Annotated in this window: 46 protein-coding genes and 5 pseudogenes (2 of these 51 only partly in view); 33 read left to right on the top strand and 18 right to left on the bottom strand. The window is 71.8% G+C overall.

The genetic code is table 11. The annotated features are described in order from the left end of the window. The 8 genes from ACFHWU_RS11235 to ACFHWU_RS11200 all read left to right on the top strand — a co-directional run. On the top strand, window positions 1-983 hold the final stretch of the coding sequence (locus ACFHWU_RS11235; RefSeq protein WP_416590496.1) for a beta-ketoacyl synthase N-terminal-like domain-containing protein. It extends 3,727 nt beyond the left edge of the window; only the last 983 of its 4,710 coding nucleotides appear in the window; the start codon falls outside the window, past its left edge; it ends in the stop codon at window positions 981-983. A 67-nt stretch (window positions 984-1,050) separates the two neighbouring features. Then, the gene (locus tag ACFHWU_RS11230) at window positions 1,051-1,365 is read left to right on the top strand and encodes an acyl carrier protein (protein WP_282231140.1); all 315 of its coding nucleotides are present in this window, start codon (window positions 1,051-1,053) and stop codon (window positions 1,363-1,365) included. A gap of 2 nt (window positions 1,366-1,367) precedes the next feature. Then, on the top strand, window positions 1,368-2,267 hold the full coding sequence (locus ACFHWU_RS11225) for an alpha/beta fold hydrolase (protein ID WP_416590533.1): 900 nt from the start codon (window positions 1,368-1,370) through the stop codon (window positions 2,265-2,267). A gap of 26 nt (window positions 2,268-2,293) precedes the next feature. Beyond that, window positions 2,294-3,256, top strand: coding sequence for a sulfotransferase domain-containing protein (locus ACFHWU_RS11220; protein ID WP_416590494.1), 963 nt, complete (start codon window positions 2,294-2,296; stop codon window positions 3,254-3,256). A gap of 50 nt (window positions 3,257-3,306) precedes the next feature. Beyond that, window positions 3,307-5,190 carry a hypothetical protein gene (locus ACFHWU_RS11215; RefSeq protein ID WP_416590492.1) on the top strand — a complete coding sequence of 628 codons (1,884 nt, stop codon included), beginning with the start codon at window positions 3,307-3,309 and terminating at the stop codon, window positions 5,188-5,190. A gap of 16 nt (window positions 5,191-5,206) precedes the next feature. After that, a complete protein-coding gene (locus tag ACFHWU_RS11210; protein WP_416590490.1) occupies window positions 5,207-6,214 on the top strand; it encodes an alpha/beta hydrolase family esterase in 1,008 nt (335 codons plus the stop codon). Between the two features lie 12 nt (window positions 6,215-6,226). Then, window positions 6,227-7,462: an ABC transporter ATP-binding protein gene (locus tag ACFHWU_RS11205; protein WP_416590488.1), complete on the top strand. Its 1,236-nt coding sequence runs from the start codon at window positions 6,227-6,229 to the stop codon at window positions 7,460-7,462. Next, a complete protein-coding gene (locus tag ACFHWU_RS11200) occupies window positions 7,459-8,304 on the top strand; it encodes an ABC transporter permease (RefSeq protein ID WP_416590486.1) in 846 nt (281 codons plus the stop codon). Before ACFHWU_RS11205 ends, ACFHWU_RS11200 begins: the two co-directional genes overlap by 4 nt. A gap of 49 nt (window positions 8,305-8,353) precedes the next feature. Here ACFHWU_RS11200 and ACFHWU_RS11195 read toward each other — a convergent pair. Both ACFHWU_RS11195 and ACFHWU_RS11190 read right to left on the bottom strand, forming a co-directional pair. After that, a pseudogene (locus ACFHWU_RS11195) lies at window positions 8,354-8,776 on the bottom strand (amidohydrolase family protein); the annotation flags it as partial. 15 nt (window positions 8,777-8,791) lie between these two features. Then, on the bottom strand, window positions 8,792-9,241 hold the full coding sequence (locus tag ACFHWU_RS11190; protein ID WP_416590484.1) for an amidohydrolase family protein: 450 nt from the start codon (window positions 9,239-9,241) through the stop codon (window positions 8,792-8,794). Between the two features lie 238 nt (window positions 9,242-9,479). Here ACFHWU_RS11190 and ctaD point away from each other — a divergent pair, with 238 nt between their 5' ends. From ctaD to ACFHWU_RS11175, 3 genes are all read left to right on the top strand, one after another. Then, window positions 9,480-11,456 (top strand): cytochrome c oxidase subunit I, encoded by a 1,977-nt coding sequence (gene ctaD / locus ACFHWU_RS11185; protein ID WP_416553461.1) that lies wholly within the window; start codon window positions 9,480-9,482, stop codon window positions 11,454-11,456. Between the two features lie 128 nt (window positions 11,457-11,584). Then, window positions 11,585-12,091, top strand: a complete 507-nt coding sequence (locus ACFHWU_RS11180) for a hypothetical protein (protein WP_416553389.1) — start codon at window positions 11,585-11,587, stop codon at window positions 12,089-12,091. 160 nt (window positions 12,092-12,251) lie between these two features. Then, window positions 12,252-13,001 (top strand): CDP-alcohol phosphatidyltransferase family protein, encoded by a 750-nt coding sequence (locus ACFHWU_RS11175; RefSeq protein WP_416590482.1) that lies wholly within the window; start codon window positions 12,252-12,254, stop codon window positions 12,999-13,001. On the opposite strand, the gene ACFHWU_RS11170 is transcribed toward ACFHWU_RS11175, so the two are convergent. The 6 genes and pseudogenes from ACFHWU_RS11170 to ACFHWU_RS11145 all read right to left on the bottom strand — a co-directional run bounded on the left by ACFHWU_RS11170 (window position 12,990) and on the right by ACFHWU_RS11145 (window position 21,768). Then, entirely contained in the window at window positions 12,990-13,793 is an 804-nt protein-coding gene (locus ACFHWU_RS11170; protein WP_416553385.1) for an FkbM family methyltransferase, read from the bottom strand. The genes ACFHWU_RS11175 and ACFHWU_RS11170 overlap by 12 nt on opposite strands. Beyond that, window positions 13,790-14,404: a GNAT family N-acetyltransferase gene (locus ACFHWU_RS11165; protein WP_416590532.1), complete on the bottom strand. Its 615-nt coding sequence runs from the start codon at window positions 14,402-14,404 to the stop codon at window positions 13,790-13,792. The genes ACFHWU_RS11170 and ACFHWU_RS11165 overlap by 4 nt, the downstream gene beginning before the upstream one ends. Before the next feature lie 15 nt (window positions 14,405-14,419). Further along, window positions 14,420-16,417: pseudogene (locus ACFHWU_RS11160) on the bottom strand (penicillin acylase family protein); the annotation flags it as partial. A gap of 59 nt (window positions 16,418-16,476) precedes the next feature. Continuing rightward, entirely contained in the window at window positions 16,477-18,858 is a 2,382-nt protein-coding gene (locus ACFHWU_RS11155; RefSeq protein WP_416590531.1) for a GNAT family N-acetyltransferase, read from the bottom strand. 47 nt (window positions 18,859-18,905) lie between these two features. After that, entirely contained in the window at window positions 18,906-20,267 is a 1,362-nt protein-coding gene (locus ACFHWU_RS11150) for a lysine N(6)-hydroxylase/L-ornithine N(5)-oxygenase family protein (protein WP_416553383.1), read from the bottom strand. Next, window positions 20,254-21,768, bottom strand: a complete 1,515-nt coding sequence (locus ACFHWU_RS11145) for a pyridoxal phosphate-dependent decarboxylase family protein (RefSeq protein ID WP_416553381.1) — start codon at window positions 21,766-21,768, stop codon at window positions 20,254-20,256. Before ACFHWU_RS11145 ends, ACFHWU_RS11150 begins: the two co-directional genes overlap by 14 nt. A gap of 259 nt (window positions 21,769-22,027) precedes the next feature. Here ACFHWU_RS11145 and ACFHWU_RS11140 point away from each other — a divergent pair, with 259 nt between their 5' ends. After that, entirely contained in the window at window positions 22,028-23,398 is a 1,371-nt protein-coding gene (locus ACFHWU_RS11140) for an MFS transporter (protein ID WP_416553379.1), read from the top strand. Between the two features lie 3 nt (window positions 23,399-23,401). Here ACFHWU_RS11140 and ACFHWU_RS11135 read toward each other — a convergent pair. The 4 genes and pseudogenes from ACFHWU_RS11135 to ACFHWU_RS11120 form a co-directional block, all read right to left on the bottom strand. Beyond that, window positions 23,402-23,824 (bottom strand): annotated as a pseudogene (locus ACFHWU_RS11135) (N-acetyltransferase); the annotation flags it as partial. A gap of 387 nt (window positions 23,825-24,211) precedes the next feature. Further along, the gene (locus tag ACFHWU_RS11130; protein ID WP_416590480.1) at window positions 24,212-25,579 is read right to left on the bottom strand and encodes an NAD(P)/FAD-dependent oxidoreductase; all 1,368 of its coding nucleotides are present in this window, start codon (window positions 25,577-25,579) and stop codon (window positions 24,212-24,214) included. Between the two features lie 4 nt (window positions 25,580-25,583). Beyond that, window positions 25,584-27,200: a xylulokinase gene (locus ACFHWU_RS11125; protein ID WP_416590478.1), complete on the bottom strand. Its 1,617-nt coding sequence runs from the start codon at window positions 27,198-27,200 to the stop codon at window positions 25,584-25,586. 4 nt (window positions 27,201-27,204) lie between these two features. After that, complete coding sequence (locus tag ACFHWU_RS11120; protein WP_416553373.1) at window positions 27,205-29,469, bottom strand: aminotransferase class III-fold pyridoxal phosphate-dependent enzyme; 2,265 nt, start codon at window positions 29,467-29,469, stop codon at window positions 27,205-27,207. 203 nt (window positions 29,470-29,672) lie between these two features. On the opposite strand from ACFHWU_RS11120, the gene ACFHWU_RS11115 reads away from it, so the two are divergent. Then, a complete protein-coding gene (locus ACFHWU_RS11115; protein WP_416567693.1) occupies window positions 29,673-30,872 on the top strand; it encodes a helix-turn-helix domain-containing protein in 1,200 nt (399 codons plus the stop codon). A gap of 138 nt (window positions 30,873-31,010) precedes the next feature. Here the strand turns inward: ACFHWU_RS11115 and ACFHWU_RS11110 are convergent. Then, window positions 31,011-31,163, bottom strand: a pseudogene (locus ACFHWU_RS11110) (low temperature requirement protein A); the annotation flags it as partial. 110 nt (window positions 31,164-31,273) lie between these two features. Here ACFHWU_RS11110 and ACFHWU_RS11105 point away from each other — a divergent pair. The 14 genes from ACFHWU_RS11105 (at window position 31,274) to ACFHWU_RS11040 (ending at window position 45,239) form a co-directional block, all read left to right on the top strand. Beyond that, a complete protein-coding gene (locus tag ACFHWU_RS11105; RefSeq protein WP_416553369.1) occupies window positions 31,274-31,408 on the top strand; it encodes a hypothetical protein in 135 nt (44 codons plus the stop codon). A gap of 116 nt (window positions 31,409-31,524) precedes the next feature. Then, entirely contained in the window at window positions 31,525-32,325 is an 801-nt protein-coding gene (locus ACFHWU_RS11100; protein ID WP_416553367.1) for an SAM-dependent methyltransferase, read from the top strand. A gap of 160 nt (window positions 32,326-32,485) precedes the next feature. Further along, the gene (locus tag ACFHWU_RS11095) at window positions 32,486-32,740 is read left to right on the top strand and encodes a hypothetical protein (RefSeq protein ID WP_416553365.1); all 255 of its coding nucleotides are present in this window, start codon (window positions 32,486-32,488) and stop codon (window positions 32,738-32,740) included. Between the two features lie 106 nt (window positions 32,741-32,846). Further along, on the top strand, window positions 32,847-35,018 hold the full coding sequence (gene pabB, locus ACFHWU_RS11090) for an aminodeoxychorismate synthase component I (protein WP_416590476.1): 2,172 nt from the start codon (window positions 32,847-32,849) through the stop codon (window positions 35,016-35,018). Window positions 35,019-35,116: 98 nt separating this feature from the next. Next, on the top strand, window positions 35,117-35,764 hold the full coding sequence (locus tag ACFHWU_RS11085; RefSeq protein ID WP_416590474.1) for a dienelactone hydrolase family protein: 648 nt from the start codon (window positions 35,117-35,119) through the stop codon (window positions 35,762-35,764). A 111-nt stretch (window positions 35,765-35,875) separates the two neighbouring features. Further along, window positions 35,876-36,541: a DUF4178 domain-containing protein gene (locus ACFHWU_RS11080; protein ID WP_416553455.1), complete on the top strand. Its 666-nt coding sequence runs from the start codon at window positions 35,876-35,878 to the stop codon at window positions 36,539-36,541. A 1-nt stretch (window position 36,542) separates the two neighbouring features. Further along, window positions 36,543-37,088, top strand: coding sequence for a DUF2617 family protein (locus ACFHWU_RS11075; protein WP_416553360.1), 546 nt, complete (start codon window positions 36,543-36,545; stop codon window positions 37,086-37,088). After that, the gene (locus tag ACFHWU_RS11070) at window positions 37,085-37,510 is read left to right on the top strand and encodes a DUF4247 domain-containing protein (RefSeq protein WP_416553358.1); all 426 of its coding nucleotides are present in this window, start codon (window positions 37,085-37,087) and stop codon (window positions 37,508-37,510) included. Before ACFHWU_RS11075 ends, ACFHWU_RS11070 begins: the two co-directional genes overlap by 4 nt. A gap of 30 nt (window positions 37,511-37,540) precedes the next feature. After that, complete coding sequence (locus ACFHWU_RS11065; RefSeq protein WP_416553356.1) at window positions 37,541-37,966, top strand: DUF350 domain-containing protein; 426 nt, start codon at window positions 37,541-37,543, stop codon at window positions 37,964-37,966. A gap of 33 nt (window positions 37,967-37,999) precedes the next feature. Beyond that, complete coding sequence (locus ACFHWU_RS11060) at window positions 38,000-39,607, top strand: polyamine aminopropyltransferase (protein WP_416553354.1); 1,608 nt, start codon at window positions 38,000-38,002, stop codon at window positions 39,605-39,607. A 118-nt stretch (window positions 39,608-39,725) separates the two neighbouring features. Beyond that, window positions 39,726-40,751: an MBL fold metallo-hydrolase gene (locus ACFHWU_RS11055; RefSeq protein ID WP_416553352.1), complete on the top strand. Its 1,026-nt coding sequence runs from the start codon at window positions 39,726-39,728 to the stop codon at window positions 40,749-40,751. Window positions 40,752-40,868: 117 nt separating this feature from the next. After that, on the top strand, window positions 40,869-42,341 hold the full coding sequence (locus ACFHWU_RS11050) for an aldehyde dehydrogenase family protein (protein ID WP_416553350.1): 1,473 nt from the start codon (window positions 40,869-40,871) through the stop codon (window positions 42,339-42,341). A 43-nt stretch (window positions 42,342-42,384) separates the two neighbouring features. Then, a complete protein-coding gene (locus tag ACFHWU_RS11045) occupies window positions 42,385-43,152 on the top strand; it encodes an SDR family NAD(P)-dependent oxidoreductase (RefSeq protein WP_416553348.1) in 768 nt (255 codons plus the stop codon). Continuing rightward, the gene (locus ACFHWU_RS11040; RefSeq protein ID WP_416590471.1) at window positions 43,149-45,239 is read left to right on the top strand and encodes an FAD-dependent oxidoreductase; all 2,091 of its coding nucleotides are present in this window, start codon (window positions 43,149-43,151) and stop codon (window positions 45,237-45,239) included. The genes ACFHWU_RS11045 and ACFHWU_RS11040 overlap by 4 nt, the downstream gene beginning before the upstream one ends. Before the next feature lie 334 nt (window positions 45,240-45,573). Here the strand turns inward: ACFHWU_RS11040 and ACFHWU_RS11035 are convergent, their stop codons facing one another. The 3 genes from ACFHWU_RS11035 to ACFHWU_RS11025 are packed head-to-tail and all read right to left on the bottom strand — an operon-like array spanning window position 45,574 to window position 49,540. Further along, a complete protein-coding gene (locus ACFHWU_RS11035) occupies window positions 45,574-47,658 on the bottom strand; it encodes a dipeptide ABC transporter ATP-binding protein (protein ID WP_416590469.1) in 2,085 nt (694 codons plus the stop codon). Next, window positions 47,655-48,599, bottom strand: a complete 945-nt coding sequence (locus ACFHWU_RS11030; RefSeq protein ID WP_416590467.1) for an ABC transporter permease — start codon at window positions 48,597-48,599, stop codon at window positions 47,655-47,657. Before ACFHWU_RS11030 ends, ACFHWU_RS11035 begins: the two co-directional genes overlap by 4 nt. Continuing rightward, window positions 48,596-49,540: an ABC transporter permease gene (locus tag ACFHWU_RS11025; protein ID WP_416590465.1), complete on the bottom strand. Its 945-nt coding sequence runs from the start codon at window positions 49,538-49,540 to the stop codon at window positions 48,596-48,598. Before ACFHWU_RS11025 ends, ACFHWU_RS11030 begins: the two co-directional genes overlap by 4 nt. A gap of 304 nt (window positions 49,541-49,844) precedes the next feature. Between ACFHWU_RS11025 and ACFHWU_RS11020 the strand changes: the two are divergent. Both ACFHWU_RS11020 and ACFHWU_RS11015 read left to right on the top strand, forming a co-directional pair. Beyond that, window positions 49,845-49,946: pseudogene (locus tag ACFHWU_RS11020) on the top strand (alpha/beta hydrolase fold domain-containing protein); the annotation flags it as partial. A gap of 257 nt (window positions 49,947-50,203) precedes the next feature. Next, window positions 50,204-50,452 (top strand): SDR family oxidoreductase, encoded by a 249-nt coding sequence (locus ACFHWU_RS11015; RefSeq protein ID WP_416590463.1) that lies wholly within the window; start codon window positions 50,204-50,206, stop codon window positions 50,450-50,452. A 159-nt stretch (window positions 50,453-50,611) separates the two neighbouring features. Here the strand turns inward: ACFHWU_RS11015 and ACFHWU_RS11010 are convergent, their stop codons facing one another. Continuing rightward, window positions 50,612-52,222, bottom strand: coding sequence for an ABC transporter substrate-binding protein (locus tag ACFHWU_RS11010; RefSeq protein WP_416590461.1), 1,611 nt, complete (start codon window positions 52,220-52,222; stop codon window positions 50,612-50,614). 172 nt (window positions 52,223-52,394) lie between these two features. Beyond that, window positions 52,395-53,159, bottom strand: a complete 765-nt coding sequence (locus tag ACFHWU_RS11005; protein WP_416553334.1) for an IclR family transcriptional regulator — start codon at window positions 53,157-53,159, stop codon at window positions 52,395-52,397. Between the two features lie 57 nt (window positions 53,160-53,216). On the opposite strand from ACFHWU_RS11005, the gene ACFHWU_RS11000 reads away from it, so the two are divergent. From ACFHWU_RS11000 to ACFHWU_RS10985, 4 genes are all read left to right on the top strand, one after another. Then, window positions 53,217-54,308: a cupin domain-containing protein gene (locus ACFHWU_RS11000; protein WP_416553332.1), complete on the top strand. Its 1,092-nt coding sequence runs from the start codon at window positions 53,217-53,219 to the stop codon at window positions 54,306-54,308. After that, complete coding sequence (locus tag ACFHWU_RS10995) at window positions 54,305-55,135, top strand: fumarylacetoacetate hydrolase family protein (RefSeq protein ID WP_416590459.1); 831 nt, start codon at window positions 54,305-54,307, stop codon at window positions 55,133-55,135. The genes ACFHWU_RS11000 and ACFHWU_RS10995 overlap by 4 nt, the downstream gene beginning before the upstream one ends. Next, window positions 55,132-55,926 (top strand): maleylpyruvate isomerase N-terminal domain-containing protein, encoded by a 795-nt coding sequence (locus tag ACFHWU_RS10990; RefSeq protein WP_416553328.1) that lies wholly within the window; start codon window positions 55,132-55,134, stop codon window positions 55,924-55,926. Before ACFHWU_RS10995 ends, ACFHWU_RS10990 begins: the two co-directional genes overlap by 4 nt. Window positions 55,927-56,028: 102 nt before the next feature. After that, window positions 56,029-57,671, top strand: partial view of an FAD-dependent oxidoreductase gene (locus ACFHWU_RS10985; RefSeq protein ID WP_416590457.1) — the 5' portion only. The gene runs 121 nt beyond the window's last position; 1,643 of the gene's 1,764 nt are visible here — the first part of the coding sequence; its start codon is at window positions 56,029-56,031; its stop codon lies beyond the right edge, outside the window.

The following is a 57,671-nucleotide window of genomic DNA, read 5'->3' as shown; positions in this document are numbered from 1 at the left end:
CCCAGCCGGTGCGCACCGTGGCGCTGCCGGTCGGTCTCGGCCACGTCCGGTTCTTCGGCCCGCCGCCCGAGCCCGGCACGGCTTTCGAGTGCGTCGCCCGGGTCCGATCGATCGACGACACGCAACTGGTCGCGGACACCCAGCTGTCCGTCGGCGGCCGGGTCTGGGCGCAGATCGACGGCGCGGTCGACCGTCGGTTCGACAGCCACCCACAGGCACGTCCGGCGGAACGATTCCCGGAACGTCACCCGATGTCGGTCCGTCAGCCGGATGGGTGGACGGCGGTGTTCGACTGCTGGACCGATCTGGTCACCCAGTCGATGGCCGCGCGCGGCATCCTCGGTACCGCCGCGTCCGCCGACTACGAGCGGCAACCAGGGAAAACCCGCAAACAGTGGCTGCTCGGCCGGATCGCGGCGAAGGACGCGGTGCGGTTCCGACAGTGGGACGCCGGGCACACCGACGTGTACCCGATCGAGTTGACCATTGCCAACGACCCGAACGGCCGGCCGCGTGCCGACCTGCGTCCCGGCCGGGACCTGCGGGAGTGCGACCTGTCCCTGGCGCACTGCGCCGAAGCCGCCGTGGCGATCGCCGGCCCGGCCCGGCTGACGCCGGACGGCCCCGGCGTCGGTATCGACATCGTCGAGGTCACCGACCGGCCGGACAGCACGGTCGACTACGCCCTGTCCGGTGCGGAGGTCGCGTTGCTCGACCAGGTCAGTGCCGGCAGCGACCGGTGGTTCTGGTTCGCCTGTTTCTGGGCGGCCAAGGAGGCTGCCGGCAAGGCGGAGGGGACCGGGCTGGACGGAGCGCCCCGCCGGCTACGGGTGGCCGCCGTCGACGCCGGCACCCTGCTGATCGAGGCTCCCTCCGGCAGGTCCTACCGGGTCACCTGCCGGAGCCTGGAGAACCCGCCCGACCTGCCGCAGCGACGCTACGTCGTTGGTTGGACCTGGGGCCCGGAAGAACCTACCCGGTAGGCCCCGAGAACGGCCCGATCGACCTGCCGAGAAAGCCGATCGACGTCCTGACAAGGAGACCCGCATCATGCCCGCCGACCACGACACCATCCTGACGGAGATCTCGCAGATGCTGCGCGCGGTGCTGCCCGGCATCGATCCGGACGAGGAGATCACGATGGACACCAGCTTCCGGGACGACCTGGAGATGGAAAGCATCGACGTCATCTCGCTCGCCGGGCGGCTGCAGGCCCGGTACGGCGACTCGGTCAACTTCGCCCAGTTCGTTGCGGGGCTCGACGTGGACTCGCTGCGCGCGCTGCGGGTCGGCGAACTGGTCGAGCACATCGCCGCCGCGCTGGACAGCCCGCCGGCCAGCGTGGCGCAGGTGGCCGGCCAGTGACGATGATCCAGGTCAACGGCCTGGTGACGCATGTCCAGGAACTCCCACCGGTGGCTGCCGACCCGGCCGCCGGGGGAGTGGCCGCCGCTGCGGATGCCGGCCCAGGCGGCGAACCTGGTGCCGGCCCGGCGGTCGGCACAGCGGCCGAATCGTCGGCCAGCCGACCGGTCGCGGTCCTGATCCACGGTATCGGGCCGGACAGCCTGGCCAGCTGGTATCTCAGCCTGGCACATCCCCTGGCCGACGCCGGATTCCGGGTGATCATGTACGACCTGCGGGGCCACGGACGGACCGAGCGGCCGCCGGCCGGCTACCGGTTGGACGACCTGGTCGACGACCTGGCCGCGCTGCTGGACCGGCTCGGTGTCGACGCGCCGGTGCATCTGCTGGGCAACTCGCTGGGCGGTTCCATCGCCTTCGGGTACGCGGCCCGCCACCCGGACCGGGTCGCCTCGCTGGTCGCGGTGGAGTCGGCGCCGGCCACCGCCAAGTGGCTCGCCCGGGTGGGCCGTCAGCTGGAGCGGGCCGCGCAGCCGGACGGCGACGGCGAGCCGCCGGCGCTGACTACCCGCGGGGGTGAGCGGGGCGCCCGGTACGCCGCGGCGGTCCGCCGGCTCGTCGCCACCACTACCGCGGGCCGGGACCTGCCGGCCAGCACACCCGCCGACCCGGCCGCGCTACGGGCGATCACCTGCCCGGTGCTCGGAATCTTCGGTAGCGACTCGTCCGCCGCCGATCTGGCTCCGGCGCTGGTGCGACTGCTGCCGCAGACCGAGCTGGTGGTCGTCCCTGGGCACCGGCACGCGGTGCTGGTCACCGCCCGCGACCAGGTCCGGCGCCAGGTATCGCCCTGGCTCGCCCGGCACATCGCCGACACCGGTCAGCCCGCCTTGCGCGGTTGACGTCGTCGTTCCACCAGGAGGTTTCGATGCAGTTCGAGGCGCCCGGACGGGCGATCATCATCAGCAGTGGGCGGTGTGGTTCCACCCTGCTGTCCGACCTGATCGTCGAGGAGCCGGCGACCCTGTCGGTCCAGGAGTTCTTCATGGCCACCCCGTCATGGGCGAAGGCCGGGGAGCCGATCACCGGGGCGGCGTACTGGCAGGTGCTGAGCAGTCCGAAGCCGGAGCTGACCACGCTGTTCGCCATCGGCCTGCCGCCGAAGGAGGTGCGTTACCCGGCGGACGGCAGATGGGCCGGCAACCTGACCGAGCTGCCGCAACTGCTGGCGATCACCCTGCCGAAGCTCACCGACGACCCGGACGGTCTGTTCGACCAGCTCGCCGGCCAGGTGCCGGACTTCCCCGAGCAGCCGTTCGGTGACCATCACCGGATGTTCCTGGACCTGCTCACCCGGTTGACCGCCCGGCGGCGTTGGGTGGAGCGGTCCGGCGGGTCCAGCCAGATCGCCCCGTACCTGCTGCGGTCGTTCGCGGACACCCGGATCGTCTACCTGACCCGCAACTGGGCGGACACCGCCCGGTCGATGAGCCGGCACTCGTCGTTCCAGCTCATCCAGCTGCGCCTGGAGTTCGTCTCCCGGTGCGGCGTGGACCCCTTCCAGATGGGCCCGGAGCAGCGGGTGCCGGCAGAACTCGAGCACCTGCTACCCGGCCGGATCACCGCCGACCTGCTTCGCGAGCGGGGCGAAGACAGCACCCGCTACCTCGGGCTCTGCGCGTTCATGGCGGCGCAGGCCGAGCAGGCGCTCGCCGACAATCCGCCGGCGCACCTGTTCACGATGACCTACGAGGACCTGGTCGCCGACCCGGAGCCGCAGCTGGCCCGGCTCGGTGAGTTCCTGGAGTTCGACGACCCGTCCGGCTGGGCCCGACAGGTCGCCGGCCGGGTGGGCAAGGGTGGCTCGGTACGGCAGACCGCCGCCGTGTGACCCGGAGCCATCCCGCACCAGTCAGCCACAGTAGAGGGAGAGAGTGTTTGATGCGTAGGTTGTGCCCATCCGCGAGCCGGTCGGTCGCCGCCGCCGTGTTCGCCGGGCTGCTTCTGGCCGCCGGCCCGGCCGCCGCCGCACCGGTGGCCGGTACCGAGTCGGCAGCCACCACCGACGGTAGGCACGGTGGACACCACGGCGGGACCCGCTACCAGAGCACCCTGTTGGCCAAGGCGTCGGCCGACGAGTGTTTCGTCGACATCGGTGTCGACTATCCGCCGGGACCGCCCTGCGAGGCAGGGCAGCCCAAGGTCAACCAGGCCTACGTCTGGGGACTGACCCGCTACAAGGACCGGTTGTGGTTCGGCACCGGCGCCAACCCCAACTGCCTGACCAGCGGCAACAACCTGCGCAACACACAGCCGACGCGCAACGACGACTGGGTCTGCGAGTACGGCCAGAGCCAGATCGCCCGCGCCAACCCGGACCTGCCGCCGACCGTCGGTGACCACCGAGCCCCCCGGGTGTACACCTACGACCTGAAGCGGCGCAGCATGGTCGAACGCACCGCCGACCTGCGCGACGCCTCGCCCGATGACGAGGCCCGCCTGCTGCGGACCGTCGGCTTCCGGGCCGCCGGTAACCACCGCGGCGTGGTGCTGCTTGGTGGTCCGGCGCTCGGTGCCACGATCAACCTGTTCGCGTTCGACGCCGACACCGGCGCCTATCTCGGCTCGCGAAACTTCACCGAGTACGGCAACATCCGGCACTTCGTCATCGCCGACGGCGAGATGTACGCCGGAGTCGGGGTAGGCCCCAACGGTGGCCAGCGCGGGCTGGTGTTGCGGTGGACCGGCAGCAAGTCCGACCCGTTCAGCTTCCTGCCGGTGGCGGACCTGCCGGCTCAGGCGGTCGACCTGACCGTGCACCAGGGCCGGATTTTCGTCACCACCTGGCCGGGTGCGGAGGACACCCAGTCGTTCGGACCGGGACCGGTGTCACCGACCGCCGGTATCGCCGACGAACCCACCGACGAGGACCCGATTCCGCTCAACATCGCCGGGGTCTGGATGAGCCCGAAGCTGTCCGCGAACGGACCCGGCCTGGACAGCCGGGACGTCGACCGGTGGACCCGGGTGTGGCACGTCATGGAGTACGAGCCGGATCCAGTAATCGCCCGCACCTACGGGCTGGGTGGGCTCGCGTCCTACGGTGGCTACCTCTACTGGGGGACCATGCACGTGCCCTTCAAAGCGACGACGGTGCATCTGGCGGTGTATCCGCCGACCGACGAGCAGGGGATACGGGACTCGGTGCGCAACACCCAGCGTGCCATCGGCGTCTTCCGGGGCAGCTTCGGCCACGGCCATCATCACGGCCACGGCCAGCGCGGTGGCGGCCGCGGTGACCGGGTCGACCTGCTGTACGGCGCCAGTGCGCTACCCGCCTACGACCCGCAGGCCGGCGACGGCGCCGGCGTCTGGGCCAGCACCTCGACCGGGTACACCCCGCTCTACGGGGCGTCCGGGTTCGACAACCCGACGCTCAACTACACCTGGAAGATGGTCGTCGCCGGTGGCCGGCTCTATGTCGGCACGATGGACTGGAGCTACCTGGCGAAGGAGCTGCAGCAGGATGAGCCGGTGCCACCGGTCGACGCCGCTCGCGCTGGTGACGACGAAGATGAAGAAGTGGAGCTGGCCTTCGGCGCAGATCTCTGGGTCTTCGAGTCGCCGCACCGGCCGGCGAAAATGGTGGACAACGCCGGTCTCGGGAACTACCTCAATTACGGCGTCCGTAGCATGGTGGTGGACGGGTCCACGGTATACCTCGGTATGGCCAACCCGATGAATCTGCGGACAGATCCGACAGATGACGTCCCTGAGGGCGGCTGGGAGTTGATTCAGTTGACTCCGAAACAACACCACCACTAAGAGAAGCAGGTGAGCGATGTCGCGGTTCCGACGCCGGTCGGCGGTTCTGATCGTCACGGGAGTTCTCGGGGCACTCGTCGCAGGCTGCACGTCGGCGCCGGACCCGGCACCGCCGACATCGGGCACCACCCCGCCGTCCGTGGCCGGCGGGGTGGTCGCTCCGGTCGACACCCCGCCGGTCGGCTCGTCGGCCGGGTCGATCAGCATCGACGGCTACGAGCGGACCTACCGGGTGTACCGCCCGGCCGACGTCGCCGAGACGACGCCGGTCCCGGTCGTCGTCATGCTGCACGGTCTGCTCGGCAGCGGCCGGCAGGCCGAGTCCTGGTACGGCTGGAACGCCGTCGCCGACCAGCACGGCTTCGTCGTGGTCTATCCGGACTCGCGTAACCGGGCGTGGGCGGTGACCGAGGAGTGCTGCGGTGCTTCCGCGCGCGACGGTGTCGACGATGTGGGGTTCGTCCTCACCCTGGTGGAGTCGCTCGGGCAGCGGCTTTCCTTCGACCCCGACCGGCACTACCTCGCCGGCATGTCCAACGGCGGCATGCTCGCCTATCGGATCGCCTGCGACAGTTCGACGTTCGCCGCGGTGACCGGGGTGGCGACGACCATGCTCGGTGACTGCCCGGCCCCGGAGCCGATCTCCGTGCTGCACATCCACGGCACCGGCGACGAGACGATCCCGTACACCGGCGGCCCGGGGCGCCGCGACGGCGCCGGCAACGGCCGGGTGCCGGACAAGGTCGACGGCCCCGCCGTACCGGACCTGGTCGGCCGGTGGCGGCAGATCGACGAGTGTGATGCCGCGCGGACCGCCACTGATAGGAGTGTCACCACCTCGATGGCGGACTGCGCCGCAGGCCGCGGCGTCACCCTGATCACCATCGACGGTGCCGGGCACCAGTGGCCCGGCTCCGAGATGACCGCGGCGGGCCGGCTGCTCGGCCTGGACCCGCCCGCCACCGAACTGGACGCCACCGCGACCAGCTGGCAGTTCTTCGCCTCGCATCCCAGACCCGCCTGAGCAGGAGAGCAGATGTCCAGTACCGGCACCCACCCGTTGGTCGACGGTCCCGACGCCGCCCCGGCACCGGCCACCCCGCCCGGCTACGGACCGGCGGTCGAGGTCGTCGACCTGGTCAAGCGGTACCCGGGCCAGGACCGCAACGCCATCGACTCGCTGTCGTTCGCGGTCCGACCCGGTGAGGTCTTCGGTCTGCTCGGGCCCAACGGCGCCGGCAAGTCGACCACGGTGGGCGTGCTCACCACGACGATCCGGGCCAGCTCGGGTACGGCGCGGGTGGACGGCGTCGACGTCGTCCGGCACCCGGTGGCGGCCCGGACCCGGTTCGCCGTGGTGCCGCAGTACAACAACCTGGACCGGGCGTTGACGCCCCGGCAGAACCTGCTCAGCCACGCCGCGTACCACGGGGTGCCCCGGGCCGAGCGGCGCCGCCGGGCCGACCGGTTGCTGACCGAGTTCGGGCTGGACAAGCAGGCCGACTCGCGGGTCGACTTCTTCTCCGGCGGCATGTCCCAGCGTCTGATGATCGCTCGGGCGCTGATGCACGACCCCCGGGTGGTCTTCCTCGACGAACCGACCAACGGGCTGGAGCCGCAGGCCCGGCTGCTGATCCGGGCCCGGATCCGGCAGCTGCGCGAGCGTGGGGTGACCGTCGTGCTGACCAGCCACGAGATGACCGAGGTGGCGGAGCTGGCCGACCGGGTGGCGATCGTCGACCACGGCCGGCTGCTCACCCTGGACACCCCGGCGAACCTGGTACGCGGGGTCGCAGGCCGGGCGGTGCTGGACCTGGCCGTGCGTCCCGGGCCGGGGGACGGCGTGACTGATCTGCTCGCCGCGCTCACCGCACTCGACGGGGTCCGTACCGGGGAGGTCACCACCGGCGGCGCGGCCGCCCCCGGCCCGGCGGGTCGTGGCGGTCCGGGGCTCGCCGGGCTGGCCGCCGATCCACGGATCGCGGCCCGGATCGCCGCCGCCAGGTCCGATCCCCGGAAGGCCGCGAAGCTCGCCGCCGCCCGCAATGATCCACGGTTCGCCGCGTTGTTCGCCGCCGCACCGGCGGCTGCGGCCGACGGACCGGCGGGCGAGATCCGGCTGCGGCTGCACCTCGACGCCGACCCCGCCGCCGTGCTCGGTCCGGCGTTGACGGTGTTGACCGGCCGCGCGGCCCAGCTGACCGACGTGCACATCGGCAAGCCCGGCCTGGAGGACATCTTCCTGAGCCTGACCGGTAAGGAGATCCGTTGAGCCTGGCCGAGGTCACCCCCGTACCGTCGTCGGACGCCACCGCGTCGTCGGCACCGCCCGCGCCACCGCGACCACCGGTGGCGCGGGCCTTCGGCGCGATCCTGTGGCGGGACCTGTTCGTCGCCGGCAAGGACATCTGGTTCGTCCTCGCGCAGGTGCTGATGACCCCGCTGTTCATGCTGTTCATCTTTACCCAGGTGCTGACCATGCAGGGCATCGTCGGTGCCGGGTTCGCCGACATCCTGCTGCCCGGTACGGTCGCCCTTGCCACCTTCACCACCGCGCTGCAGAGCGTGGCGGTACCACTGGTCAAGGAGTTCGGCTTCACCCGGGAGATCGAGGACCGGCTGCTGTCGCCGCTGCCGACGGCGCTGGTGGCGGTCGGCAAGCTGATGGTCGCCACGCTCCGTGGCCTGTTCGCTGCGGTGGTGGTCTACCCGCTCGGCGCGTTGGTCGTCGGGTCCGCACCGGGCGGCTGGTCGGCGCTGCCATTGTCCCTGGTGGTGGTGCTGCTGGCCGGCTGGGTCGGTGCGGCGCTGGGCATGACCCTGGCGACGGTGCTGCCGTTGCAGCGCATCCAGGCCACCTTCTCGCTGTTCGTCACCCCGATCATCTGGACCGGGTGTGTGCACTATCCGTGGCAGCGGCTGGCCGAGATGCCGTGGTTCCAGGTGGCGACCGCGGCGAACCCGATGACGTACGCCGCGGAGGCGCTCCGCGCGGCGATGGCGCCGCACGTGACCCACCTGCCGATCAGTCTGTGCCTGCTGGTCCTGTCGGGGGTCGCGGTAGCGGCCACCGCCGCCGCGTTGCGGGCTTTCGCCCGGCGTGCCGTGCGGTGACGTCACGCCGCGCGGCGGCGGGCGGCCGGCTACCCGGCGGTCCGCGCGGTCAGTCGATCCGGTAGACCCGCCGTGCGGTGCCGGCGAAGACCGCCTGCCGATGCGGTCCGGGCAGCTCGGCGCAGGCGGCCCGGACCACCCCGAGCCAGCGCCGGTAGCCGGTGGCCAGCGTCGCCACCGGCCAGTCCCCGCCGAACCGGCACCGGTCCGGCCCGAACTGGCGCAACGTGTGCTCGAGGTAGGGCAACAGGTCTTGACCGAGCCAGCCACGGGACGACTCGGTGGCCAGCCCGGAGAGCTTGCAGACCACGTTCGGCAACTGCGCGACGCGGGTTGGGTCGTCGTGCCATCGCGCGCTGCCGCCGACGGCCACCGGTGGTTTACCGAGATGGTCCAGGACGAAGGTGACCTCGGGCGCCCGGGCCGCCAGGGCCGTCACCTCGGGCAGTTGGTGGTGTCGCACGCAGAGGTCGAAGCTGAGCCCGGCCTAGCCCAGCAGCCGGACTCCGGCGGCGACATCGTCGGTGGTGGTGAAGCCGTCGGCCTCGTCCTGGAGGTTGCGACGTACCCCGGTGAACAGCCGATGGCGGCGCAGCGCGGCGATCCTTGCGCCGGCGTCCCGCTCCAGCGGCACGTGGGCCACCACCGCCCGGAGCATCGGCCCTCCGGCAGCGAGCTGTTCGACCCAGTCGACCTCGGCGTCGGCGTCCGTGTCGGCCCGGCCGGCTTCGACGAACACCACCGCTTCGAGGTGGAAGCCGCCCGATCCGAGCCCGGCGGTGGCGGTCGAGAGGTCCGCTGGCAGGTAGCTGTGCCGTAGCCGGGGGACCTGTGCCAGCCACGGGTAGTCAAGCAGTCGTGGGTCCCACAGGTGCAGGCGGGAGTCGATGACCGTGACCGGCGGGTCACCCGGCTGGTCGATCATCGTCGATGGCATGCCGCTCCCGCCGGACGGTCGGTGGACAGATCCATCCTGTCGCAACCGGACCTACGGGCAAAGAGCTGTCCGTCCGGCTGCCGTGGCGCGCTACGGCAGCCGGCCCGGGTCCCGGGCGAGAAGTCGGCCAGGCTTTGACTCGACTGATCCGGATTTACCGTCTCAACCGACGATTTATCAAGTTACCGTCGGTTGACGCGCTGGGCGGGAGGCGGCCATGACGGAGCAGACCACGACGGTGGGTACGGCACAGACGGCTCTGCCGCGCCCGGTGGCGCTGGGAGCCGACGGTGCCACCCCCGGCCCGGTCCGCCCCGCGGTACCGGGCAACTCGCTGACCCGGCTGCTGCGGACCACCGACGCCAAGCAGATCGGGCTGTTGTACCTCGGCACGTCCTTCGGCTACTTCGTGGCGGGCGGCGTCATGGCCCTGCTGATGCGGGCCGAGTTGGCCCGGCCCGGCATGCAGTTCCTCTCGCCCGAGCAGTACAACCAACTGTTCACCATGCACGGCACCATCATGATGCTGCTGTTCGCCACCCCGCTGGTGTTCGGGTTCGCCAACTACCTGGTGCCGTTGCAGATCGGTGCCCCGGACGTGTCGTTTCCCCGGCTCAACGCGCTGGCGTACTGGCTCTATCTGCTCGGTGGGCTGCTGGTCATGGGGGGATTCCTGACGCCCGGCGGCGCTCCCGACTTCGGCTGGTTCGCCTACACCCCGTTGAGCCGGATGGAGCACACCCCGGGCGTCGGCGCCAACATGTGGATCGTCGGTCTGGTCGTCTCCGGCCTCGGCACCATCCTCGGCTCGGTCAACCTGATCGCCACCATCATCACCCTGCGCGCGCCGGGAATGACGATGTTCCGGATGCCGATCTTCACCTGGAACATTCTGATCACCGCCCTGCTGGTGGTCCTGGTGTTCCCGCTGCTGGCGGCGGCGCTGCTGGCGTTGCTGGCGGACCGGCTGCTCGGCGCACACGTGTACGCACCGCAGACCGGCGGCCCGATGCTGTGGCAGCATCTGTTCTGGTTCTTCGGCCATCCCGAGGTGTACATCGTCGCCCTGCCGTTCTTCGGCATCATCAGCGAGGTCATTCCGGCCTTCGCCCGCAAGCCGATCTTCGGCTACAAGGGCCTGGTGGCTGCGACGATCGCGATCGCCGCGTTGTCGATGAGCGTCTGGGCGCACCACATGTTCGGCACCGGGCAGGTGCTGCTGCCGTTCTTCGCCATGCTCAGCTTCCTGATCGCGGTCCCTACCGGGATCAAGTTCTTCAACTGGATCGGCACCATGTGGAAGGGGCAGTTGACCTTCGAGACGCCGATGCTTTTCGCCGTCGGGTTCCTGGTGACCTTCCTGCTCGGCGGGCTGACCGGGGTGCTGCTGGCCAGTCCACCGATCGACTTCCACGTCACCGACACCTACTTCGTCGTGGCCCACTTCCACTACGTTCTGTTCGGTACGATCGTATTCGCGGCGTTCGCCGGAATCTATTTCTGGTTCCCGAAGATGACCGGACGACTGCTCGACGAAGGGCTCGGCAAGGCGCATTTCTGGACGATGTTCATCGGCTTCCACGCCACTTTTCTGGTCCAGCACTGGCTCGGCAGTGAGGGCTTTCCTCGCAGGTACGCCGACTACCTGCCGACCGACGGCTTCACCGTCCTGAACGCCATCGCCACCATCGGATCGTTCATCCTCGGGGCGTCCACGCTGTTCTTCATCTGGAACGTGTGGAAGTCGTACCGGTTCGGCGAGCAGGTGAGCGTGCACGACCCGTGGGGGTTCGGCAACTCGCTCGAATGGGCGACCACCTGCCCGCCGCCGCTGCGCAACTTCGACCGGTTGCCCCGGATCAGGTCCGAACGCCCGGCCTTCGAGGCCAAATACGGTCTGTTCGTCGCGGATCTCGGTCGCGACCTGCCGCAGCGGGACACCGAGCCGCCGCAGCACCTGGTCGACGAACTGCACCGGGATCCGGCCGCCCACCGGATCGTCCCGCGTGGTCCGGCGCAGGGTCCCACCGACGTCGCCACCTTCGTACCGGACCCGGTGTCCGGTGCCCGGGCCGTCCAGGTGCCCCGGCCGGAACAGGTCCGTCGGCCCAGTTTCGAGCACACCACCGAACCGGAGAACACCCTCGGCGCCGAACGTGGTCCGCAGGAACGACGGTGGCGGCTTCCGTCCGCAGACGAGGACGAGGATTCCTGACCGACTCCGCGGTACGGCAGCAGCCGCCCGGCGACCGCCGGGCGGCTGCTGCCGTACCGGTTCCTGGTGCGTTAGCCTCCGATTTCTGGTCGCCATGACTGCCGTGGAACAGCCGAGGAGGCGTAGACATGTTCGAGGAAGTCGCGGGAATCCCCGCCCATCCACTGCTGCTGCACGCGGCGGTGGTCTTCGTCCCGCTGCTGGCGCTGCTGGCGGTCGGGTACGCCCTGGTCCCGTTCATCCGGGCGCACACCCGGTGGGTGCTGACCGTGCTGGCCATTGTGACGCCGATCGCCGCGCTGGTCACCAAGCTGTCCGGCGACGCGTTCCTCAACCGGATGGACACGGCCGGTCGGATCACCGAGAGCTTCCGGCCGGTGATCGAGGAGCACGAACAGTTGGGGAACCTGACGCTGCTCGCGTCGATCGTGCTGGCGCTCGCCACCCTGGCCCTGGTGTACCTGGTCGGTCCCCGGGTCGCCGCCGCGCACAGCGCGGTCGCCGCCGGGGCGCGTGGCAACGGGGTGCTGGTTCTGGTGATGAAGGGTTTGGTCGTCGTTGCGGCCGGGGTAAGTCTCTACTTAGTGGTGCGGGCCGGCGATTCGGGAGCAAAAGCTGTCTGGACCGGCTACTGATCGTCACCAGGTGCTGGTTGGCTGGGTCGGCCGTTACGGTGTCCGGATGCCGACCTAAGATTCCGGCCCGGCCAGTGAACTCTTCGCGCTGAATCGCCGTTGGTGGGGATATGGGCACCGGGGCGTGCTACGCCGGTGGCTATTCGGTGACGGAGGAAAAGTGACGGTAAGTGCACGTAGTGAAACTGTTCGGTCGGTACACGCGCCGAGTATCGGGCTGCTCGCCCAGATCACGGCCCTGCTGATCCTGGCGGCGACCAGTGGCCTCGGTGTGGCCGGCTGGTCGGCCGGACTGGTCTACGGCCTGGTGACCTGGGCGCTGCTCATCCGGGCGATGCAGCAGCCCGAGGTGGCCGGCTGGGGTCCGGCGGACAGCGTCACCCTGGCCCGGTGCACCCTGGTCGGCGCGGTGACCGCGCTGGTGGCCGACTCGTTCGTCGGTCCGGCCCCGGTCGCGCTGCTGGTGACCCTGGCCGCAGTGGCCCTGGTGCTCGACGGCGTCGACGGCCAGGTGGCCCGCCGTACCGGCACCTGTTCGCGGCTCGGTGCCCGGTTCGACATGGAGACTGACTCGGCGCTGGTCCTGGTGCTCAGCGTGTTCGTGGCCGCGTCGGTCGGCTGGTGGGTGCTGGCGATCGGGGTGTTCCGCTACCTGTTCGGTGCCGCCACCCGGTTGCTGCCCTGGCTGCGGGCACCGCTGCCGCCCCGGTTCAGCCGAAAGACGGTGGCCGCCACCCAGGGTGCCGTGCTCGTGCTGGCCGCCGCCGGGATCGCGCCGCCGGCGCTGGTCACCGCGTTGGTCGCCGGCGTGCTGGCCGCGCTGCTCTGGTCGTTCGGGCGGGACGTGCACTGGCTGTGGCGCGGCCGCGAACCGCAGGTCGACCGGTGGCAGGCGGAGCTAGCCGGCTGACCCGCCCGGCAGCACCGCGTAGACGTCGCCCGAGTTGGCCGCGTGCGGCAGCGACCGAACATGATCGGCCATCTCCGCTTCCGACACCCACCGTCCGAAGGTCAGCCGCTGGCTCTCACCCAACGCGACGTCGAACCGGTAGTCGCCGAGCCCGGCCAACCGCCGCAGACAGCGCAGCGCCGTGTCCCGCTGGATCGTGGTGAACTCGAAGGACAGCGCCGGCAGCGGCCTGGACAATCCGACGAGCACGGTCTCCTCGAACCCCTCGACGTCGATCTTGACGAACGTCGGCCGGCCGTACTCGGCGACCAGTTGGTCGAGGGTCGTCGCCGGCACCTCGATCTCGCCGTCCCAGACCTGGTCCGACCAGCCGGCGGCACCGTCGGCGGCACCCACGAAGTCGGCCGACGCGGTGGAGACCGTGGGGTTGGCCGAGTTGATGTACATCCTTACCGCTCCGGCGGTGTCACCGCACGCCGCCGGCAGGACGGTCACCGCCGGATCGTCCGCGTAGACCAGCCGTACCGCGCGGGCACACAACGGCTGCGGCTCCACCGCCACCACCCGCGCGCCCAACCGCCGGAAGCTGCCGACCCGGTCGCCGACGTGCGCACCGATGTCGAAGACCAGATCGCCCGGCGCGATGAACCGCCGGTAGAGCAGGTCCATCGCGGCGTCCCGGTCCGGATCGCCGTAGTAGTACTCCAGCGACCGGCGCAACCCGGCGAGCTGTGGATCGGCGGCCAGCACCCGGGACGGCACATCGGTACGTGGCTGGTCAGCGGCGGTCACCGGCCGATGGTACGCCGCCAGTGTGCTTGCCTGGCGGCGTACGCCTCCCGGGTCAGGAACGCCAGCTGAGCACGCTTGTCGGCCAACACCAGCTCCACGTCGAACTCGAAGCCCAGCCGCTTCCAGCGGCGCAGCGCCCGGTCGTTGTGAACGTCCGGCTCGATGACGATCCGTCGCCGGCCCGGATCGGCGAACAGGTAGCGGGTGAACGCGTCCACCACCGCGCCGGTGAACCCGGCGACCGGCCGCCGGGCCGGAGCGAGGAACAGATGGATCCCGATGTCACCGTCGCGCACCGGGTAGTGCTCGCCGAGCGGGTCCTCGGCCGGCGGGTAGGTCTGGAAGATGCCGACCGGCTCGTCGTCGACGGTCATCAGGTACGCGTGGTGCGAGTCCAGACCGTCGAGGAACCGGTAGATGTCGCCCACCTGTTCCCGGGTGTGCCCGGTCATCCCCCAGAACCGGGCACGTGGCTCAGTGACCCAGCCGTACAGCAGGTCGAGGTCCTCGGTGGGGTCCAGCACCACCAGGCTGAACCGGCCGATGCCGGGCAGCTGTTCGACGTAAACGCTCGACCGTGTCGTCCCGCCGGCGCCGGTGGTCCACCGCACCGGCGCGACCGGGACCAGGTGACCTGCCGCCCACCGTGGCAGCTGGTCGGCGAAGTGCCGGTCACCGGGCCGTCCCGAGACACCGAACGGCACCACCCAGCGGCTCGCCGACGGGTCGGCGAGGTCCCACACGTAGCGGGCCACCGGCCCGCGCCAGCACACGTCGGAGACCCCGGGCACGCTGGAGGTGGCCAGGACGCTGCCGGTATCGCCGTCGAGCGGGACCGGGCCGCCGAGCGCGTCGGTGGCCGGGTCGGCGGGGCCGGGCAGCACCCGTACCGGGTGCAGCAGGTGCCGGTCGCCCCACCGACCCGGCGGCGGTCCGTCGGCCACCTCGACCAGCGCGGCCACCGCGCAGCGGCCGGGGTCGCCACCCAGCCGGGGCAGCCCGTCGACCAGCCGGTCCAGCGCCAGCCCGATTCGGCCCACCGGGTCGGTCCACGGGGCGAACAGTTCGTCGAAGCCGGGTTCGGCGTGCAGCGGCCGCAGGCAGGGGTCGGCGGACAGCCGGTGGACCAACGCGGCCCGCCAGGCGGCGAACAGCCCGGCGTCGGCGCTGTCGGCCGCCATCCGACCGTCCCAGTCGAGCAGCTTCTCGTGTAGCTGTCGGACCGGCCCGGGCTGGTCGGTCAGGTCGAGGCCGCGCAGCAGCCGGCGCAGCCCGGCCGTCGGTACCAGGGCGTCCATGTGCACCGACTCGGGTGCGGCCCCGTCGTCGAGCAGCTGGCGGATCCGCCGGGCCCGGTGCGGTGGGGCGAAGTCGACGCCGAGGTCCGCGGTGTCGCCGCCGCGCCGGTCGTTGGCGTTGACCACCACCTCGGACACCTCAGCGGCGGCCAGGGCGGCGTAGCCGGGTCGCCAGGCGTACCGGGGCTCCCAGCCGGGCACCGGGACCTGTCGGCACCGGTCGTCGCGCACCGGCACCCGGCCGGCGACCAGCCGGCGCACCGCGCCGGAGCGGTCGGCGACCAGCACACTGTTGACCGGCTCCACCCAGTGCCGCAGTGCCCGTTCGACGTCGCCGACCCGGCGGGCCCGCAGCAGCGGCAGCAGCGCGTCGAAGCCCAGCGCCCCGCCGACCCGGCTCGGTGTCCGCAGGCTGATCGCCTCACCGGTGCGTGAGTCCACATCGATCACCGGCCCGCGCGGGGTCTCGACTACCTCGACCGGCACCGGGTCGGCGTCGCGTACCTCGATCAGTTCGGTGTGCGCCGTCACCGGGGCCCAGCCGTCGACCTGGCGGACCAGCACCCGTCCGTCAACCCGGCGCAGCTGTTCGCGGTACAGGTCCTGGTAGTCAGCCATGGCGTTGGTGATCGCCCAGGCGACCTCGCCGGCGTGGCCGAAGTGCGGCAGCCCCGGTACGCCGGGGAAGGCGAACCCGAAGACGTCGAACTCGGGGCAGGTCAGCTGCACCTGCTGGTAGACGTTGGGCAGCTCCAGGATCCGGTGCGGGTCGCCGGCGATGACCGGGGATCCGGTGCCGCTGCGCTGTCCGGTCACCGCCCAGGCGTTGCTACCTGACGACGCGGGCGGCTCCATGGCGAACAGGTCGACCGCGGCCGGACCGAGGGTGGCGGTGACGTGCGCCCGCCACAGCTTGTTGCCGAAGGTGCCGAACAGCACGTGCTGCACCAGGAATACGCCGAGCGGGGTCCATGGCCGCCAGATGCCGGCGGTGATGCCGGTAGCGGCGAACTCTGGTGCCGCGCCCGAGCCCTCGGCGAGCCCGTCGTTGACGCCGTCGACGTACGCGCCCACCCAGCGGCGGGTCGCCGGGTCCAGCCGCTGGAAGCAGCGTTCGGCGGTGTCGTCGAGGCGGACCCGGCGGGCGAACCGGTCCCAGCCGACCTCGGCCGGGCCGAGCCGGCTGGCCAGCGCGCCCTCCGAGCGCCACCGCTCGACCTCGATCTGCCAGGCCCGGTCGGTGGCGGCGGTGTGCCCCTGCAGGTAGGCGAGGTCGTCGACGTCGGTCGCCCACAGATGCGGTATGCCGTACCCGTCCCGGTGCACCCGTCCGGACCGGCCGGTGCCGTACCGGGTCGTCCCGGGGCCGGCGCCGGATGGAGCCGTCACGGGGCCGGCGCCGCGACGGCGGCGATCGGGTTGTCCTGTGTACCGACGAAGATCAACGACCCGGCCTGGTCGGTCAGGTCGACCATCTGCAGCGTGTTGCGTAGCTGCAACCGATTCAGGCAGGAGTGCCGGAAGGTGGGCGCGAAGAAGTTCAACCGGTCCCGCAGCTGCGGGTGGTCGTCGCCGTGCTGACGGACGCACTCGGCGACCAGTTGCCAGAACCGGTCCGCCGGCAGCACGCCGTCGGCGTCCAGGATCGCGGCGAGGAAGCGCAGAAACCCGTCGAAGACGTCGGTGAACACGGCCAGGACCCGGAAGTCGTCGTCGACCGGCATCCGGATCCGTTCGACCGTGGCCGGCAGCTCCCGGTCGTGCATGGCGACGACCTCCTCGCCGATGTCCTTCATGAACACCCGGATCGGTACGTGGTCCGCCAGCACGAGGATCAGGTTCTCCCCGTGCGGCATGAACGCCAGGTCGTGGCCGAGCAGGCAGTGCAGCAGCGGGCGCAGATAGGCCCGCAGGTACCGGGCCAGCCAGTCGGCGGCCGGCAGGCCGGACGCCGCGATCAGGGCGGTGGCCAGGTGCGCGCCGTCGCGGTCGCGGTGCAGCAGGCTGGCCATGGTGGCCAGCCGCTGCCCGGGCGCTATCCGGGGCACCGGGCTTTCCCGCCACAACGCGGCGAGCATCCGCTGGTACGCCGAGACCGGTGCCCCGCTGCGGTGGTACGCGTCCCCGGTGTAGCCGACCGAGGCCAGCTCCCGCAGCACCCCGAACCCGCAGTCACGCAGTGTGTCGTCGTCGGCGACCAAGTCGGCGACCCAGTCGTTGACCGGCGGGGTGGCCCGCATGTAGGCCGGGGACAGCCCGCGCATGAAGCCCATGTTCTGGATGGACAGTGCGGTCTTGACGTAGTGCCGGTGCGGGTGGTCGATGTTGAAGAAGGTACGGATCGACTGCTGCGCCCGGTACCGGTCCGGGCTCGTGCCGACCGGGACGATTGCCCGGGACGCCACGTCGGCGGCGAAGGTGACGCCGACCTTGTGTTCCCACTGCCACGGATGCACCGGCAGGTACCGGTAGTTGGCCGGGTCGAGGCCGAGGCCGTGCAGCTGGTCGGCGAACCGGTGCAGCGTCTCGGCACCCAGTTCGTCGAGGTAGTGGCTCTGCTCGTCGACGCCGTGCCCGGCGGTGAAGGTGCTCAGGTCGCGGCGTACCGCCAGCCAGACCAGCCGCACCGGGGCGCCGGCCTCCGGCGCATACGCCTCATGGTCGGCCAGGCCGAAGCCGATCCGGCCGTTGTTGGCGACGAACAGCGGGTGCCCCTCGGTCATCGCCGACTCGATGGTCTGGAAGTCAGCGTGCACCAGGTCGGCGGCGCGTTCCCGCCGGTGGTGGTGCTTCCAGGCGGCACCGGCCAGGGTGGCGCTGATCTCCTCCAGGTAGGTGCCGAGCAGCTTCGCCGGGATGCCCAGCGTCTCTCGCAGCTCGACGACGAGGTCGAGGGCGTCCAGCTCCGCCGGGGTGCCGTCGACCTCGCGGGTCAGCGACGCGGCGTCGATCAGCCAGTGGTCGAGAGCGTACCGGCGGGCCCGGAACCGGTACGCGACCCGGTCGCCGGTCGTCAGCTGGTACCCGTCGCCGCCGGGGCCGGCCGGGAGCGTGTTGTCGGGCCGGGGCTGGATCAGCCGTTCGTGGCTGAACTCGGCGATGGCCTTGGCGACCAGCTGGCGGTGGGCGGCCGCGATCGGGCCCGGCGCGAGGTGAGCGGGGGGTGTCATTGGGCTCTCCGTGGCTGATCCGTCGGCATCGGCCGCCGCGCCGTCGCTCGGACTGCTGCCCTGCGGACTGCGGGTACCGCCCAGTTGGCTGGCACTGAACGCGGACCGGGAACAGAAGCTGAGCCGGGCCTGCTTGTCGGACAGTTGGATCAGCCGGTCGACGACGAAGCCGGCTTCGGCATTCTTCACGGCGATCGCCTCGTTGCGTACGTCGGGCTCGACGACAACCCGGTGGTGCGCCGGGTCGGCGAAGACGAAGGCCATCACCGTCCGCATCACCGCCGACGTCATCCCGTGCCGGGGCTCGCCGTCCGGCGGTGCGACCAGCACGTGCATCCCGACGTCGCCGGGCTGTACGGGGTAGTGGTCGGCGAGTTCGCTGTGTGCGGGTTCGTAGGTCTCGGTGAGGAACAGCGGTACGCCGTCGAGTCGGCCGAGCCACGCGTGATGGTGCGGGTTGGCGTCGATGCGCTGGTACTCGCGCCGTACGGTGTCGAGGTCGGCGTCGGGCATTCCCCAGAACACCGACCGGGGGTGGGTGATCCAGGCGTGCAGCAGGTCGGCGTGACCGGCGATGTCGAGTGGTTCGACGGTCATCCGGCCGAGCGGGTCGTCGAAGGTGAACGTGGTCGTCGTGGCGGCGGTCACCGGATGAGCGCCTCCTGCCGCTGCATGGCCACCGGACCGGTCGCGGCCGCCGGTGCCGACGGTGTGTTGCTGTCCGACGGTGCGCCGAAGTGCTGGAAGGCGATCTTGCGCTCGATCGGGTAGACCTCGCGGCCGAGCATGTTGGCGATGATCACCGAGTTGCGGTAGGGACCCATGCCCAGGTCGGGTGCGGTGAGGCTGTGGGTGTGCTCCTCGGCGTTCTGCACGAAGATCTCCCGGTCGCCGTGGTCGACGGTGTAGCCGAGCGCCACGTCGAACCGGCCCCGCTCGTCCCATCGGATCCGGTCGCGGACCGGGTCCAGGAACGCCGGCACGGCCGGCCGGTAGCCGGTGGCGAGCACCAGGCCGTCGGTGTCCATGGTGAAATCGCGGTCCTGCTCCTGGTGGTGCAGGGCGAGTCGGTACCGTCCGGTGTCGGGGTCCCAGTCGGCGCCGGTCAGCGCGGTCCCGGTGAGCAGGGTGGTCGGCACCGGGCCGCCGACGTCCTTGCGGTACAGCGTGTCGAAGATGGTGTCCACCAGGTCGCCGCTGATGCCCTTGTAGAGGCTGCGCTGGTCCCGGTTGAGCCGGTCCCGGCTGGCCGCCGGAAGCCCGTGGAAGTAGCGGACGTACTCCGGTGAGGTCATCTCCAGGGTGAGCTTGGCGTACTCCATCGGGAAGAACCGGGGCGACCGGGTGACCCAGTTGAGCTGGTAGCCGTGGGTGTCGATCTCCTCCAGCAGGTCGAGGTAGATCTCTGCGGCGCTCTGCCCGCTGCCGACCACGGTGACCGACCCGAGGCTCTGCAGCCGGGCCTTGTCCGGCAGGTAGTCGGCGCTGTGCACGGCCGGGCCGGGCAGGTCCCGGACCACCGTCGGGCGGTACGGCACGGTACCGATGCCGAGCACCAGCCGCCGGGTCCGCAGCGTCGTCGTCGCCCCGGTGCCGGCCTCGGCGACCCGTACCAGGTAGTCGCCGGTCGCGGCGTCGTGCTCGACCCGGTCGACCCGGCTGCCGAACCGGACGTTGGGGAGCTGGGCGGCCGCCCAGCGGCAGTACGCGTCGTACTCGACACGCAGCGGGTAGAAGTTCTCCCGGATGTAGAAGCGGTAGAGCCGGCCGGTCTGCTTCAGATAGTTGAGGAACGAGTACGGCGACGTCGGGTCGGCCATTGTCACCAGGTCGGCCAGGAACGGCACCTGGATGGTGACTCCCTCGATCATCAGCCCGGGGTGCCAGGCGAACTCGTCGCGCTGCTCCAGGAACACCCCGTCCAGGTCGTCGACCGGCGCGGTCAGGCAGGCCAGACCGAGGTTGAACGGCCCGAGCCCGACGGCGACGAAGTCATACGTTCGCATTGGCGCACACCTCCGGGGTGACCGGCTCCGGGGCGATGAGCGCCGGATCCCATTCGGCGTCGAGCAGCTCCTGGCCGGTGCGGCGGATCAGCCCGATCACGGTACGCAGGTCTTCGACGGTGGTGTTCGGGTTGAGCAGCGTGAACTTGAGCCAGTAGTGCCCGTCGACGACGGTGCCGGCGATGATCGCGGTGCCGTCGGCGAACAGCCGAGCCCGCAGCCGGGGCAGCAGCCGGTCGCAGTCCTGCACCGGTAGCCAGTCCGGTCGGTACCGGAACAGCACGGTGCTCAGCACCGGTCGCATGACCAGCTCGAAGTCGTCGCACTCGCGGAGCAGACCGTATGCCTGCTGGGCCAGGTCGACGACCTGGTCGAACATCTCGCCGAGCTGGTCGGCGCCGATCGCCCGCAACGTCATCCACAACTTCAGGGCGTCCAGCCGGCGGGTGGTCTGCAGGCTCTTGTCGACCTGGTTCGGCACGGTCGCAGTTCGTGGGTTCAGGTAGTCGGCGTGCACCGCGACCCGCCGCATGGTCGGCGCGTTCCGGACGATGATGGCGCTGGAGCTGATCGGCTGGAAGAAGCTCTTGTGGAAGTCGACGGTGACCGAGTCGGCGGCGGCGATGCCGTCGAGCAGGTGCCGGTGGCGGGTGGAGATCAGCAGACCGCAGCCGTACGCCGCGTCGACGTGCAGCCACACCGCCCGGTCGCGGCAGACGGTGCCGATCGCGGCGAGCGGGTCGACACAGCCGCGGTCGGTGGTGCCGGCGGTGGCGACGACCGCCATCGGCACCAGGTCCTGGTCGAGCAGCCGATTGATCTCGGCGTCGAGCGCCACCGGGTCCATCCGGCCGGTGCCGTCGGTGGCTACCGGAACGACCGCGTCGGCGGCGAGTCCGAGTAGACCGGCGGACTTGCTGACGCTGAAGTGGCTCTCCGCCGTGGCCAGGACCCGCAGCCGGGGCAGCATCGTGGCCCGGTCGGCGTCGGCGCGGACCAGGCGGTCCTCCCGGGCCAGTAGCAGGCCGTGCAGGTTCGACTGGGTGCCGCCGCTGGTGAAGACACCGTCGGCGGTCGGACCAAATCCGATCCGCTCGGCCGTCCAGGCGATCAGCCGTCGCTCGATCAGCGTGCCGGTGGTGCTCTGGTCCCAGGTGTCGACTGAGGTGTTGACGGCGGCGAGCAGCAATTCGGCGTTGAGTGCGGGAATCGCCACCGGGCAGTTCAAGTGGGCCAGGTAGGTGGGTTCGTGGAACCACACCGCGTGGTCCAGATACAGTCCGGCGACCTCGTCCAGTGCGGCGTCGGTGGTGCCGAGCGGTGCGTCCAGGTCGACGCTGTCGACCTTGGCCTGCAGTGGTGCCACGGCGTCGCCGGAGTACGGCTGGCGGACCGCCCGTACACGGTCGGCGAGGACCGCTGCGGTCCGGTCGATGCTGGACACGTAGGTGTCCACGGTGTGCCGGCCGAACAGATGCGGGTACATTGGTCTCTCCAACACCGCCTCCATAAGGGTAACCTAACCTAACTTAGGCGAGGCTACTGGGAGGGCCGGTGAAACGGAACTGGGCAGGACCCCTTCTCCGCGGGGCACGGGGCCGCAAGGCGCGTCGCACGCCCCTCGGTGGGACCGCTGTCGTGCGTCGTGACCAGCGGATTCATTCCGCCAGCGGAGGCCGAGCGGACGCTTGTGACCTGCGTCCCACCAGGTGGATTACCCGGTGGGGGTGGCCGCTCGGCGTCGGCGGGAGGGCGGCCGGATGACCGCTGCCGTCGCCGCCCGCGGGCGGACCATGTCGATCCTGACCGCGCTGTACATCACCCAGTACCTGGGATTCGGGTTCATCACCGTCGGGCTGGCCAGCATCCTGCGGTCCGGCGGCACCTCGCTGGACACTCTCGCGCTGCTGAACCTGATCGGCCTGATCTGGCCGGTCAAGTTCCTCTGGGCACCGATACTGGACCGGTACGGCCCACGGCGCGGCGGCCACTACCGCTCCTGGCTGCTGGTGCTGCAGAGCGGCATGGTGCTGGCCCTGCTGGCCCTGCTCGCCGCCGACCCGGCGACCGGGCGGATCGGCCCGATCGTGCTGATCTGCGCGCTGTTCGTGTTCCTCTCCGCCACCCAGGACATCGCCGCCGACGCGATCGCGGTGCGGATGCTGGCCGACTCGGTCCGGGGCACCGGCAACGGGATCCAGGTGTCGGCGAGCTACGTCGGCAACATTCTGGGCGGCGGCGTCTGCGTGGTGGTCTACGACCGGTTCGGCTGGCAGGCAGCGGTTGGCCTGCTCGCCGCCCTCACCGCGACCGGTCTGCTGGTGGTGTGGCGGTTCCGCGAGCCCGAGCGGATTGCCCGGCCGGCCGGGGCGCGTCAGGCGTACGGCGCGCTGCTGTCCGTCCTGGGCCAGCCCGGCTGCCGCCGCTGGGCCCTCGGCGTGGTGCCGCTGCTCTACATGGGAGCCGGCGCGGCGTACGGACTGGTGTCGCCGGCCCTGGTCGACGTCGGCTGGTCGTTGCAGCGGATCGGCTTCGTGACCGGGATCGTCACCAGCGTCCCGGCCGTCGTCGCCGGGCTGGTGGCCGGCGGCCTGGTCGCCCGGATCGGCCGGGCCGGGGTGCTGGTGGTTGGTGGCGGGTCGCTGGCCGTCGCCACGGTGCTGCTGCTGCCGATGCTCACCGGCCGGGCCGCCGGCGGTTTCACTACGGTCGCGTTGTGCTGCTTCATGGCCGCGTACACGGTGGCGAACGTCGCGCTGTACACGGTGAACATGGACTACTCCCGGCCGGGCACCGGGGGTACCGACTTCACGGTGCTGTCGTCGTTCGGGCTGATCTGCTCCTACCTGGCCGCGGCGCTCGGCCTGACGGCGGCGGCCCGGGTCGGCTACCCGGCAGTCGCGGTGGCCGCGATCGTGCTGATCCTCGCCGGAGTCGCCATCGGCGTCCGCCACCAGGGCCGGTACCGGCCGGCGACCGGCCCGGAGCCAACTGGATTACCAGGGCAACGGTCGGACGAACATGGCGTGCTGGCGCCAGCCGGGAAAGGGCACCAGGTCGCCGACGTGCTGCCAGCCCAGCACCCGCATGCTGCGCAGCACCCGGGAGTTGGAATCGGCGACCGCCAGTGAGGCCCGTTCCTCGGTGCGGCTGGCCAGCAACTGGGAGAACAACGCCACGCCGACCTGCTGACGTTGGAACTCGGGCAGCACGAACGCCTCACAGACGGCGAAAGTCCGGCCCGGCCACTCCCGGGCAAGGTCCGGGTCGGCCGTCGACCGTAGGTCGCGCCACCAGAGCGTCTCGGGTGGCAGCGGGCAGCCCAGCACCGTTCCGGCCAGTTGGTCGCCGACGTAGCCGACGGTGGCGGCGAATCCGGGTGCCTGCGCCGTCCACTCCAGCCGTTGCTCCACCGACGGCTCGGTGTGGTCGGTCAGGTGCAGGTCCTTGGCGTGCACCTGGCGGTAGACCTTCGCGAGAGCATCGATCTGTACCTGGTCGGTGAGCACCACCCGGTGGCGGCCGGTGCCGGTCTCCGTCGTGCGTTCGAGGCCCATCCCACTCCCTTCATCGATGAGGTGAGCCTAACCTAACTGGACGCCCGGGTTTCTGCCAAGGCCGACGGTCCCGGCGATCGGCGACCGGCGGCCGGTGCCCGGCCATCGCCGGGGCCGCGTCCGGCACGACCCGGTGCCCGACCAGCAACCGGTGCAGACCGATCACGATGGCGGCGACCGACTCGACCTGGAGCCCGGCGTAGGAGACCGTCAGTACGGCGCCCAGCCGACGGCGACGAACAACGCCGCCGCGCCCGGCGGGTACTGCCACATCGGGTCGGCGCTCGGCGCCCGGCCGTCGCGCAGTTGCCCGCTCCACCGCCGGTACAGGTCGACGTCGGCGAACAGCTCACCGGCTCCGCAGGAGTCTCATCCGCGTCGGCAGCGTCAGGTCGACGGCGGTGCGACCAGCTGCGGGCCGGGCCGACCGCGCAGCACCCGCAGCGCGACGGCCGGGCGGACCACCGCGGACAACGGTGCGACCAGATGGAACACGTCGGTCAAGGCGCGCTGCACGTACGGATCGCGGTTGGCGACGTCGGCCGCCCGGTCCAGGTACCAGCGGGACAGCCTGCCGCCGCGCCGGGGCCGTGGCCCGACGGTCGTCGGGTACCGCAGGTCGGCGCCGGTGGCGATCAGCCAGGCGGTCTCGCTGCAGCCGGCCAGCCGGGCCTGCGCCGCGCGGCCCAGTGTGCCGCCGCTGTCGCGCAGCTGCTCGGCCAGCACCACCGCCGTCCGGGCGGCCACGGCCATCCCCTGGCCGTAGACCGGGTTGAAGGTGCACGAGGCGTCGCCGACCACCGCGAACCCGTCCGGCCAGCGTGGCATCGCCTCGTACCGGCGGCGATGGTTGGCGGTGTTGCGGAAACCGTGGATCGGCGAGTCGGCAGTGGCGTCGCGGATCGCCTGGTGGATCAGCGGGCTGCGCAGCCCACGGGCGAACTCCAGGAAACCGGCCTCGTCGGTCGGCGGGTGGTCGCCGCCGAGTCCGCCGAGGGTCACCATCCACCGTCCGTTCTCGATCGGATAGATCACCCCGCCCCGACCAGAGTGGGGCGGTTGCGGCATCACCACGATGTTCTTCCACCCGGCACTGGCCCCCGGCGGCAGCAGGTAGCGCCGGCTCGCGTAGCCGAGTCCGGCGTCGATCCGGGTCTCGTCGGGGCGGCCGTAGCCGAGCTCGGCCAACCAGTCCGGCGCGTGTGAGCTGCGGCCGCTGGCGTCCACCACCAGGTCGGCCGACAGGCTCCGGTCGGCGGCGCCCGCCGCGCGGGGACGCATCCGTACGCCGGTGACCGCGTCACGGCCGTCGGCGCCGAGCAGCCCGATCACGTCGTGGGCCGGCTCGAACCGGATCCGTGGATCGGCGGCCAGCCGCTGGCGGACCGTCCAGTCGAGCAGTTCCCGGCTGGTCCCGACCAGCTGGTGGGTCGCCGGGAACCGTTCCCGCCACCCGGTCGGCGCCAGGTACAGGATGTCGGTCGGCGCGTCGACCCGGACCGCGCCGGCGGCGTGCAGCTCGGTGATCAGGCCGGGGAAGAGCTGATCGAGCGCACGCTGCCCGGCGGTGATCAGCACGTGCAGGTGGTGCGCCTGCGGGACGCCGGCGCGGACCTGCGGCGTGTCGGGGAACCGGTCGCGGTCGACGACGGTCACCCGGTCGACGTGCTCGGCGAGGACACGGGCCGCGCACAGCCCGGCGAGACTGCCGCCGATGACGACTGCGTGCCGGGCGGCGGGAACGGATCGGGCCATGCCGCTATCTTCGCTGATCGGTCCGATGTGCACCACCGGGCATCCGCCGGTACACCGGGGCGAGTCGGCGGTGCAGCTCCCGGTAGACGTCGAAGAGTTCGTCGTAGCGGACGCGGTGCGCCGCCGTCGGGGCGAACACCTGGTCGGTCCGCAGCAACGCCGGGATCTGCCCGAACGTCAGCTGCCCGGTGCCGACCGCGCCGATCCAGCCGGCGCCACGGGCGTTGACCGCGACCGGGTCCGGGTCCCGACGCACCTCGACGCCGAGCACGTCGGCGAAGATCTGGCACCAGGCCGTTGACCGGGCGCCGCCACCGGTGACGGTCAACGAGGCCACCGGGGTGCCGAGGAACCGGTCGACCGCCGCCGACAGCCACCGGGTGTTCAACGCGACGCCTTCGAAGACGGCCCGCAGCAGATCGGACCGGTTAGTGTCGAGCGAGATGTTGACGAACGCGGCACGCAGGTCCGGATCGTCGACCGGTGCGCGTTCGCCGTACAGCCACGGCAGGTAGAGCACCCCGTTGGCGCCGGCCGGCACGGTCGGCAGGATCGCGTCGAACGCGTCGAAGATCGGCGTCTCGTCGGTGGCGAGGCGGCCGGCGCCGACCAGCGGGTCGTCGTACTCGACGATCTTCTCCTTCAGCCAGGTCAGGTTCGCCCCGGCGGTGGCCTGCAGCGCGGTCATCAGGTACCGGTCGCCGATCGCGCACGGCACGGCGGCGATCTGCGCGACCGGGTCGGTCTTCTTCCGGTGCACGTGCGCCGCGATCCACGACGAGGTGCCCAGGTACAGGTGCGGGTCGTCGTCGGCGGTGGTACCGGCGCCGATCGCCGCCGCCGTGGTGTCGATCGCCCCGGCCACCACCTGGACGGTCGGCGGCAGACCGAGGTGGTCGGCGGCGTCCGGGTGCAACGTGCCGATCACCTCGGTGCAGGCCACGATCGGCGGCAGTTTGTCCGCGTCGATGCCGCAGTCGGCGACCAGGGCGGGAGAGTAGCGGACCCGGTCGGGTCGGCGGTTGTCCGTCACCCACGAGGTGAGGATCGAGTCGACCGTAGCCACTGTACGGCCGGTGAGCTTGAGGTTGATCCAGTCCAGCGCGTTGAGGAAGGTCGCGGTCCGCGCGTACACCTCGGGCATGGTGTCGCGGACCAGCAGCATGTGCGCGGCCGGGTCCTTGCCGGTGGTGGACGGCATCCCGCCGGTCAACCGCAGCCAGCGCACGATCCGGCGGACCGACATCCCGCCGTACGCCGGGAAGCCGCCGAACTGCCGCCGCAGGTGCGCCGCGCCGCGCATGTCCAACCAGGTGATGCAGCGGGTCAGTGGCGCCCCGGCGGCGTCCACCGCGATGGTCCCCTCGCCCTGGGTGGACGAGCAGACGGTGGTGACCGCGCGCAGGTGCTCCGGGTGGGCCTGGCCGAGGTCGGCGACCGCTTCGGCAAGCGCCGTCCACCAGGCATGCGGGTTCTGTTCGGCACCGCCGCCGGGCAGCACCAGCAGCGGCACCGGGCGCTGCGCCCAGCCGGTCACCGTACCGTCAGCGGCGACCAGCGCGGCCTTCATCCCCGAGGTGCCCAGGTCGATCGCGAGGACCTGCGGCGGGACGGCCGGCACCGGGTCAAACCCCTTCCACCTGCGCGAACACCCGGTCGAACCGGTCCAGCGCGGTGTCGATCACCTCGTCGGTGTCGGCCATCGAGGTGTACATCCGGGAGCCGGCCAGGGTGATGACGCCGTGCGCCGTGTACGCCGCACCCATCTGCTCCATCAGCCGCTTGCGGGACTTGTTCTCCCTGAGCAGCTTGATCGGGTTGCGCATGTCGAGCAGCATGACGCCACTGCACTCCAGATGCACGATCGACCCCTGGTTGTAGGCCACGTACGGCAGACCGTACCGGTCGATCAGCCGCTGCAGTCCCCGGGTGAGCCGGTCCCCGGCCCGGCCGGCGATCACCGGGGCGTTGGTCCGGGCCATCTCGGCGATCGCGAAATAGCCGGCCGCACAGGACAGCGGGTTCGCCGACAGGGTGCCGCCGACCTGGATGTGTGTCCCGCCGCGCCCGTCGAGTCCGGCGCCGAAGACAGCCATCACGTCGGCCCGCCCGCCGACGCCGCCGGCCATCGGGTAGCCGCCGGAGACCGCCTTGCCGAACACGGTCAGGTCGGGGGTGACACCGAAGTAGCCGGCCGCCCCGCCGAGCCCGACCCGGAACCCGGTGACCACCTCGTCGAAGATCAGCAGCGCGCCGAACTCGTCGCACAACGCGCGGACCCTGGCGTTGAAGTCACGTGGCACGGGGCGGGTGCCGGACTCCGGGCCGAGTGGTTCGACGATCACCGCAGCGGTGCCGCCGCGGACCCGGTTCTCGATCAGTTTGCGGCGCAACGCCCCGAGATCGTGCGGGAACGCCTCCCGCGTGTTGGCGGTGGCGCCGAACGGGATGCCCTTGGCGTTCATCCGGTACGTGCCGGGCACCCGCAGCCCGTACACCATCGTGTCGGACCAGCCGTGGTACGCCCCACCGACCTTGATCACCATGTGCTTGCCGGTGAAGGCGCGGGCACCGCGGACCGCCGCCATCACCGCCTCGGTTCCGGAGCCGAGCGACCGGTACATCTCGATGTGCGGCAGGTACCGGAAAATGATCTCGGCGAGCTTCAGCTCGTACTCATGGAACAGCCCGGTCACCGGCCCCGACTCCTTGACCACCGCGGCGACCTGCTCGTTGACCGGGCGGTAGTTGCTGCCCAGGATCGTCGGGCCACCGGCCTGCAGGAAGTCGACGTAGGTGTTGCCGTCGCGGTCGGTCAGGTAGGCGCCGTCGGCGGCGTCGACCGCCAACGGGAACGGGTAGTTGAAGGCCAGGTTGTGCTGCACACCGCCCGGGATGCGGCGCTTCGCCCGGTCGGTGATCTCCTTGCTGGCCCGGCACCGGTCGTTGAAGTAGCCGAGCACGTCGAGCATCGCGTCGTGGCGCAGCCCGCGTACCGGCTGGGCGACCAGGGCCTTGAGCCGGCGCATCGTGTCGTCGACGTCCAGGTACTCGGTGATCGCGTAGCCGAGTCGCGCGGACTCGCTGCCCGGGAGCTGCGCGGTGGTGGTGTCGGCGACCGGGGGCCCGGCGGCGGCGATCGCCGCCGCCACCGCGTCCGCACTGGGCAGTTGCTCATCGGCGGGCACCCGCACCGGCGGGACCGCCTCGGTGAGCTGCGCGGCGATCCGCTTCTCGTCGGCGCGCAGCTTGGTGAACGCGACCTCCCGGATCGCGGTCGGGATGGTGTAGACCTTGCCGGCTTCGCTGGTCAACGCCAGGAGATAGGCGATCGACACCTTCTCCAGCAGCGCCATGTTGAACACCGCGCGGTCCGGGTCGGTCCCGAGCGCGACGACCCCATGGTTGGCGATGATGAACGCGTTGTCGCCGCTGGCCACCTTCTTCTGCACGTTGCGGGCCAGCATCCCGGTGCCGGACGGGGCGTAGTCGACGATCGCCACCTGACGGCCGAGGAAGCGCACCTGCTCGTCGGTGAGCGCCGGGATCGGACGGCGCAGGAACGCCAGGGCCGAGGCGTACGGCTGGTGGGTGTGCACGATCGCGTTGACGTCGGGCCGCTGCCGGTAGATGTTGGCGTGCATCCCGGCCTCGATCGACGGCGCGAGGTCACTACCGGTGCCGTCGGGTATGTGCGTACCGTCGAAGTCGACCAGGCAGATGTCCTCGATCCGCATCCGGTCGTAGTCGTAGTTGCTCGGCGTGACGGCGTACAGCCGGTGCCCCGGAACCCGGACCGATACGTTGCCCTCGGTAGCCTTCAGATAGCCCCGGTCCAGCATGGTTCGACACATGTCGACGACGTGCCGGCGGGAAGTGTGGTGGTCCATGCGGGTCCTCCGGTCCTCCAGGGAGGGGTCGCGGCGAGAACCTATTCTCGCCGTCGGCCGGCGCTGGGACACCGTCCCGCCGGCAGCGGAAAACAGCGACCGGACTATCACCACGTGACAAATTCGGGCTGCGTGTGCCCTCAGCAACCCGTTGCCCTGGGTCGCAGTCTCACTGAATTATCATCACGTGACAGAGTGGCGAGGTGCGAGCCCGCCCAGTGACCGTCACCCCCTGGCAGCGGCTGCCCGCCGAGCTGGCCCCGGCGATGCGGCCCCGGCTGGCGGCGGTGGTCGACACGGTGGCCGCCGCGGTGACCGAGCTGACCCCTGAGTTCGTCGGGATCGACGACCCGAAGTTCCGGGCCGATGTCCGGACCGCGGTCGACGTTGCCCTCCAGCGTTTTCTGGACCTGGTCGGCACCACCGAGCCGGCGTTGCCGCCCCGGGAGCGGGAGGTCTTCGTCGCGCTCGGCGCGGCCGAGGCCCGGGAGGACCGTGGCCCCCAGGCACTGCTCGCCGCCCTGCGGGTGGCCGGCCGACTGTTGTTGCGTCAGGTCGGTCAGGCGCTCGCCACAGTGCGCCCGGTCGACGCCGAGGCCCTCGCCGACTGCGCCGACGCGGTCACCGGTTTCGTCGACGAGCTGGCTGCGGCCGGCACCGACGGGTTCGCCCGCCAGCTGCGCGAACAGTCCGGCGAGGGCGACCGGGCCCGCCGGCAGCTGGGCGAACTGCTGCTGGTCGGCGGAGCCGGCGCCGCCACCGTGGCGGCGGCCGCCGCCCGGGCCGGCTGGCGGGACCTGGCCACCGTGCTGCCGGTCGTGCTGCCGGCCCGGCAGGCCCGCGACGCACGGTTCCGGTTCGGTACCGACGGCATCGTGGTCGACCGGGGCCGCGACGCCGTACTGCTGCTGCGCGCCGGCCCCCGGGCCACCCGCCCGGTGCTGGCCGACGCGCTGCAGGGCTGGCGGGCCACGGTGGGCCCGGCGTCGCCGTGGCCGCAGGTGCCCCAGGCGGTACGACTTGCCGAACTCGCGGCGACCGTAGTCCGGACCGGTGGAGCCGACCAGGGCGGTCCCGTCGACCGCACCGCCGTCTTCGTCGAGGACCACCTCACCGTGCTGGCGCTGCACGGCCACCCCGACGCGCTGACGGTGCTGACCGGCCGCCGGCTGGCGCCCTTCGGCGCGCTGCCGCCCACCCAGCGCGCCGGACTGCTGCGTACGCTGCACAGCTGGCTGCGGCACTGGGGGTCCCGGTCGGCGGTCGCCGCCGAGCTGTTCGTCCATCCGCAGACCGTCAGCTACCGGCTCAAGCGGCTGCGGACGCTGCTCGGCGACGACTTGGATGACCCGGACCGCCGGTTCGAGCTGCTGCTGGTGCTCACCGTCGCCGACCCGCACTGACCAGCGCAGCACCTGCCGGTCAGCGGTAGCGGCGCTGTCGCCACGCCGACTCGCGGGCCTCGTGGGCCAACCGTACGTGCATCGCCGCCGCCCGCGGCGACCGGCGGGACTGCAGCCGGCCATCAGCAGCGGACCGGGCAGGCCGCTCGGCTTGTCGCTGAACGCCTGCGGGATGGTCAACGCGGCGATGAAGACCGCTGCCGTCGCCGTGAACATCACCAGCGGGGCGATGCCCTCGCCGAGTCGGATCCGGTTGGCGAGCATCAGCTGCGAACACCACGCCCACCACAGCAGCGCGAGGAAGCCGTGGACCGGACAATCGACGTCGAGCGGCGGCCGAGCCGCCGTCGCCGTGGCGGATTGGTGAAGAAACGCCCAGGTGGTCGACGACGGTGATCCTGGTGACTGCTGCCGGCATCGCCTCCGGACTGGAGTCGGCGCTGCATCTGGTACGGCGCAAGGTCAGCGCCGATGTCGCGGTCCGCGCCGAAGAAGTGTTGGAGTATCAGACCCGTGGCACTGTCCGGACCCGATGATCGCCGTTTATCGTTACCGTGCCACCGTTCGTGTGCGCGGACGCGCCTGTCCGGTGTGTCCGTCATCTCGCTGAAGGGTTATGGAAATGACGGCAACTATCCGACAATCGGGCGACGTGCGAGCCGAAGTGGAAAACGCCAACATCGCACGGATCTACGACTATTACCTTGGTGGACTCTACAACTTCGCGATCGATCGCGAGCGGGCCGAACGCATCAAGCTGATGTTGCCCAGCGTCGACCTGCTCGCCCGTGGCAACCGGGACTGGCTGCGCCGTTCGGTGCGATACCTGGTCGGCGAGGGCGTGCGGCAGTTCATCGACATCGCCTCGGGGCTGCCGACAGTCGGCAACACGCACGAGGTGGCGCATGCCCTCGACGCCCAGGCTCGGGTTGTCTATGTGGACAACGATCACTCGGCTGTCGTCCACGGTGAAGACATCCTCGCCACGGAGCCGCTGGTGGCGATGGCCGAGGTCGACGGTAGGTATCCCGACCAGGTGTGGTCGCATCCGGCGGTCCGCGAGCTGATCGACCTGTCGCAGCCGGTGGGCATCGTTCTCGGCGGGCTGCTCGTTTTCGTTCAGGACGACGAGGATCCGGCCGGACTCGTCGCGGCCTACCGGGACGCGCTGGCACCGGGCAGCTACATCGCTATGTCGCACCTCAGCGCGGACACGGCCGACGAGGAGACCCGCGGGCAGGTGGACCGGATGGTCGCCGCCTACCAGGCCGGCGTCGGCGCGAACCTCTACGTCCGGGACAAGGCCACCATCACCTCCTGGTTCGACGGCATGGAGCTGGTCGAGCCCGGTGTGACCCTGATGGCGGACTGGCGGCCGGACCCGGGTCTCGACGTGGACGCACAGACGCCGTCCCGGCAGCTCGGCTACGGCGGAATGGCCCGCGTCGGATAACCCATCCGGTAAGCGCGGTTCGGTTCGGTATCCTCCCCGACTCTTGGCCGGACACCGTCCTGGAGCCGCCTGGCGGGCGTCCGGCCCCGTCGACCGGCCGGGTCAACCTCCCGGCCCGGTGCCGCGTCTTCGTGGTGTCCGCTCGACCAGGAGGTTTCCCGTGACCGTCACTCCCAATCCGGGCAGTTCCGAACCGCTGTGGTCGGTGGGCGGCATCACCGCTGCGGTCACTGCGCTGCTGGGCGCGGTGACCGCGTTCGGTCTGCCGCTCACCGAGGCACAACAGGCCGCGGTCCTCGGCCTCGCTGCGGTTCTCGCTCCGCTGATCGTCGCGCTGGTCGGCCGCGCCCAGGTGTACGCGCCGGCGACCGTCGAACGACTGGTCGGTGACACCACCCCGGGGGCCGACGGGTGAGCCATGCCGGTCCGGGCTAGGGCCGGCGGAGGTCGGCTACCGCGCCACACGCTCCCGGCCGAAGGTGGACAATCGGCCGGTGCCGTGACGCGGTGGGAGGTAGCGGGTGCGGATCCTGCTGGTCGACAATTACGATTCCTACACGTACAACCTCTTCCAGCTGCTCGCGGCGGTCGCCGGCAGCGAGCCGACCGTGCTGGCCAACGACGACCCCCGGCTCGCCGCCGTCGACCGGCTCGCCGCGGAGTGCGTGGTGATCTCGCCCGGCCCAGGTCGGCCCCACCGGGTGACCGACCTCGGCTGGGGGTGGGAACTGCTCGACCGCCGTCGTGACCTGCCGGTGCTCGGGGTGTGCCTCGGTCACCAGGCGATCGCGTTGCACGCCGGCGCGCGGGTCGACCAGCGGAGGGCCCGGCACGGTCTGATCGACCGGGTGCGACACACCGGTGCCGGACTGTTCGCCGGCATACCTCAGGATTTCGCGGCGGTCCGGTACCACTCGTTGCGGGTGGCTGAGCCGGTGCCGGCGGACCTCATGGTGAACGCGTGGGCCGCCGATGGCACGGTGATGGCGTTGACGCACCGTCGGTTGCCCCGTTGGGGCGTGCAGTTCCATCCCGAGTCGATCGCCAGCGAACACGGTGCCCACCTGGTCGGCAACTTCCTGGCCTTGGCCCGGGCCACCGGGCCTGTCACTGCCACCGCCGCCGCCCGTCCGGTGGCGGCCGTGCCGCGCCGTGCCGCCACCGCGTCGGTGACACCCCGGCAGCCGACTCCCGACGCTGCGGCTCCCGATCCTGCACCCTCCGATGCTGGGGCCTCCGGCCCCGGCTGGCGGCGCGACGTGACGGTCCTCGACGCGGAGATCGACACCGAGGCGGCCTTTCAGGATCTGTACGCCGACGCACGGTACGCGTACTGGCTCGACGGCGCCGACGTCGCGGCCGGGCGTTCCCGGTTCTCCTTCCTCGGTGCCGCCGACGGGCCGCTGGCCGAGGTGCTCAGCTACCGGATCGGCAGTGGCCGGATCGAGGTGCGCCGGCCGGACCGTCCAGTTGAACAGGAGACCGGCGGCATACTCGACGTGCTGCGCCAGCGGTTGGCACGGCGGCGGCTGCCCCCAGCCGAGCTGCCGTTCGACTTCGCCGGCGGCTACGTCGGCTATCTCGGCTACGAGATGAAGGCCGACTGTGCGCCCACCACCGCCCGCCGGGCCGACACCCCCGACGCGGTCTGGATCTTCGCCGACCGGCTGGTCGCCGTCGACCACTTGCGCCGGCGCACCTACCTGGTGGCACTGAGCATCGACGACGTCGGGCAGCGCGCCGCCCGGGACTGGTTGGCTGTGACGGCGACCCGGCTGCGCGCGGTGCCGTCGTCGGTGCGGCCCGGGCCGTTTGACAGGCCGTCGGCACCGGACGCCGGGACGGACCTGTGGCGCTGGGTGTCGCCCGCCCGCGACCGCAGCCACTACCTCGCCGACGTCGACGAGGCCCGCACCCAGCTGCGCCGCGGCGAGAGCTACGAGATCTGCCTGACCAACCAACTGAGGCTGCCACCGGTCGCGGACCCGCTGGCCTACTACCGGACGCTGCGTCGGATCAACCCCGCGCCCTACGCCGCGTACCTGCGGCTGGATGACGTCGCCGTGGCCAGCTCCTCCCCGGAGCGGTTCCTGCGCATCCGCCCGGACGGCCGGGTCGACAGTAGCCCGGTGAAGGGCACCTCGGCCCGCGCGAACGACGCCGACGAGGACGACCATCTACGTCGTACGCTGGCCAGCTCACCCAAGACCCGAGCCGAGAACCTGATGATCGTCGACCTGCTCCGCAACGATCTCGGCCGGGTCTGCGAGGTCGGTTCGGTGCGCGTCCCCCGGTTCCTGGCCACCGAGACCTACCCCACACTGCACCAGCTGGTGTCCACCGTCGAAGGGCGGCTGCGTCCGTCGGTAGGCGCGGTCGACTGCGTACGGTCGAGTTTCCCCGGCGGGTCGATGACCGGTGCGCCGAAGCTGCGCACAATGGAGATCATCGACCGGTTGGAGCAGCGGGCCCGGGGAATTTACTCCGGTGCTCTCGGCTACTTCGGCCTCGGCGGCGGTGCCGATCTAAGCATCGTGATCCGTACTGCGGTGCTGACCGGCGACGGATTCACCGTCGGCACCGGCGGTGCCATCGTGCTGGCCTCCGACCCGGCCGACGAGTACGACGAGACGATGCTCAAGGCGCGGGCACTGCTCGTCGCGTACCGGTCGGTCACCAGGTCGGTCCGGTGACCGGGTGAGCCGGATCCCGGCAGGCAGGGGCGATCCGGGCGCACAGTCGAGCGTCAGGTCGCAGGCATGATCGGTCGTCGGCCGGGTACCCGGCGCCGGTGGCTCAGGACACTGCGACCCGCGTCCCCGCCGTTGACGTCGCGCTCGACGCGGACGTGGTGGTGCCCGCCCGTACCCGGGCGGTGGTGCTGTTCGCCCACGGCAGCGGCAGCTCCCGGCTCAGTCCACGCAACCGGACGGTGGCCGGCCGGCTGCACGCGACCGGCCTCGCGACCGTCCTGGCCGATCTGCTGACCAAGGAGGAGGAGCAGATCGACGCGGCCACCGCCCACCTGCGCTTCGACATCGCCCTGCTCAGCCGGCGGTTGACCGCGGTGGTGGACTGGGCCGTCGAGCAGCCGGAACTCGACGGCCTGCCGGTGGGACTGTGCGGCGCCAGTACCGGCGCGGCGGCGGCGCTGAGTACCGCCGCCTCCCGGCCGGAACGGGTCGGTGCCGTGGTGTCGCGGGGCGGCCGGCCCGAACTGGCCGGCAATGACCTGGCCGAGGTACGGGCACCGACCCTGCTGCTGGTTGGGGAGCTTGATCCGCAGGTCGCCGAGCTCAACGCGGCGGCTGCGGCCGACCTGCGGGCACCGCACGAACTGCGAGTGGTGCCGGGCGCCGGTCACCTGTTCGCCGAGCCGGGTGCGCTGGACCGAGTCGCCGCCGACGCCGCCGGCTGGTTCGACACACATCTGCGGTGAGAGTCGCTGCGTTCGGTCGCTGACCCGTCACTTAGTCGCGCTAGCTGCGAGTGACGTGCGCGCACTTGTTACGGTCGTCGGCCGGTGCGATGTACGGAGGACGCGGCGATGATGAACGGGACCATTGCTTACCTGGTCACCGGGCTGGGATGCCTGATCGCGACGGCTGGTGTGGTGATGGCGGCGATCGCCGTGTGGCAGACCCGGACCCGAGCCGGTGGCTCTCGGAAGAGGTCCGGTGGGGGACCGGTCGACCCGTTCCACACCGGTGACACCGACGCGTTGCGTGGCGATCCGCGTCGCGTCGGCCCCGGTGACATCGTGGAGATCCGGGCACAGTCGTACGCGGTCCGCGGCAGCCTGCACTTCGCCGAGGGCAGCTGGACCTGGAGCGAGCACTTCCTCGACGACGCGCGGGGCGACAAGCTGTGGCTCTCCGTCGAGTCCGATCCCGACCTGGAACTGGTGCTGTGGCGGGCGGCCGGTCCTGACCTGCAACACCTGCAGCCCGGCCCGGCGGTGGTGGACGTCGCTGGGCGCCGATACCGGCTCGACGAGTCCGGCCAGGCCCGGTTCACCAGCACCGGGGCGACCGGGCTGATCCCCAGCGGCTACGTGCGCTACTTCGACTACACCGCCCCGGACAACGCCCGGCTGTCCTTCGAAGGCTTCGGTGACTCGGGCCGCTGGGAGGTCGGCTTCGGCGAGGTGCTGCACCGCGCCGAGGTGATGATCTACCCGTCCGCTGGTCAGGCACCGACCGTCGGGAAGGTCTGACATGCTGGTCGCCCTGGACGCACCGTACGTCGACACCAGCGCGGCGGAGCTCAGCTTTGCGCTCGATCTGGCCGAGCGACCCGCCCTGCACGTGCTCGAGCTGCCCCTGCCGGGCGCTGGCGGCGGCGCCCGCTCCGGTTCGCGGCCGTCCGCTTCGCAGCCGGCAGGGCTGCTGCGCCTGCGATTGCTCGGGGCCTCGCATCAGGTCGTGCTGCGTACCGCCGGCCATGACCTGGTCGAGACGCTCGCCTGCCTGCCCGGTCACCCGCCTGATCTGCCGGCGGTGGTGGACGCGGATGACGGCTACCGGTTCTCCGCGCGAGCGCTTCGGCTGTCGGCCGGCGAGTTCGCCGGGCGGGCCGACCGCCTCCGCCGGCAGCTGACCGGTGATCCGCACGCCCTGGTCGGCGTCTTCCCGGGCAGCCCGGACGCCCTCACCGCGCTGCACACCCGGATCGATGGTGCGCGGATCAGTTGGCGCACCTGGCATGCGTACCCGCAGACAGCCGAGTTGGTCGAGACCGAGACGGTGGTGACAGTACGGTGACTTCCCGCAAGTGGATTGTCGGTGGCGTGGTCCTCGCTCTGGTGGGCGTGATCGTGTCGTGCTGCGGGCTGGCCGTCGGCACTTTCTCCGCCCGCGGCTACGTCGAGCGCAGCTATGCCCGCTCGGTGGTCGACGACATCGGCTCCGACGCCGAGGGGTACCGCTCCGATCTGCCACCGCGCCAGGTGGCGCAGCAGCTCACCCGGGCGTTCAGCCCGGCCGACGAGTACACCGTCGGTGACCGCTACTACCTGCGCTACGGCGACGACTCGGTGGTCATCCTGCCGATCGCCGCCGGCTCGCTGATCCTGCTGGAACGCATGACGACCGCGTACCCCCGGTACCGTTCCGTCGTCGGCAACTCGTGGAAGTGGCAACGCGGCAGCACGATCCGGGGCGGCGGTCCCGGCACCGGCAAGTAACCACCCCATCCCACCACCTGGAGTTGGCACATGTTCCGCGATTTGTTCGTCGATCTGCTGCTCACCCTGGCGTACGCCGGGGTGGGTCTGGTCCTGATGGCGCTCGGCTACCTGCTGGTCGACCTGGTCACCCCGGGCAAGCTGCACGAGCTCATCTGGGCGCAGCGCAACCGCAACGCGACCGTGCTGCTCGCCTCGAACCTGTTCGCGGTGGGCACCATCGTCGTGGCGGCGATCGCCGCCGGGGAGAACAGTTTCGTCACCGGCCTGGTCGGCACCGCCGGGTACGGGCTGCTCGGCCTGCTGGTGATGGCGGTGTCGTTCGTGCTGCTGGACGCGGTCACCCCGGGCCGCCTCGGGGACACCCTGGTGGATCGGGAGCCGCACCCGGCGGTCTGGGTCAGCGCGACCATTCACCTTGCCACCGGCGCCATCGTGGCGGCGGCGATCAGCTGATGTCGGCGATCAGCTGTCGTCGGTGGTCGGTTGATGTCGGCGGTCGTGGTGCCGGCACCGGTTGACGACGGTGCCGGCACCGGCCGCCGGTACGCCCGGCTGGCCCGGCCGGCGGTGTTGGCTGCGGTCTTCGTCTGTGCGGCCTGCGGCCTGGTGTACGAGTTGGCGCTGGTCGCCCTGGGTAGCTACCTGATCGGTGACACCGTCGGCCAGGCGTCGATCGTGCTGGGCGTGATGGTCTTCGCGATGGGCGTCGGCGCGTTGGCAGCCAAGCCGCTGCAGCACCGCGCGGTGGTGGCCTTCGCTGCGGTCGAGCTCACCCTGGCGCTGCTCGGCGGGTTGTCGGTACTGGGCCTGTACGCCGCCTTCGCCTGGCTGGACCTCTATGCGCCCGCGCTGGTGACGACCGCGTTCGTGCTGGGGCTGCTGATCGGGGCGGAGATTCCGCTGCTGATGGTGCTGCTGCAGCGGATCCGGGCGCAGGCGGCCGGCAGCGCGGTCGCCGACCTGTTCGCGGCCGACTACGTCGGTGCCCTGCTCGGCGGCCTGGCCTTTCCGTTCCTGCTGATCCCGTTCTTCGGCCAACTGCGGGGGGCGTTGCTGGTCGGCGCGGTGAACGCGCTGGCCGGAATTCTGCTGGTCGGCACGGTTTTCCGGGGCGATCTCGGCCGGCGGGGCCGGGCCGGGGTCGCGCTCGCCGCCACGGTGGTGATGGCGACGCTGGCCGGTGCCTACCTGGTGGCGGCGGACTTCGAGGTGACCGCGCGGCAGCAGCTCTACCGGGATCCGGTGGTGCACGCCGAACGCAGCCGATACCAGGAGATTGTCCTTACCCGGGCGGTGTCGCCGGTCGTCGATGGCTTCGACCTGCGGCTGTACCTCGACGGCGATCTGCAGTTCAGCTCGGTGGACGAGTACCGCTATCACGAGGCGTTGGTCCATCCGGCGCTGGCCGGTCGGCGGGACCGGGTGCTGCTGCTCGGCGGGGGGGACGGGTTGGCGCTGCGCGAGGTGCTGCGCTACCCGGACGTCACCTCGGTGACGGTTGTCGAGCTGGACCCGGCGGTGGTCGCGTTGGCCCGGGCCGAGCCGGACATTCGGGCGCTCAACAATGCGGCCTTCGACGATCCGCGGGTACGCCTGGTGCACGCCGACGCGTTCGCCTGGCTGCGCGGAGCACCAGGCGTTTTCGACGCGGTCGTCGTCGATCTGCCGGACCCGGACCAGACCGCGACGGCGAAGCTCTACTCGGTGGAGTTCTACTCGCTCCTGCGGCAGGCCCTCGGTCCGCAGGGCAGGATGGTGGTGCAGGCCGGGTCCCCGTACTTCGCGCCACGTGCCTTCTGGTGCATCGAGGCGTCGGTGCGGCAGTCGGGCTGGACGACCCGGCCGTACCACGTCGATGTTCCGTCGTTCGGCGACTGGGGTTTCCTGCTCGCGGTCGCCGACGGCGAGGGAGCCGGCCCGGTGCCGACGCCGCAGGTGCCGGCGGAGGCGCCCGCGCTGCGCTTCCTGGCGCCCGAGGTGCTGCGGGCGGCGCAGGTCTTTCCACCGGACCGGGGTCCGGTGCCGGTCGAAGCGTCGACGCTGCTGGACCCCCGGGTGCTCACCTACAGCCGGGCGGCGTGGCGCGGCTACTGACCCGCCGTACCCGCGCCATGTGTGGACGATCACCGTTGACGGGTGAGCGGGACCACCGGCAACCAAGCAAGCGACCGGTATGGTCGGTGGCCGGTTGGCCAGCACGAGGGGGTGCCCGATGGCGGCGGTGTCGGACTGGATGACGCCCGGGGCGCACCCGGTCGCGGACGGGGTGTACCGGATTCCGCTGCCGATGCCCGACGACGCGCTGCGGGCGGTCAACGTCTACGCGATCGAGGACGCCGCCGGGCTGGTGCTCGTCGACGCCGGTTGGGCGGTGCCGGCCGCCCGCAAGGCCCTCGAGGCGGCGCTCGGTGACCGTGGGCACGACCTCGCCGCGATCCGCCGTTTCCTGGTCACCCACATCCACCAGGACCACTATTCGCAGGCGGTTGCGATCCGGCAGGAAACCGGGGTGCCGATTGTGCTCGGGGTGGGCGAGCGGCCCAGCCTGGAGTTCATGGCGGCCGGCACCGACGAGCCGTACGCCGCCCCACTGGCCCAGCTGCGCGCCGCCGGTGCCGCCGACCTCGCCGACCAGGTGCAGCGGCTGACCGCCGACGCGGAGCAGCCGGAACTCGACTGGCAACCGCCGGACGAGTGGCTGTCCGGTGAGCGCGAGGTGGCGTTGTCCGGCCGCCGGTTGCGGGCGTTGCCGACTCCGGGCCATACCGCCGGGCACTACGTCTTCCGTGACCCGCAGGCCGGGCTGCTCTTCGCCGGTGACCACGTGTTGCCGGGCATCACCCCGTCGGTCGGCTTCGAGGCGGTGGCGGCGCACCGCCCATTGGGCCGGTACCTGGAGTCGCTGCGGGCGGTACGTGCGTTGCCGGACGCGCTGCTGCTGCCGGCGCACGGGCCGGTGGGCGACAGCGTCCATCGACGGGTGGACGAACTGCTGGCCCATCACCGGGACCGGTTGGCCGAAATGGCGGCCGCGGTCGGTGCCGGAGCGCGGACCGCGTATCAGGTGGCGCGGACCCTGCCCTGGACGCGACGTCGCCGCAAGCTCGACGATCTGCCGCCGTACCACCGGATGCTGGCGGTCAACGAGACGGCGCTGCATCTGGACCTGCTGGTCGAGCAGGGTCGGGTGGTGTCGCACCGGGCGGACGGCGTGACGGCGTACCGGCCGGTGGCCTGACCACGGGTTTCGCGACGGTGCGGGATGCGGTAATGTCGGCCACCAAGCAAGCGCTTGTGAGGTGATCGTGATGCTGTCAGTCGACCCGACACCGATCCCGGCCCCCGGCGGCCGTCGATGACGGTGATCAACCGACCGGCGGACCCGGCCGGCCTGCTACGCCCCGGCATTCTGATCGACGGACGGTGGCGCGATACCGGCACCGGCGGTCGACGCGACCACGTCGACCCGGGCACCGGCCGCGTTCAGCAGAGCTTCGCCCTGGCCGGGACCGTCGAGGTCGACGAGGCGGTCGCCGCCGCCCGGGCCGCCGCCCCCGGCTGGCGCAGCTGGCCCACCGACCGGCGTCGCCAGGTACTGTCCCGCCTCGGCGACCTGATCCGGGCCAACGCCGCCGACCTCGCCGCGATCAACGCGCTCGAGGTCGGCACTCCGGCGGCCCTGTCGTACGGCCGCTACACCACCGGTCAGACCTTCTTCGACTACTACGCAGGCTGGCTGGACAAGGCCGCCGGCGACGCGCTGCGGATGCCCGGAGCGTTGGACCTGACCCTGCTGGAACCGGTCGGCGTGGTCGGCGTGATCCTCACCTGGAACCATCCGCTGGCCAACATCCAGACCACCGTCGCCCCGGCACTGGCCGCCGGATGCACGGTCATCGTCAAACCGCCGGAGCAGGCCCCGTTCGCGGCGTTGCGGTTCGGTCGACTCTGCGCCGAGGCCGGACTGCCGCCCGGGGTGGTCAACGTCCTGCCCGGCGGCCCGGCGGTCGGCGACGCCCTGGTCCGCCACCCCGAGGTCGACAAGATCGGATTCGTCGGCGGTCCGGCGACGGCTAGCCGGATCCAGGCGGCGGCCGCCCCGACGCTCAAGCCCTTGCTGCTGGAGCTCGGCGGCAAGAGCGCGTCGCTGGTCTTCCCGGACGCCGATCTCGACCGGGCCTGCCGATTCGCGCTGCTGATCACCGCCAACAGCGGCCAGGGCTGCACCATCCCGACCCGGATGTTCGTTCATGACGACGTGTACGACGAGGTGCTCGGCCGGCTGCTGGACGGCCTGCGGGCGGTCACCGTCGGCGACCCGTTCGACCCGGCCGCCCAGATGGGGCCGCTGATCGACGCGGCCGCCTGCGAGCGGGTCGTCGGGATTATCGACCGGGCCCGGGAGAACAACACCGGTGACCTGGTGCTCGGCGGGCACCGGCTCGGCGGTGAGCTGGCCGACGGCTACTACGTCGCCCCGACCGTCTTCTCCGACGTCGACCCGCACAGCGAACTCGCCACCGAGGAGATCTTCGGCCCGGTGCTGTCGGTCTGCCGGTTCGCCGGCGAAGCCGAGGCGGTCGAGGCGGCCAACACCAGCCGATACGGGCTCGCCGGCTACGTGCACACCCGCGACGTCGACCGGGCGATGCGGGTCGCCTCGGCGCTGGTCGTCGGCAACGTCGGGGTCAACGGGGCCGGCGCGCCCGCCGGGCCGTTCGCGCCGTTCGGCGGGGTGAAACAGAGCGGCTACGGCAAGGTCGGCGGGCTCGCCGGCCTGCTGGAGTTCAGTCGGGTCAAGAACGTACTGCTGGCGATCGACGAATGAGCTTGTCCGGCGGACCGTCGGGCGGCGGAGAAAAGAGGTCGGGATGACAACACAGGCGGACGGAGCGGTGCTGGTCACCGGTGCCGGATCGGGGATCGGGGCGGAGACCGCCCGGCAGATCGCGGCGGCCGGCGCGGCGGTCGCCGTCAACGATCTCGACCCGGCCGCCGCCCAGACCACCGCCGACACGGTCGTCGCCGCCGGCGGCACCGCCTACCCCGTCGCCGGGGACGTGGCAGACCCACGGTCCGCCGCGGCCGTCGTGGCCGCCGCCGTCGACCGGCTCGGCCGGCTCACCGGCCTGGTCAACAACGTCGGCGTGGTACGCGGCGGAGCACTGCGGTCGGTCAGCCCGGACGACTGGGACGCGATCATGCGGATCGACTGCGCCAGCGCGCTCTACTGCAGCCAGGCCGCCCTGCCCGCGATGACGTCGGGCGGCGCGATCGTCAACATCTCGTCGCTGTGCGGCATCCACGTCGCACCCGGCGCCGGCGCCTACAACGCCGCCAAGGCAGCGGTGATCGCCCTGACCCGGCAGATGGCGCTGGAATGGGGTCCGGACGGCATCCGGGCGAACGCGGTCGCACCGGGCATCGTCAGCGGCACCAACTTCTCGGCCAGCAGCCGCGACCCGCAGGCCGCGCTGCGCCGCGGTGCCGCCGTACCACTCGGTCGCACCGGCTCCGCAACGGACATCGCCCCGGTCGTGGTCTTCCTGCTCGGCGACGCCGCCCGCTACGTCACCGGCCAGGTGATCGCCGTCGACGGCGGGCTGGGAGTCGCGCTGCAGACGCTGCTGCCGGCGTGACCGGCCGGCCGGGCGGTGACCCGCTGGCCACACCGCTGACCGTCGGCCGGCACCGGCTGCGCAACCGGATGGTGATGACCCCGCACCTCGGCCGGCTGCCACCCCGGCGGCTTCGGCGCTACGTCGCCGAGCGCGCCGCCGGCGGGGTGGCGATGATCGTGCTGCCGGCCGGCCAGGGGGTGTACGCCAACCCGGTCTACCCGCTGGAGGCATGCCCCGGTGACCCGGACGGCTACGTCGACCCCGACGCGGTCTCGTTCCACGTCCGCGACCCCCGGCACCGCCAGGTGCTGCTCGCGGCGGCGCACGAGCACCTGGTCGGGCTGGCGGACGCGGCGCACCGCAGCGGGGCGCTCGCCGTCGGCCAGATCCACCACCCGGGCGCGGAGCGCGGCTGGGACAACTTCCAACCGGCCCTTGCCCCGTCGCAGGTACGGGGCGACGACACCGGAGTCGTCCCGCACGCGCTCACCGTGGCCGAGATCGACGACCTGGTGACCGGCTACCTCGCCACCGCCACGGCGATCGTCGCTGCCGGGTTCGACGGCGTCGAACTGCACGCCGGCCACGGGTACCTGCTGAACCGGTTCCTGTCCCCGCACTACAACCGGCGCACCGACCGGTACGGCGGTTCCCCAGCCGGCCGGCTGCGGCTGATCCGCCGGATCCTGCGCGCGGTGCGCGCCGAGCTGGGGGACCGGTCGCTGCTCGGTGTCCGACTCACCGCCGGCGAGGAGGTGCCGGGCGGGATCGACGCCGCCGGGGTGACCACAATCGCCACCGGGATCGCCGATCTCGTCGACTACGTCAACCTGTCGCTCGGCAACCACGACGGCCTGCGCGACGGCCGGCCGGCCACCGCGTACACCGGATCCTGGCTGGTGACACCGGCGCCGGCGGCGCCGACCGCCCGGCAGGTCCGCGCCGTGGTCGACGTGCCGGTCCTGGTCTCCGGCCGGATCACCGACCCGGCGATCGCCCGTGGCCTGGTCGCCGACCGCGCGGCCGACCTGGTGGGACTGGCCCGGGCGCTGATCGCGGACCCCACCTTCCCCCGGCGCGCGGTCAGTGGGGACGACGCCGGCATCGTCCGCTGCGTCGCCTGCAACGAGTGCGTACGGGTGCCGTTTTCCTGCCCGGCGAATCCGGCTGCCGGCCGGGAAGCCGAGTTCGACCCGCTGCCCGCCGAAGCACCGGCCGGTCCGGCTCTCGTCCGACACCGTCCTGCCCGCCGACGGATCGCCGTCGTCGGTGCCGGGCCGGCCGGGGTGGAGGTGGCGGTCGGTGCCGCGGCGGCCGGAGCCGAGGTGACCCTGATCGAAGCCGCCGACATGGTCGGCGGGGCACTGCGTCACCTGGTCGGTACGCCACTGCTCGCCGACTGGGCACCGCTGCTGCACCGGCTCGAGCGGCGGCTGGCCCCGCTGCTGGACCGGCCGTCTCCCGCCGGCGGGCGGGTGGTCCTGCGTACCGGCACCACCGCCACCGCCGACCACCCCGACCTGCTCGACGCGGACCTGGTGGTGCTGGCCACCGGCGGCCGGTCGGGCCCGGCCGGCTTCCCTACCGACCAACCGGTACTGACCACGATGGATCTGTTGGTCGGTCGTCGACCGCCGCCGGGCACACCGGTGCTGGTGGTCGGCGGTGCCGAGCGGCATCTCGAGCCGCTGCTCGCCGCCGACCTGCTGGCCGGGGAGGGCTGGCCGGTCCGGGTGTGCACCGAATGTGTCGACATCGGACCCGATCTGGATCAGCGGACCAGACCGGCGGTGCTGCGTCGGTTGTACGGCCGGGCGGTGGGGTTCGCCCCGATGACCCGGGTGCACCGGTGGTCCGGCGGGGCCGTCGAGGTGGAGCAGTTGTTCACCGGGCACCGGTCGATCCTCGACGCCGGTGCGGTGATTGTCGCGCACGGTCGTACCGCGAACGACGGGCTGCGCGCCGCGCTGCCGGCGGACCTCGAATGTCAGGTGGTCGGCGACGCGTTGGCGCCACGTCGGCTGACGCACGCCGTGCTGGAAGGAGCCCGGTTCGGATATGCACTGTCCGCCGCCGACCGGCGATGGCCCCGAACCGTCAGCTGACGTGCTGGTGGTCGGCGCCGGCCTGGCCGGCTGGTCACCGACGGCGACGCCGCGCACCGGGCGCGGCTGTTCGCCCCGGTGCGCCGCACCGAGCCCGGCCGGCGGTACGCCACCTTCGGCGTCTGGACCTTCCTGCGCGGGCTCGCCGACGAGTTCACCGTCGCCGGCGGCACACTGCGTCAGCCGGCCCGGGCTCGACGGCTGCGGCCCGCGCCCGGTGCGGCCTGGCAGGTCGGGCTGGACCTGCCGGGCGGTGCCGCCGGGTGGATCATCAGCCGGGCCGGCCGGTGCGACCATGGGCGGGCTGCACGGCGGTCCGGAACCGGCAGCCGGATCACTCGGTGCGGTGACAGGCGGACCAGCCGCCGCCGACGACCGGCACCGGCTGTGGGGTCTCCGCTGCGCACACCGGCATCGCGTGCGGGCAGCGGGTGCGGAACCGGCAACCCGACGGCGGGTCGATCGGGCTGGGAATCTCCCCGGCCGGGGTGCTCCGGTCGGCGAGCCCGTGACTGGCCGGGGTCAGCATCGAGGCCAGCAGCGCCCGGGTGTACGGGTGGGCAGGGCTGGCGTACACCCGACTGGCGGGACCGCTCTCCACCACCCGCCCCAGGTACATCACCGCCAGCTCGTGGCTGACGTGGTGGACCAGCGCGAGGTCGTGGGCGATGAACAGGAAGGCGATGCCCTCGGCGTCCTGGATGTCCTGTACCAGGTTGACGATCTGCGACCGGGTGGAGACGTCCAGCGCGCTCACCGGCTCGTCACAGATGATCAGCTGGGGTTCGAGCGCCAGCGCGCGGGCGAACGAGATCCGCTGTCGTTGGCCGCCGGAGAGCGCCCGCGGCGACCGGCGGGCCAGTGCCGGGTCCAGGCCGACCCGTTCCAGCAGCTGGCCGATCCGGCGGCGGCGCTCGGCCGGGGTGAGCCGGGAGTGCACCACCAGCGGTTCGGCGATGCTCTGCCCGACCGTCATCGACGGGTCCAGCGAGGCGTAGGGGTCCTGAAACACCATCTGCATGCCGCGTCGGTGTGACCGCAGCTCGCCCCGGCGCATCGCGGCGAGGTCCCGACCGAGGAAGGAGACCTCCCCGCTGCTGGGTTCGATCAGCCGCAGGGCGAGCCGGCCGACGGTCGACTTGCCGGAGCCGCTCTCGCCGACCAGGCCGAGGGTCCGGCCACGGGCCACCGTCAGGTCGACGCCGTCGACCGCGTGTACCACCACCCGGCGCAGGCCGAGCACCCCGCGCCGGACCGGAAACTGTTTGCCGAGGCCGCGCAGCCGAAGCACGGCCCCGTCCCGGTCCCCGCCGTCGGTCGGACCACCGGTGTCGGCATCCTCGACGGTTGCCTCGGTCGCGGCCACGTCCTCGCCCGCCGGGTTCGTGGAACCGGGGGCGCGTGTCGGGCCGGTGCCGGGCAGCTCCAGCTCGGCGTGCCGGCCGCACCGGGTACCCCGGTCGCCGCCGTCCAGCACCGTCCACGGCGGGTCGAAACGGGTCCACTGTGGCCGGGCGTGGGCGCACCGGTTGGCGAACCGGCAGCCGGCGGCGGGGAAGTGGCCCGGGCGCGGCACCTGGCCGGGGATGACCGGCAGCCGGGTGGCCTTCGCGGCGACCTCCGCGCTGGACGAGATCAGCGCCGAGGTGTACGGATGCCGTGGCGCGGCGAAGACGTCGCGGACCGGACCCGACTCGACGACCTGACCGGCGTACATGACGCTGAGCCGGTGCGCCATCGTGGCGATGACGCCGAGATCGTGCGACACCAGCAGCAACGACATCCCCAGTGCGTCACGCAGATCGCCGAGCAGCTGCAGGATCTGCAGCTGGACCGTCACGTCCAGGGCGGTCGTCGGTTCGTCGGCGATCAGCAGCTCCGGTTCGCCGGCGATGGCCGTCGCGATCAGCGCCCGTTGGGCCATCCCGCCGGACAGCTCGTGCGGATAGCTGGCCACCCGCTGCTGCGGGTCCGGGATCCGGACCAGGTCGAGCAGCTCCACCGCGCGGGCCCGGGCCTGCCGGCGGTTCATTCTGGTGTGTCGCAGCAGGCTCTCGACGATCTGGTTGCCGACGGTGAACGCCGGGTTCAGGCTGCTCAACGCCTCTTGGAAGACCATGCCGACCCGGTTGCCGCGGAACTGGGTCAGCTCGGCGGGGGAGCGGCCGGTGAGTTCCTGGCCGGCGAAGCGGATCGAACCGCCGGTGATCCGGGCGCCGGGCGGCAGCAGCCCGGCCAGGGCGAGACAGGTGATGCTCTTACCCGAGCCGCTCTCGCCGACCAGGCCGAGGGTCTCGCCAGCGGCGACGGTCAGATCGACCTGTTCGACCAGGTGCACGGTGTCCCGTCCGGACCCCACGCTGACGGTCAGGCCGTCGACCTCCAGCAGCGGTCGGGTCGTGGTGCTCGCGGCAGTCATCGGTTGCCTGCTTTCTGCTGGTGTCCACCGGACAGGGCCTGACTGAGTCCGTCGCCGAGCACCTGGAAGGCGACGACCGTCAGGGTGATGGTCAGGCCGGGAATGAAGATCAACCAGGGTGCCGAGGCGACCGACGAGAAGGCCCGTTGCAGCAGGTTGCCCCAGCTCGCCTCCGGCGGCTGGATGCTGAGTCCGAGGTAGCTCATCGCGCCTTCGGCGACGATCGCCACGGCCATCGTGATGAAGACCTGGACGACCAGCGGACCCGCGATGTTGGGCAGCACGTGCCGCAGCACCGACCGCAGGTGGGACACTCCGATCGACCGGGCCGCCTCCAGGTAGGTCTCCTCGCGTACCGCCAGCGCCTGGATGCGGCTCAACCGGGCGAAGATCGGCACGAAGATGACCGCGAGGGCGAACATGGCGTTGCGCAGTCCGGGCCCGAGCACGCCGACGATGGACATCGCCAGCAGCAGGCCGGGCACGCTGAGCACGGCGTCGATCAGCGTCATCACCAGCCGGTCCACCCAACCACCGAAGTAGCCGGCGGTCACTCCGAGCAGGACCCCGCCGAGCAGGCCGAGCCCGACCGCCTGCAGACAGGCCAGCAGGGAGGAGCGGGAGGCGTACAGCAGCCGGCTGAGCATGTCCCGACCGAGGTCGTCGGTGCCGAGCCAGTGCACGGCCGACGGCGGGTCGAGGATCGCCCGGAAGTCGGTGGCGTACGGATCGTACGGGCTGACCAGCGGCGCGGCGACCGCCAACAGGCTGAGCAGCACCAGGTAGCCGAGGGCGACCACGGTCATCGGCTGGCTGCGGATCCGGGCGACGAGAGTGTCGCCGCGGTCGCGGCGGTCGAGCCCGCCCGGTTCCGGCCCGGTGCCGGGCTCGGCGGGGTTGGCGGTGGACGCGGTGTCGTCGGTGCTCACTGGTCGGCTCACGAGATCCGCACCTTCGGGTTGAGGAGGCCGTAGGCGATGTCGACGAGCAGGTTCGCGGTGAGCACGACCACCGCGGAGACCAGGACGACGGCCTGTACGACGGTGAAGTCCCGGTTGAGGATGGCGTCGATGGCGAACTTGCCGAGCCCCGGCATGCCGAAGATGGACTCGACGATCACCGCGCCGGACAGCAGGTGCCCGAGGCGGATGCCGAGCACGGTGATCGCCGGAGCCGCCGCGTTCTTCAGCGCGTGCTTGCCGATGACCGTGCGCGCCGGCAACCCCTTGGACCAGGCGGTCCGGATGTAGGGCTGGGAGTACGCGTGGAGGAAGCCGGTGCGCAGTTGGCGGGCCATTTCGGCGGCGGTGAACACGCCGAGGGTGATCGACGGCATGATCAGGTGCTGTGCCCAGGGCAGTACACCCTCACTGAGCGGGGTGTAGCCGGTGGCCGGCAGCCAGCGCAGCTGCACCGCGAAGATGGTGATCAGCATGGTCGCCAGCCAGAAGTTCGGCACGGCCAGGCCGGCGGCGCTGCCGAGCAGGCCGATCCGGTCGACGGCACGGCCGGCGTAGACGCCCTGCAGGATGCCGGTCGGTACGCCGATCAGCAGCACGACGACGAGGGTGCCCAGGGCGATGCTTGCGGTCAGCGGCGCGCGGCGCAGGATCTCGTCGCTGATCGCCCGGCCGGTGACCAGCGAGTCACCCAGGTCGCCCTGCAGGATGCCGCCGAGCCAGTGCGCGTAGCGGACCAGGAAGGGGTCGTCGAGGCGTAGCTGCTGGCGCAGTGCGGCGAGCTGCTCCGGGGTGGCGTGTTCCCCGGCGATCGCCATCGCCTGGTCGCCGGGGAGCAAGGCGACCAGGGAGAACGCGCCCAGTGAGACGATCAGCAGGAGCGGGATCGCCGACAGGAGGCGCCGGAGGACGAGGGTGACCATTCGTGGGTGATCCTTTGGCCGCCGGAACGCTGGCTGACCAGCATCTGACTGTCCGGGCAACCTACCTAACGAGCGCTTGGTCGTCAACGTCTCGGCGGTGCGCGGGTGGTGCCGGCTGTCCGCCCACTCGTATGCGATCGCGGTGGGTCGCGTTGACGAACAGAACGCTTTGTCGGCTAGCGTCGACCGGGATGACGACGGACACCATGGTCGACGACCCCGCCGGTCCGGCGGACCGGTACGACGTGCTGGTCGTCGGGTACGGGTCTACCACCCGGCACCGACCGAGCGGCCGCAGCCGGCGGTGGTGTCGGTCGACTACCGGCTCGCCCCCGAACACGGCTTCCCGGCCGCCGCCGAGGACGCCTACGCCGCGACCGCCTGGACCGCCGCCACCGCCGCCGCGCACCGCCCGCTGCGCAGCGAGAGAACGAGGCGTACACGGCCCGGCCGCGCGCCGCCGGGGTCGCGGTGACCCTGGCCAGCCATCCCGGTGTGGTGCACGGCTTCTTCACCCAGTGGCACTAGTTGGACACCGGCCGGACCGCGACCGCGCAGGCGTTCGCCGTGCTGCGGGCGGTGCCGCACGGCTGAGCCCCGGGTCGCTCCTCGCCGACCTGGGCCGAGCCCGCAGCGGCGGCCACCGTCGCCGACTGGGACCGGGTGCTCGACGCCAACCTGCGGGCGCCGTTCCTGCTCGCCCAGGCCGCGATGCCCGCACTGATGCGCTCGGCGGCCGCCGAGTACGGGCCCGGTCGGCGTACGGATCAACGTGCTCTGCCCCGGGCGCTGCCGCCCGGCCGTCGGGCCGAACCGGCTGAGATCGCCCGTACCATTGCGCTTCTGGCCTCGCTGGACACGTCGTTCGTCGCCGGCAGCGTGCTGCACGCCGACGGCGGCGCGCTGGCCTGACCGACCACCGTCTCTCGATCCACCCACATCCGCACACCGCCGGGCGGGGTGGTTCCTGCTGGCCGGCCGGCGGCACCCGGCACACCACGGCGCCGTGGGATCGGTCCGACGGATCCCACGGCGCCGCTGGTACGTCCGCCCGCGGGGCGGTCCGGGTGGTCAGCCGACCGGCACCCGGCCCTCGGTGATGTACAACCCGTCGAAAATCATGTTCGACCGGGTGGAGCCGCGCTGCACCCCGCCGACGTGGGCACCCATCGCGGTGTGCCCGGCGACGAAGAACAACGGCACCCCGGCGGCGGCCTCCTCGGAGACCAGGGTGGCCGCCTGGCGCAGCAGGTCGGCCCGCTCGTCGGGGTCGACTGCGGCGTCCGCCTGGACGACCAGGTCCCGCAGACCGGGGATGGTCTCGCCGGACGGGTTGTACCGGCCGTCCTCGAAGAACCGTTCCCGGAACCGGCTGGACGGTGACCGGGCCGGTGCCATGGCCAGCGGCGCGGCGGCGATCTGCGGCGGCGAGTCGGCGGTGCCGTACAGCCGGGCCAGCATCTGCGCCGGGTCGATCAGCTGCAGGTCCATGGTGAACCCGGCCTGTTCCAGCTGTGCCTGCACCAGCTCACCCATCCGGACGTACGCGGTGAAGGTGCCACCGATCTCGGCGGTGAAGGTCACCCCGTCCGGATAGCCGGCCTCGGCCAGCAACTCCCGGGCCCGGTCCGGGTCGTACGGATAGGCATCGGCCAACTCGGGCGAGTACGGCACCGAACCCTCCGGGAACCACTGGGTGGCCGCCTCGGACCGGCCGTCGGTCAGCGCCTCGGTGATCGCCTCGCGGTTCAGGGCGTACCGCAGGGCCTGCCGGACCCGCACATCGTCGAACGGCTCCATCGCCTGGTTGATCAGCAACGCGCGGACCTCGTTGGTCGACGAGGACATCACCCGCAGCCGGTCGTCGGCGCAGGCCGCGGCGACCTTGTCGTCCTCGATGTACTGCACGTCCAGGTCACCGGCCTGCAGCGCGCCGAGGCTGGCGTCGGTGGAGGTCTCGATGAAGTCGATCCCGCCGAGCAGCCGCTCCTGCGCGTTCCAGTAGCCGTCCCAGGCCCGGACACTGACTTTCTCCCGGGCGTACCAGGGGCCTTCGACGGCGTACGGCCCGGCGCCGACCGGGGCGTCGCTGAACGCCGTAGAGGAGCCGGCGGCCTGTACGGCGGTGGGCGAGGCCATCAGCCCGGGCCGGTCGGACAGCACGATCGGGAAGGCGGCCGGGTTCGGCGGATCCAGATCGAACCGCACGGTGAGGTCGTCGACCACTTCGACGGCCTGGACGTTGGCCAGGTCGCCCTTGATGTTCGACTCCTCGTCGTTCATCGCCCGGTCGATGTTGAAGCGCACCGCCTCGGCGTCGAACGGGGTGCCGTCGGAGAAGACGACGCCGTCGCGGAGCTTGAACTCCATGACGTTGTCCTCGACGACGCTCCACTCGGTGGCCAGTCCAGGGATGGGCTGGTCGTTGGCGTCGAGCTTGACCAGCGGGTCGAAGATCGTCTGTAGCACGGTGATCTCGTTGGCCTCGACCATCCGGATCGGGTCCAGGGAGCTGGCCGGCACGCTGCCGTACTTCAGAACCGCGGTCGGGTCGTGGGCCACCGTGGTGGACGTCGCCGGCGGGCAGCCGGGCGCGGCGGTGCCGTTGTCGTCGGTGGTGTCGGAGTCGGTGTCGGAACTGGTGCTGCAAGCGGCGAGCGGCAGCAGGGACAACGCCAGCATCGGCGCGAGTGTGCGGTGTAGGGATCTCACTTTTCGGTCCCACCTTCAGTAGGCGGCAGTTGCTCTACCAGCGGTGCGGCACGGCGCCGGCGAGAGTAGGCGAGGAAGCTACCAACAAAGCGCTTGCTTCGTCAACGGCATGTTGCGCCGATGTTGCAGCCCGGTGCCGGGGTCAGTGCCCGCCCAGCTCGTCGGCGATCAGCCCGGCGGCGGTCCGCAGCGCCGCCGCGACCTCGGGAATCCGGGTGTTCGGGCAGCGCGCGGTGGGCATCCCGGCCGCCAACGCGCCGCGCACCCGGCCCGTCGAGTCGCGCAGGCAGACCCCGATCCCGGTGATGCCCCGCTCGCTCTCCTCGCGGTTGACCGCGTAGCCGAGGCGACGTGCGGTGGCCAATTGGCGACGCAGGGTGGCTAGATCCTCGACCGCAGGGCCGTACACCGCCGGCAGCCCTCGGGGATAGAGCACCTCCAGCTCCGCCGGACTGAGCTGGGCGAGCAGCACCTTGCCGCCGGAGGTGCAGTGTGCCGGCATCGACATCCCGGCCCGGGAACCGACGCGCAGACCGTGGGTGGCCTCCACTCCGTCGAGGAACCGGACCGCGGTGCCCTGCAGGACCGCCAGGTGCACCGTCTCCTGCAGCTCACCGCTGAGCCGCTCCAGATGCGGCCGCACCACGGTCCGCAGGTCCGGGCCGGACCGGCCGGCGAGCAGCCCCAGGTCGGCGAAGACCGGGCCGGGCAGGTACGCCCTGCGGCCGTCCTGGACGGCGAAGCCGTGGTGCTTCAACATGCCGAGCAGCCGGTGCGCGGTGGACGGCGCCACCCCGAGGTGGCGGGCGGCCTCGGCCACCCCGAGCCGGGACCGCTCCCGCAGCAGCAGGATCAGGCGCAGGGCGTTGTCGACGGACTCGATGGGGTACGGCACGGCGTTCTGCACCAGAGAATTATGACCACGTGATCATTCCGTCGTAAAGAAGGTTCCTAACCTGGCGACATGGTTGACCTGGACTCCGAGGCCGCTGCCGGCACGGTGCAGGACCGCGCTCTGCAGCAGCTCTACACCGACTTCGACGCCGCTGGACTCAAACCGCTGTGGACCGTGCGGGACGGTCTGATGCCGGTCGCCCCGACGCCCCGGGCGGTGCCCCACGTCTGGCCGTGGGACCGGCTGCTGCCGCTCGCCGCCCGCGCCGGTGACCTCGTCCCGGTCGGGCGCGGCGGCGAACGACGGGCCATCGCCCTGGCCAACCCCGGCCTGCCCGGCGACCCGTTCGCCACCGCCACCCTCTGGGCAGCGGTGCAGTACCTCGGGCCCCGCGAGGTCGCCCCGGCCCACCGGCACAGCCAGAACGCGTTCCGCTTCGTGCTCGACGGGGAAGGCGTCTGGACGGTCGTCGACGGCGACCCGGTCGCGATGCGCCGGGGTGACCTGCTGCTGACCCCGGGCTGGGCCTGGCACGAACACCACAACACCGCCGACACCGCGATGGTCTGGCTGGACGGACTGGACATTCCGCTGAACGCCCAACTCGACGCCGGGTTCTTCGAGTTCGGCCCGGACCAGCTCACCGACACGTCGACCCCGGCCTCCTCACGGGGAGAACGGCTCTGGGCCCACCCCGGGCTGCGCCCGCTGTCGGCCGACGCGGACACCGTCCACTCGCCGCTGCCGGCGTACCGCTGGACGCACACCGACGCCGCGCTCACCGCGCAGCTGGAGCTCGCCGACGAAGGGCACCCGGCGCTGGTCGAGCCCGGCCACGCGGCGGTACGGTTCGTCAACCCCACCACCGGCCGCGACGCCCTGGCGACGCTGCGCCTGGAGATGCACCGGCTGGCCGCCGGTGCATCTACCGCGACCCGCCGGGAGGTCGGCTCGTCGGTGTGGCAGGTGTTCAGCGGCCAGGCCATTGTGCTGCTCGACGGCCGGGAACACCAGGTCGGCACCGGGGACCTGTTCGCCGTACCGTCGTGGTGCCCGGTGAGCCTGCGGTCACCGCACGGCGCCGACCTGTTCCGGTTCAGCGACGCACCCAGCTACCAGGCCCTGCACCTGGCCCGGCACCAGGTGGGTGAGTTGGCATGAGACTGGCCACCATCCGTACCGGCGACCGGACCGCCGCGGTCCGGGTCGACGCCGACGCGGCGGTCGAGGTCGGCGCCGTCGACCTCGGTGAACTGCTCACTGACCCCGGTTGGGCGCAGCGCGCCGCCGCCGCCGACGGCACCCGGCACCCGGTCGACGGACTCGACCACGCTCCGCTGGTCAGCCGACCGGAGAAGATCATCTGCGTCGGGCTGAACTACCGCCGGCACATCCTGGAGATGGGCCGGCAGCTCCCGGAACATCCGACGATCTTCGCCAAGTACCCACCGGCGCTGATCGGGGCCACCGACCCGGTCGTACTGCCGGCCGCCTCGACCGCGATGGACTGGGAGGCCGAACTCGCGGTCGTCGTCGGCACCACGGTCCGGCACGCCGACCCCGGGCAGGCCGCCGCCGCGATCGCCGGCTACACCGTGCTCAACGACGTCACCGCCCGGGACTGGCAGTACCGCACCCCGCAGTGGTTGGCCGGCAAGACGTTCGAGGCGACCACCCCGCTCGGACCCTGTCTGGTCACCCCGGACGACCTCGACCTCGACGCCGGGCTCAGCGTCGAATGCCTGGTCAACGGCGAGGTGGTGCAGAGCTCCGACAGCACCGAGCTGGTCTTCGACCCGCCCGCACTGGTGGCGTACCTGTCCACCATCTGCACCCTGCGGCCCGGCGACGTGGTCGCCACCGGGACACCCGGCGGCGTGGGTCACGCCCGTAAACCACCCCGGTACCTGGCCGACGGTGACGTGCTGGTCACCCGGATCGGTGGGGTCGGCGAGTGCCGCAACACCTGCTGCGCGGAGCAACCGTGACCGGCGCGGGGTCCGACGCCACCATGGGCTGGCTGACCGCCGGGGAACAGCGGTGCCGGGAACTGGTCGACCAGCTCACCGACGCCGACGCGGCGGCGCCGAGCCGGCTGCCCGGCTGGACCCGCGCCCACCTGGTCACCCACCTGGCCCGCAACGCCGACGCCCTGGTGAACCTGTTGACCTGGGCGCGGACCGGGGTGCCGACCCCGATGTACGCCAGCGCCGCCCAGCGCGGCGCGGACATCGACGCCGGCGCCGGGCGCGGCGCCGACGAGCTGCGCGCCGACCTGGCCGGTGCGGCGGGTCGGCTCGCCGACGCCGTCCGGGCCATGCCCGACGACGCCTGGTCGGCCACCGTCCGTACCGGTCAGGGCCGCGAGGTCCCCGCCGACCAGGTGCTCTGGCTGCGGGTCCGGGAGGTCTGGGTGCACCAGGCCGACCTCGACCTCGGCGGCACCCTGGCCGATCTGCCCGGTCCGCTCACCGACGCGCTGCTGGACGAGGTGACCGCCACCTTTACCAGCCGTGACGCCGGTTCGACGGTCGAACTGCGGGCGACCGACCGGTCGCGGGTCTGGCGGACCGGTCCGGGAACCGTGGCGACCAGCGGTACGGGGAGCGTGGCGACCCGCGGTGCGGCCGGGTCCGGTGATACCGCACCGGTCCGGCCGGTGGAGCTGTCCGGAGCCGGTTGGCAGCTGCTCGGCTGGCTGATCGGGCGAGTGCCGGCGGACCGTTTGACGGTCCACCCGGCCGGGGCCGTGGTCGCGCCACCGCCGCCGTGGATATGACCCGGTCCGCTCGTCGGACCCCGCTGACCAGGCGCGATGACATGATCGATTTCTGGTGGCCGCCGGTTACGGCGAGTCACCGACGATAGGAGGGAGGCACCGGTGGACGGCAACGTGATCGAGTCCGACGTACTCGTCATCGGTGGGGGAATCGCCGGCTGCGTGGCGGCCGTGCGGGCCGCGGAGGCGGGCGCCTCGGTGGTCCTGGTCGACAAGACCAGGTCGGTACGCCGCTCCGGCGACGCCGGCCGGGGACTGGCCTTTCTCACCACCTACCTGGATCTGGGCGAGCCCTGGGACACCCCGGAGGTCTTCGCCGAGTGGTACTGCGACATTGCCCTAGGGCTGGTCGACATGGAGGTGGCCCGGCCGCTGGGCATCGAACCGCTGCCGGCCGTCTGCCGGTTCCTGGAGGAGTCCGGCGTGCCGCTACGCAACGCCGACGGCGACTACGAGCGGGTCGGCCGGATGTGGACGCCCGGTCCGATCGTGCTCAAGTTCGACGGCGCCGACATCAAGCCCCGGCTGGCCGAGCGGGCGGCGGCCACCGACCGGGTCCGGATCATCGGTGGGGTGCACGCCACCAGCGTGCAGCTCGACGACACCGGCCGCGCGGTCGGCGCGACCGGCTTCGACATCCGGTCCTGCGAGTTCCTGACCTTCCGCGCCGGCGCGGTGATCGTCGCCACCGGCAACGCCGAACGGGTCATCTTCAACTCGCCCCGGCGCGACGCGTTCCACACCTACCACCGGCCCTACCACGCCACCACCGGGTTCGCGCTCGCCGCCCGGGCCGGCGCGGTGGCCGCCAACATCGAGTTCCTCGGGACCTTCCTCTTCCCGCGCGGCTTCGCCACCGGCGCGATGGGCAACCTGCTGGAGGCCGGTGGCCGGCTGGTCAACGGCAATGGTCAGCTCATCGCCGACCTGCCGGACGTCGAGGGGGAGCGGCGGTTCGGGTTCGGCATCGTCGGCAAGGCGGCCGGTGAGGTGCTCGCCGGCCGTGGCCCGGTGTACATCGACTGCACCCATCTGCCGCCCGCCGAGATCGCCGCGATCAGCGACTACATCTCCTACGATGCGCCGCTGTTCCTGGAGTTCCTGGAGCAGTCCGGCATCGACCTGTCCCGGCACCCGGTCGAGTTCGAGCTGTTCAACGGCGCCTGGTCGGCCACCGGGTCGCCCAAGGGCGTGGTGGTCGGCGCGGACGGGCAGACCCGGGTCCCCGGCCTGTTCGCCGCCGGTGACCTGGCCACCCCGGCGTACGCCCTGGCCGGCTCGCTGGCCAGCGGGTACGTCATCGGCCGGACCGCCGCCGAGTTCGCCCGGTCCGCCGCCGCGCCGGTGCTGGACGCCTCGGCGGCGGCCGCCGAACGTCGGCGGACCCTGGCACCGCTGAATCGGACCAACGGGATCGGCTGGCGTGAGTACGAGCACCAGCTGCAGGACCTGATGACCAAGTACGTCGGGATGGACCGCAACGAGATCGGGCTGCGGCAGGCCGCCGAGTACCTGCGCGGGTACGCGGCGGCGGCCGGCGAGGTCCACGCCGGCAACGGCCACGAGCTGATGCGTGCCCACGAGGCGTTCGACCTGCGGCTGTTCGACGAGATGATGACCGCTGTCGCGCTGGAGCGCGACGAGAGCCGGTTCAGCTTCCTGATGGGCCACTACCGCACCGACCGGCCCAGCGCCGACGACCAGCGGTGGCTCGGCGTGTCGATTCTGGCCGGACACGACGGCGA

Source organism: Micromonospora sp. LOL_015 (assembly GCF_048060275.1).
Lineage (GTDB): Bacteria > Actinomycetota > Actinomycetes > Mycobacteriales > Micromonosporaceae > Micromonospora_E.
The sequence above is the reverse complement of the archived record's forward strand: the minus strand, read 5'-3'. Positions and strand labels throughout refer to the sequence as shown.

Excerpts from the sequence above, each read along its gene's own strand:
- ACFHWU_RS11230 (WP_282231140.1), top strand. The coding sequence starts at position 1,051 with ATGCCCGCCGACCACGACACCATCCTGACGGAGATCTCGCAGATGCTG.
- ACFHWU_RS11225 (WP_416590533.1), top strand. The coding sequence starts at position 1,368 with ATGATCCAGGTCAACGGCCTGGTGACGCATGTCCAGGAACTCCCACCG.
- ACFHWU_RS11220 (WP_416590494.1), top strand. The coding sequence starts at position 2,294 with ATGCAGTTCGAGGCGCCCGGACGGGCGATCATCATCAGCAGTGGGCGG.
- ACFHWU_RS11215 (WP_416590492.1), top strand. The coding sequence starts at position 3,307 with ATGCGTAGGTTGTGCCCATCCGCGAGCCGGTCGGTCGCCGCCGCCGTG.
- ACFHWU_RS11210 (WP_416590490.1), top strand. The coding sequence starts at position 5,207 with ATGTCGCGGTTCCGACGCCGGTCGGCGGTTCTGATCGTCACGGGAGTT.
- ACFHWU_RS11205 (WP_416590488.1), top strand. The coding sequence starts at position 6,227 with ATGTCCAGTACCGGCACCCACCCGTTGGTCGACGGTCCCGACGCCGCC.
- ACFHWU_RS11190 (WP_416590484.1), bottom strand. The coding sequence starts at position 9,241 with ATGCCATCGACGATGATCGACCAGCCGGGTGACCCGCCGGTCACGGTC.
- ACFHWU_RS11180 (WP_416553389.1), top strand. The coding sequence starts at position 11,585 with ATGTTCGAGGAAGTCGCGGGAATCCCCGCCCATCCACTGCTGCTGCAC.
- ACFHWU_RS11155 (WP_416590531.1), bottom strand. The coding sequence starts at position 18,858 with ATGACCGTCGAACCACTCGACATCGCCGGTCACGCCGACCTGCTGCAC.
- ACFHWU_RS11150 (WP_416553383.1), bottom strand. The coding sequence starts at position 20,267 with ATGCGAACGTATGACTTCGTCGCCGTCGGGCTCGGGCCGTTCAACCTC.
- ACFHWU_RS11140 (WP_416553379.1), top strand. The coding sequence starts at position 22,028 with ATGACCGCTGCCGTCGCCGCCCGCGGGCGGACCATGTCGATCCTGACC.
- ACFHWU_RS11130 (WP_416590480.1), bottom strand. The coding sequence starts at position 25,579 with ATGGCCCGATCCGTTCCCGCCGCCCGGCACGCAGTCGTCATCGGCGGC.
- ACFHWU_RS11120 (WP_416553373.1), bottom strand. The coding sequence starts at position 29,469 with ATGGACCACCACACTTCCCGCCGGCACGTCGTCGACATGTGTCGAACC.
- ACFHWU_RS11080 (WP_416553455.1), top strand. The coding sequence starts at position 35,876 with ATGAACGGGACCATTGCTTACCTGGTCACCGGGCTGGGATGCCTGATC.
- ACFHWU_RS11075 (WP_416553360.1), top strand. The coding sequence starts at position 36,543 with ATGCTGGTCGCCCTGGACGCACCGTACGTCGACACCAGCGCGGCGGAG.
- ACFHWU_RS11065 (WP_416553356.1), top strand. The coding sequence starts at position 37,541 with ATGTTCCGCGATTTGTTCGTCGATCTGCTGCTCACCCTGGCGTACGCC.
- ACFHWU_RS11060 (WP_416553354.1), top strand. The coding sequence starts at position 38,000 with ATGTCGGCGGTCGTGGTGCCGGCACCGGTTGACGACGGTGCCGGCACC.
- ACFHWU_RS11055 (WP_416553352.1), top strand. The coding sequence starts at position 39,726 with ATGGCGGCGGTGTCGGACTGGATGACGCCCGGGGCGCACCCGGTCGCG.
- ACFHWU_RS11050 (WP_416553350.1), top strand. The coding sequence starts at position 40,869 with ATGACGGTGATCAACCGACCGGCGGACCCGGCCGGCCTGCTACGCCCC.
- ACFHWU_RS11045 (WP_416553348.1), top strand. The coding sequence starts at position 42,385 with ATGACAACACAGGCGGACGGAGCGGTGCTGGTCACCGGTGCCGGATCG.
- ACFHWU_RS11035 (WP_416590469.1), bottom strand. The coding sequence starts at position 47,658 with ATGACTGCCGCGAGCACCACGACCCGACCGCTGCTGGAGGTCGACGGC.
- ACFHWU_RS11025 (WP_416590465.1), bottom strand. The coding sequence starts at position 49,540 with ATGGTCACCCTCGTCCTCCGGCGCCTCCTGTCGGCGATCCCGCTCCTG.
- ACFHWU_RS11010 (WP_416590461.1), bottom strand. The coding sequence starts at position 52,222 with ATGCTGGCGTTGTCCCTGCTGCCGCTCGCCGCTTGCAGCACCAGTTCC.
- ACFHWU_RS11000 (WP_416553332.1), top strand. The coding sequence starts at position 53,217 with ATGGTTGACCTGGACTCCGAGGCCGCTGCCGGCACGGTGCAGGACCGC.
- ACFHWU_RS10995 (WP_416590459.1), top strand. The coding sequence starts at position 54,305 with ATGAGACTGGCCACCATCCGTACCGGCGACCGGACCGCCGCGGTCCGG.